Here is a 57,671-nt window from a genome sequence, read left to right on the forward strand (position 1 = left end):
GCCGGCCGCAAGGACCAGCAGCAGATCGCGCAGCTGCAGACGCTGATCGCCCAGAAGCCCGACGCCATCGTCGAGCAGCTCGGCAACCTCGAAGTGCTGAACCCCTGGCTGCAGAAGATCCGCGACGCCGGCATTCCGCTGTTCACGGTCGACACCGCGACGCCGCACGCCATCAACAACACCACGTCGAACAACTACAATATCGGCGCCGAGATCGCGCTGCAGATGGTCGCCGACATGGGCGGCAAGGGCAATGTGCTGGTCTTCAACGGCTTCTACAGCGTGCCAGTCTGCAAGATCCGCTACGACCAGCTGAAATACGTGCTGACCTCGTTCCCGGATGTGAAGATCATCGAGCCGGAACTGCGCGACGTCATCCCGAACACGGTGCAGAGCGCCTATTCCAATGTCACCGACATGCTGACCAAGTCGCCCGAGAAGGGGTCGATCGGCGCGGTTTGGGCGTGCTGGGACGTGCCGCAGATCGGCGCCACGCAGGCGGTCGAAGCCGCCGGCCGCAACGAGGTCAAGACCTACGGAATCGACGGCAGCCCGGAAGTCATCAAGATGGTGATGGACCCGAAGTCGTCGGCCGGCGCGGTCGCGGCTCAGCAGCCCTATGAGATCGGCAAGACCTCGGTCGACAACGCCGCCAAATATCTGGCCGGCCAAAAGGTGCCGCCGTTCACTTTCGTGCCTTCGGTGCTGATCAACAAGGAAAACGCCGCCGAAAAAGGAAAGCCGTTCCTCGACGCCGCCGAGAAGGCTGGCGTTCAATAGGACGGAACGGAACGACGGGCAGCCGCGCCTATGCGGCCGCCCGTCACAGCCAACCAGGATTGACGGCCATGCAGACAGCAACAAGAGAAATTGCTGTATCGATGACGGGCATATCGAAACGGTTCGGTCCGGTGCGCGCGCTGGAAAACGCGAACCTCGAGATCGCGCGCGGCTCGATCCTCGGCCTTGTCGGCCAGAACGGCGCCGGCAAGTCGACCATTATCAAGGTGCTGGCCGGCATCATCAAGCCGGACAGCGGCACGATCGTCATCAATGGCGAGGTCATTACCTCGCTGACACCAGCGTCGGTCGAAAAGCTCGGCGTGCACTTCATCCATCAGGACAGGCTTCTGGTGCCGACCGCGACCGTCGGCGAAGCCGTCTTCCTCGGCCACGAAATCGGCCTCGGTCCATTCGTCAGCCGCCGTGCCATGGAGCGCCGCGCCGCTGATCTGTTGAAGCGCTTCTTCGGCATGGAACTGCCGGCCGGAACCCTCGTCAAGGACCTCACCACGGCGCAGCAGAAGGTGGTGCAGATCACCCGGGCGCTGGCGCAGAAGGCGTCGGTGCTGGTGCTGGACGAGCCGACGGCGGCGCTCGTAAAGCGCGAGGTCGACAGCCTGTTCGACGTGCTGCGCCGGCTGCGCGACGACGGCATCGCCGTGGTCTTCATTTCCCACTACATGCAGGAGATCGAAAAACTCTGCGACCGCGTCACCGTGATGCGCAACGGCACCGATGTCGGCACAGTCGATCCGCGCCAGACGCCGATCGACGAGATCATCGCGATGATGATTGCCCGTGATGTCGGCGAGATGTTCCCGAAGCGCTCGGTCACTTTAGGCGCGCCGGTGCTGGAGGTTTCCAACCTCCGCCTAGGCGGCAGTTTCGAGAACATCGGCTTCAATGTGCGCGCCGGCGAGATCGTCGGCCTCACCGGGCTGCTCGGCTCCGGCGCCAAGGAGATCGTCCAGTGCCTGTTCGGCCTCAAGACTGCCGATGGCGGCCAAGTCAAGGTCGAGGGCAGGGAGCTGTCGCTGTCCACGCCGGTCAAGGCCGTGCGCGATGGCATCGCCATGCTGCCGGAAGATCGCCGTGCGCATGGCGTGGCGCTTGGTCTGTCCGTGCGCGAGAACATCTCCTTGGCCAGCCTGCGCCGCTATTCGCGCAGCGGCATGGTCAGCCGTGGCGCTGAGAACCAGGCGGTGGACGGCCTGATCAAGGAACTGTCGATCAAGACACCGCATCGCGACGCGCTGGTGCGCGAGCTCTCCGGCGGCAACCAGCAGAAGGTGGCGATCGCCAAATGGCTGAGCTGCCAGTCGCGCGTCTATGTGCTGGATGAGCCGACGGTCGCCGTCGATGTCGGCGCCAAGGTCGAGATCTACAACCTGCTGAACCGGCTGGCGGGCGAGGGCGCGGCGATCCTGCTTTTGTCCTCCGACCTGCTCGAGCTGGTCGGCGTCTGCGACCGTGTCCTGGTCGTCTATCGCGGCCGGCTTGCCAGCAGCTTCTCCGGTCCCGCGATGAACAGCGACGCGCTGCTGGCGGCTTCGTCCGGCGCGCGCTCGAACACCGATGGGGTGGCCGCATGAGCGCGACTGTTCTCCACACCGAAGTCGGCGTTTCCGACGAGAAGCAGACCGCCGCAAAGAGCGTCGGCCGGCGCTTTGGCGCGCTCGTCGTGCGGCTCGGCGCGATCGCCGCCTTCGCCGCGATCATGGCCTATTTCGTCATCTTCGCGCCGGGCTTCACCTCGACCTTCAACCTGATCAACGTCGTCGAGCAGTCGGCGATTCTAGGTGTGCTCGCCTATGGCATGACGGCCGTCATCATCGGCGGCAGTTCCGATGTCACTGAAGGCGGCATAGATCTGTCGATCGCCGCCAATATGGGGCTCTGCGCCGCCGTCTACGCGACGCTCTTGTCGATGGGCTATGGCGATTTCCTTTCCGTGCTCGCGGCCATCGCCGTCGGCATGGCGGTCGGCGCGTTGAACGCCCTTGCCGTGGTCGGCCTCGGCATCCTGCCGTTGCTCGCAACGCTTGCCGTGCTCAACGTCGCAGCCGGCATGGAACTCACGCTCACCCAGAACACGGTGGTCGGCGCATCCTCCCCGCTGCTCGGCGTGCTGGTTTCGGGCAGCTTCCTCGGCGTCTCCGCGCTTGCCTGGGCGCTGATCGTCTTCTCCGCGATCATGATCGTGCTCGTTCACGGTACTTCTTTCGGTCTCAGGCTCTACGCTGTCGGCGGCCATCCCGAGGCGGCGCGCGCGGCCGGCATCAGCGTGCCCTTCTATGTCTCCTTCACCTATGTTCTAAGCGGCCTCTGCGCGGCGGTGGCGGCGATCCTCACCGTCTCGCGCCTGTCGGCCAGCACGCCCGGTTCCGGTGAGCTGCTTCTGTCGGTGCTGGCGGCGGCCTTGCTTGGCACCGTCTTTTCGCGCCGCTTCGTGCCGACCATGGGCGGCACGCTGCTCAGCGTGCTGTTCATCGGCCTGCTCGCGAACGGTTTCCAGCTGCTCAACGTCTCCAGCTACTGGGTCAACGGCGTGCAGGGCGCGCTGATCCTGCTGGTGGTGGCCATCACATCCTTTGCCCGCGGTTCGGAGGGTTCGCGATGAGCGTCTCAGCCAACGACAATTCAGCCAAGGTGAGTGTGCGCGGCTTCCTCGCCAAATACAGCGTGCTCATCGCCTTCGCGGTTATCGTCATATTATTCGCCGTGGCGAGCCCGACCTTCCTGACGCCGGCCAACCTCTTCAACGTGCTGGTCAACAACGTCGTCATGCTGGCGATCGTCGCGCTGGGTCTCACCATCGTCATCTCGTCGGGTGGCATCGATCTGTCGGTCGGCGTCTCGGTCGACATGGCAAGCATGATCTTCGTCATGCTTCTGGCCGCCGGTTACAGCGGCGTAGTCGGCGTAGCGGGCGGGCTCGGCGCCGCGCTGATCGTCGGCGTGCTGAATGCGATCCTCATCACCAGGCTCAACATCAGCCCGTTCCTGGCGACGCTCGGCGTGCTCTTCATCGGCCAGAGCACGCAGCAGCTCGCCACCAGCGGCGGCCAGCCGATCTATCTCACAAGTGGTTATGCAGCAGACCAGTTCAACGCCATCGCCCGCACCGCTTTGTTCGGGATACCGACCCCGGTCCTCGTTCTGATCGTCCTCGTCATCGCGGTCCATGTCCTGCTGCATCGCTCAGTCTTCGGCCGTTACGTGCAGGCGATGGGCGCGCAGCCGGGCGTGGCCTGGTATTCCGGCATCCGCGTGCCGCGCGAATTGTCGATGGTGCATGTGCTGTGCGCGCTGCTCGCCGGTGTCACCGGCATCCTTCTGTCGTCGACGGTGAAGTCGTACGTGCCGCTCTCCGGCAACGCGTTCCTGCTCGATGCGATCGGCGCCACCTTCATCGGTACGACGCTGAGCCGCGAGCGCAAGCCCTCGGTCATCGGCACGCTGCTCGGCGTGCTGCTGCTCGCCATCGTCAAGAACGGGCTGCTGCTCGTCGGCTGGAATTTCTACTGGCAGCAGGTCGGCATCGGCGTGCTCGTCTTCCTGGTGCTGGCCGCGAGCTTCGGCCTGCGCCGCGCCGCCCATTGAATTCGAAAGGTTAGGTCAGCCATGCCGCAATTCGACGTCAGCTCGATCGGCTTCTACGTCCTCGACATCCTCGGACGGCCGGTCTCGCATATCCCCGAAGGGGGCCGCGCCGACTATATCGAGGAGATCCGTATGACGGTCGCCGGCACGGCGGGCGCGACGGGCATGGACTGCGCCATTCTCGGCCTGAAGACGCGCGCAGTCACCACGCTCGGCACCGACGATATGGGCGACTGGTTCCTCGCCAAGCTCAAGAAATACGGTCTAGAGACGAGCCTTGTCCGCCGCGACGGCAGCGTCCAGACGTCTTCCACCATCCTGCCCGTGCGGCCGAACGGCGAGCGGCCGGCTCTGCATGTGCCCGGCACCGCGACCCTGTTCGAGGTCGCCGATGCCGATCTCGACGCGGCGCTCGACGCGAGCGTCGTCCATGTCGGCGGCACCGGCCTCCTGAAGCGCTTCGACGGCGAGCCGACCGTCAAGCTTTTGAAGCGCGCCAAGAAGCTTGGCCGCGTCACTACCTTCGATCTGATCCAAGCGACGCCGGAGACCTGGAAGCTGGTCGAGCCGTGCCTTCCTTACATCGACTATTTCGTGCCCAGCATCGACGAAGCCGGCGAGATGGCGCATGACCGCGATCCGGCCCGCGTCGCCGCCTTCTTCAAGGCGAGGGGCGTCAAGAACTGCATCCTCACGCTCGGCGCCCACGGTGTGCATGTCTCGCCCGAGCATGGCGAGGATTTCCATCTGCCCGCCTTCGAGGTCGACGTGTTCGACACCACGGGCTGCGGCGATTCCTTCACCGCCGGCATCATCGTCGGCATCGTCAAGGGCTGGGACCTGAGGCAGTCCGCACGCTTTGCCAGCGCCGTCGCCGCCAAGGTGGCGATGGGGCTCGGCTCCGACGGCAAACTCGTTTCGTTCGACGACACGATCGCGGCGATGAACTCGCTCCCGGTCAAGACATCAAAGGTGGAAGCAGCATGACCATTCTCCCCGAAGCCAAGGGCAAGACGGCTCTCGTCACCGGCGCCAGCCGCGGCATCGGCAGGGCGCTCGCCAAGGGGCTCGCCGAAGCGGGCTTCGATGTCGCCATCACCGATCTGCCGTCGCAGGCGGCAGAGCTCGACCTGACCAAGGGCGAGATCGAGGCGGCCGGCCGCAAAGCGTATGTCTACACGATGGACGTCAGCAAGAAGAAGGACATCGAGGCGGCCGCGCAGGCCCTGCTCAAGGCTGCGGGCAGCATCGACGTTCTGGTCAACAATGCCGGTATCCTGAAGCCAAGTCTACTGCAGGATCTCGACGAGGCCAATTGGAATGCGCATTTCGACGTCAATGCCAAGGGCGTGCTGATGATGTGCCAGGCGGTGCTGCCGCATATGCGCGCCAGGAAGTCGGGCAGGGTGATCAACATCGCCTCGATCGCCGGCCGGCAGGGCGTGCCGACGCAGGGCCACTACGCCGCGACCAAGGCGGTGGTGATCACGCTCACCCGCGTGCTGGCGCAGGAGGTCGGCATGGACGGCGTCACCGTCAACGCCATCTGCCCCGGCATCATTCTGACCGAGATGGGCAAGAACAATCTGGGCAGCGAAGCGGCGATCCGCCATTGGGAGGAGGTCGCGGCGCTGAAGCGCCTCGGCGCGCCGGAAGACATCGTCGGACCGGTGCTGTTCTTCGCCTCGGATCTCTCGGCCTTCGTCACCGGCCAGGCGCTCAACGTCGACGGCGGCATCTACTACCACTGACCACTCGCTCGGTGGCCGCGCGATCGCCAAGCCCACTTCTTGGCGCAGAGCCGCCGTTTGGCCTGCTGCCGGTTTCGTGGACACCGAGATAAGGTGTTTGACGGAACTGGAGAGTGGGAATGCAAAGAAGAAAGTTCAGCCGCGAGTTCAAACTTGAGGCGGTGAGATTGATCAAGGATCGGGGCGTTGCGGTGGCCCAGGCTGCCCGCGACCTCGATGTCCACGAGAACGTGCTGCGCAAATGGGTGCGCGATCTGTCGACGGATCCGCAGCATGCGTTTCCCCGCCACGGGCAGATGAAGCCGGAGCAACTCGAGATTGACCGGCTGCGACTGGGCACGCATCCGCCGCCCCTGGACGTCAAAAGGCGGCTTCGAGCATTGGCTTCTCGTCCGCCGCAAGCGATCGACATCCGGAGAAAAAGCCTACTACCTGGTCTTCGCCCCGCCCGGTTCCTCCTTGGCCGAATTGGCGGCAGTGGCCGGCCTGCGCTGGGCGGTCGAGGAGTGCTTTGAGCGCGCCAAGGATGATCTCGGACTTGATCATTGCGAGGCTCGGTCCTGGCACGGATGGCATCGCCACATGAGCCTATGCATGACCGCCCTGGCGTTCCTGTCCAAACTATCGGCCGATCTTCGCCGCAGCGCATGGAGCAAACCGAACGAAACGAGTCCAAAGGGTCAATCGCCGCCTGATTCGGATGACTGCGCTCGTTCCGAGCGTCCCCGAGATCCGCTATCTCCTCGCCCGGATCCTCATCTTCCCACCGACACAAAAGCCCTTCATCATCGCCTGGCCGCTGTGGCGACGACGACATCAGGCCGCGGCAGCCATCTGTCACTACAAACGGCGCGGATATCCGCAACTGTAGTGTTAATGCCCAAGATCGAGGATCTGGCCGGCTGCATTGCTACCTCAATTGTTCGGGTGGACGGGTCATGTCGCTGTCGTACGCCCTCCACGGCCGAGTACCGCCTCGCTATACTGAAAAGACCACCCGCGTCGCGGTGTCCTGAAGACATCCGTTGCGCCAGAAACTTGATACATCGCCATCGGTCGAAACTCGCCTTTTTTGGGTAATCGGCAAGGCAATACCCATAGCCACCAGGGGCGAACTCATTTGAGCCCTCCAGCTCTGTTCCAGGGCGGCGATCTTTAACAGGGAGACAACGCAGCCGACCAGCTTCTTCCCGACACGCACCGAGGTCTACGCTCATGGCGAAAAAACCGGCGCCCTTACCCAGGTCGAAATTCGGGGCCGGAATGGACATGTCCCGCAGTTGCACCTCGTAGTACCGTCAAGGCATCGGCGCCGCGCCGCGCCGCTCGAGCGCGGTCTTGCGGATGATTTCCGCGATCTCCGGGCTGCTGCCGCACAGCATCTGGAAATCCGACGAGTGCAGCGATAGCAGTGAGACCGCCGTTGCGGCGCTGACGGTCGCCATACGCGGTTCGCCGCTGATCAGCGCCATCTCGCCGAAGAAGGCGCCAGGGCCAAGCTCCACCGGATTCGGTGTTGCGACGCTGACGCGCCCCTCCACGACGAAGAACATCTGGTCACCGCTCTCGCCATTGCGGCAGATCACGGCGCCCGCCGGCACGGTGCGAGGTCTTAACGCGCGCACGATCTCGACCAGCACGGCCGGTCCGAGCTTCTGAAACAACGGCACGGCGGCGACCAATTGCCAATTACGGACAAAGTCCCCGCGACGGACTTCTTGATAGAAGCCGGTGGCAAGAATGCCTGCCCAGAGGGCGAAGATGCCGATGCCACTCATCATGACAGCCCCAGCAAGGACACGGCCAGCGAAGCTTTGCGGAATAGCGTCGCCATAGCCGGTGGTGGACAGCGTGACCACCGCCCACCACATTGCCTGGGGGATGCTGCCGAACTTTTCCGGTTGGATATCGCGCTCGATGACATAGCCCGCGAGAGCGACACCGAACAGAACGACGCCGAAGAGCGTGGTAACGCCGATCAGGTTGCGCGCTTCGTTGGCCAGCACCCTGCCCAGCACCGGGAAGAAAGTCGAGTCGCGCAGCGGTTTCAGGAGCCAGACAGCACAGTAGAGGCTCCGGTCGGGCGTGCCAACGAGCAGAAATGCGGCGAGTGGAACCAAGACCGCGAGCACATCGATGGCGATTGCCGGCGTCCTGTCCCTAGCGTCTACCGCCTGGCGCTTGAGCAGCGTCGCGGCCATTTGCAGGAGATAGGCGCCCCAAATGACAGCGAGCACCACAGCCAGAGCCAGCCTGCTTCGTCCGGACATGTCCGGTATCGTGAGCCCAGCCACGGCCAGAAGCCCAGGCGCAGCCAGCACCGCGTTGAGCGGCGCGTAAATTCTTACAAAAGGCAGTACCGACATTTCTATGCCCGCGAGTGGCTGCTGCCCTCCAAAATAGGATGCCTTCGAGGCAAGCGTAAAGGTGCCTAGAGCCGCCACATTCGCACGCGACCTGTGCCACGCAATTCCGTTTCCCCGAGCGGCTCGCAAGCAAATTCCGGCCCAAGCAATTGATGAGTCGCATCCGAAATACGGATTTCATCGGGCTCTGCGGCTTTTTGAATGCGCGCGGCGAGATTGACGGTGTCGCCCCACAGGTCATAGACGAACCGCCTTTTGCCGATGACGCCCGCGACGATTGGCCCTGAGTGAATTCCAATTCTAAGGCTTAGCGGTTCTCCTGCGAAGCGCTCGCACCTGGCCGCCTCCCGCAGCTCGAGCGCATAATGTGCAAGGGCGTGCGCGTGATCTGGTCGCGCGACGGGCAGGCCAGCGACCGCCATGACGCAATCGCCGATGGTCTTGATCTTTTCGCAGCCATGCTGTTCCGAGAGCAGATCCGCAGCCCTGAAGAAGTAATTCAAGATAGCGAGCGTCGTCGTGGCTCCGACGCTCCGCGCTCTTTCCGTAAAACCGACGATGTCGGCAAAGAGCACACTGACCTCCGCGTGGTTGTCTGCAATTTGCTCGTCCGCCTTCAGCCGCTCCGCGATCGAGGCCGGAAGAATGTTAAGGAGCAGGGATTCGGCGCGCCGGTACTCGCGCGACAAACCCTCCTGGCTCTCCCTCAATGCCTCATTCGTCGATTGCAGCTTCGCATTGAGTTGACGCTCCCTCTCCTGCAGAAGCGTCATTTCGTATGCCTTCTGCTGAAGCCGCTGCTGGTGGTCGCGTTCGGGCGTGGCGTCGAGAAAGACCAGCCACACCGAGTCGCCATCGCCAAAGAAGTGAAGGTCCGCGACATGCCCGCCGGGCAGTTCCATCATGGGCATATGGAATGGAAGCTCGGGGCAAGGCAGCAGCCCTTCCATGAATTCAAGCTGCTGGGCAACGGACTCGCCGAGGCGAAGCGACGAGAGCCCGTAAAAGTCGAGATTGCCGCCCTTGGCTTCTATGCATTGCCGGGTATCGATCATCAGATAAGCTGCGAAGCGCTCATTCGAGAAGAAGTCGTATATCCAGCTTCTGACTTCTTTCGGCAAACTGGACATGGTCTAGTTGGCGACCATCGAAGCAAGCTGACGAAACGCATCGTCGACATGTTCGCCCGAAAGCGCGCTCGTCAGATAGATCTGCCATCCACGTTGCTTGAGTTCGTCGATCTCGCCCTCCGGTACCGCCCACCGATCAGTCAGGTCGGACTTGTTGAACAGCAATATGAACGGCATGGCGCCGAATTCGGCCTCGCACCGTTCGCGCAGCGTGAGCGCCACCGCAAGAGTGGCTGGCCGGGTTCCATCGGCGACCAGCACGAGCCCGGTCGCGCCTCGCACATAGCTGACGCGGAACGAGCCGATATCGTCTTCGCCGGCCAGATCCCACAAGATCAGGTCCACTGTCTTGTCCGGAAACGCGACGCTCTTCTTGTCGATCTTGACGCCGACCGTGGTCAGGTAGTTTTCCGAGAAGATGCTTTGGACGAACCTGCGCACCAAGCTGGTCTTGCCGACGGCGAACCCGCCCAACATGCAGATCTTTTTTTGCAGCATCCTGGGCTCCGCGCTACTCTAGGTTCACCGTAATCGAAACCCGGCGATTGGTGGAGTTCCCAGTTCGGCTATTTTCATTTTCGGGCACCGCCGGCTCGAAGGTGCCGGCGCCCCGAACCTGCAGGAGTTCCGGAGCGACGCCGCGCTTGTTGAGAAGCGCGCGAACTGTCTCGGCGCGGGCGGCGCTGATCGACGCGTTGGCCGTCTCGCGACCCGTTATGTCCGAATGGCCTGTCAACATGAACCGCGCCGTCACGCCTGCCTTGTGGGCATTTTCTGCGAATTCCTTCAGCTGATTAGCCAGTCTGTCGAGCACCGGCGTCTGCTCCGGTCCCGGGACAACTCTACCGGAAGAGAAGAAAATATCGGTCGTCTGGATGGCCTCTCTCAACTGATTAAGCTCTGCAAGGTTTAGCTCGCTCAGCTGCGAGACATCCAGAACCACTCCGTCCGCCGAAAGTTGGTCGGCGGCGGCCCGCGCTCGGCTGATCCAGCCGGCAGGTGCCTCGCCCACAACGACGATGCGACCCTGGACGATCGAAAGCCGAACCGATTTCGGCGGGGACAGCGACGCCGTCAGCCGCTTCACCACGAACTTCGGATCAAGACTCTGATAGAATTGCCACTGTGAATGAACGCGAGCGGGATCGACCTGTGTTCCGGACAGCAGAGCTTTTGGGTCGACGGCAAGAGGATCTCTCAGACCGGAAATGTAGAAATCTCCGCCCCTCGCCGATTGCTGAGCGACGATGATTCCCGGTTCAGCCTCAAGTCGCGACACATAATACTGCCAATGCTCCGCCGCGCGTGCATCGGGGCTCACATCACGAACCTTGGAGATGTCGAACTCCGGCCCGCCTTCTGAAAGCTGTCTTGCCGCTGCGCGCGCCCGATCTATCCAGGTGTCGGGAGCCTCACCCTCGGCAACGATGCGACCTTTGACGATTGAAAGTCGCACTTTATCCATCGGATACAGCGACGCCGTTAGCCGCTTCAAGACGAACTGCGGCTCAAGGCTCTGATAGAATTGCCAGCTGGCATGAACGCGCGCGGGATCGACCTGCGTCCCGGACAGCAGCGACTGCGGGTCGACGGCAAGCGGGTCTCTCAGGCCGGCAATATAGAATTGGCCATCGCGCACATTCTGTTGGGCGACGATGATGCCGGGCTGCGCCTCCAGGCGCGACACATAGGCCTGCCAGCGCTCCTCGGGGCTCACATCACGGACCCCGGAAATGTCGAAGACCGGGCCGCCGGCTGAAAGCTGCTGGGCGGCCGCGCGCGCCCGGTTGATCCACGCGGTGGTGGCTACACCCGCGGCAACGATGCGATCATTGACGACTGAAAGTCGCACCGAATCCGGCGGAGCAAGCGAGGCCGTCAGCCGTTTAAGCACGAACTGCGGCTCAAGGCTCTGGTAGAATTGCCAGCTTGCATGAACACGCGCGGGATCGACCTGCGTTCCCGCCAACAGCGACCTTGGGTCGGCGGCAAGCGGGTCTCTCAGACCTGTAATGTAGAATTGGCCGTCGCGCACGTTGTGATCGGCGACGATGATGCCAGGCTGGGTCTCCAGTTGCGACACGTAGGCCTGCCAGCGCTCCTCGGTGCTCACATCGCTGACCCCGGAAATGTCGAAGACCGGGCCGCCTGCCGAAAGCTGCTGGGCAGCGGCCCGCGCCCGGTCGATCCACGTGGTGGTCGCCTCGCCCTCGGCGACGATGCGACCATCGACGACCGAGAGTCGTACCGAATCCGGCGGCGCCAGCGACGCCGACAGCCGCTTCAGCACGAATTCCGGCTCGAGGCTCTGATAGAAGTGCCAGTTTGAATGAACGCGGGCGGGATCGACCTTCGTTCCCGGCAGCAGCGACTGTGGGTCCGCGGCGAGCGGGTCTCTCAGGCCGGCGACATAGAACTCGCCGCCACGGATTTTTTGGTCCGAAACGACGATACCCGGTTGGGCTGCCAGCCGCGACAGGTAGGTCTGCCAGCGGTGTGCGGATTGCCAGGACAGAAAGAACCAGCCGCCCCCCACGATCAATGCCAGCAGGACCGCCGTCACCACCAGCCACGGAAATCCCTCTTTCGTATCCATGTGCTGCAGCTCGACGCAGGTCTGCAACTGCGTCTCCACGCCGGGCAACTGGGAACTATCGCCGTCGAACCGCTCCAGGGCTCGCGAGGATTCTTGATGGATGCGAAGCAGTACGTCGCGGATGGCTTCATGCAGTTCCTCCGGAGGATTTCCCCGGATCACCGCAACCAGGGTCGCAAACTGTCCGACTTCCGACCAGAGGCGAAGTTCCCCAAACCGGATGGTGTCGAGGCCGCTGTTTTCCTTCTCTTTGAAAGAGTCCTTCACAAAATCCTGGATGGCGCTCAGCATCGAGGAAATCAGTTGAGGGTCTTCGCTGGTTGCGTCTTGGGATGTTACATGCGCAATCAGGAGCCCAGAAGCGCGACTGATGAGAAAGACATGTTCCACGCGATAGATAAGAGAATGCTTGAGAACAACTGCCGAGAAGCTTGTCCCCGTTCGCCAGGCTTCAAACCTCCACTTCAACCCATGCCAAGTGAATATATGCCTCAGAGACTCATTCAACGACTGGAAGGTCTGGTCGATCTTTTCGCCGATCGACTTGCGAATGGCCGGCAGAAAAACCGGATACAATATATCGGTCAGCGTGTTCGGGTTCTTTTGGATGGACCGCTGCGCGGCTCTCTCGACGGCCGGGGCAAGGGCCTCGCCGAGTTGCGCATGGGACGCGCGCGCCGTTGCTTCGGGCAGAACGTTTCCCACCGCGGCGGCAAGCTGCTCGGGTTCGTCGAGCAGGTGCGTAACGCGTGACAGCTCCGAGATCTCGCCGCCGACGAGCAGTTGGCGGAGCCTTTCAAGCCGATGATCGGCGGCCGGAACGCCTTCGTAAAGGGCACGGTTGTCCGGATCGACGTTCCGGGCAATTTCCACCAAAAGGCGGGCCAAAGCCTCGCGATCAATACCGGTATCGTTCGAAGCTTGTCTTTGAGATAGGCTGATTGGTTCGACGCTCGACGTCAAGTTCCGATCAACTCACTTTCCAGCCACGCTCCGAATTGCCCTTGCTGCCGACGGGATCCTGGTTGAGACATTTCGCGACCTCGACGAACAGGCCGGCCAGAAGATTCCGGTCAGTCTTGACGTTGCTTAGATCGGAAAAGATCTTCTCCATCAGCATTTGAGCGCTTTCGTTCTTCTGCTTGATTTCCTCGCGCAGCAAATGGTCGCTTCTGCTCATCCGATCCGCGAATTCGCGCTCGAGCTCGCTCAATTGGTCCGACAAGGCGCGCACCTGCTTTTCGAGCGCCTGGTTTTGATCGCGAAGATTGCGGTCGATCTCCTTGTCGGCCTCGGCGCGCGCATCCTTTTCGTTGCGCAACTGCGTCGCCAGCGAGTCGACCTGCTTCTTGGCATTCGACTCGTAGGTTTCAAGATTGCGCTTGGTTTCGGACTCGACATCCTTGAAGCGTTGCAGGAACCGCTCTTCAAGCTTGGAGAAACGGCGGTCGTAGTCCTGCATCTGATTGCCGAACAAAAGATCGCGTATCTTGTCGACACCTGGAGCATCACCGCCGGCCCCGCCCTCGCGAGCCTGGGAGGCCATGAAGTTCAGCCCGTTTCCCTCTGCATTACCTATCAGATTTGCGTCCGCTTTACTTGCCGAAGAAGCGGCACTCGAAGATTCCTTCGCCATTTCTGTGCCCCAATTACCCACTGCAACATTAGAAGATGGTAAATTATGTCAGACAAATACCAAGCCCGCAAGACGGAATCCGTTGGTTTGACCCAGCCGAACGCCACGTCACCGACGTGGCAATGGAAGTTGGAGCGATTCCATCTTAAAAGCGGCCGCGACTTATCAGCGATCAAGCCGGCAGGCGCGGGGTCGTCAAAGCAGTGTGACGGTCCGCAATCTCTGCGCTCACGGGCGTTCAACCGCAAGGCGATCAACCGCGTAACGACGGCGGCAGCGCTCAGGGCCGGCAGCCAAAGATGGAAAATCGGGGATGATCAATACCAGCGAATGGTGCAGGTTCTTCATGATCCGTGGCAAGCGGGCAACTGAGCGGGTGCGGCTCCCGCTTCAGCATATGGGCCCCTTGAGGAATACAAATTGAAAATTTTGCCCTCATGTTTCACAACAGGTCGGTGGGCTCGCGAGGGTGGTTTCGAATCCAGCGGGTCGTCCCCGGTTCTCAACGCGAGAATTCTGAAAGACGTTCAATATGACGCAGCACGTACAAGACGCTCGAATTCTCATGTATAGCCACGACACGTTCGGGCTCGGCCACTTGCAGCGCTGCCGGACGATCGCGCATTCGCTGGTCGAGGATTTCCGCGGACTTCAGGTGCTGATCATTTCAGGCGCGCCTATCGCCGGCGCCTTCGACTATCGCGCCCGTGTCGACTTCGTGAAGATCCCCAGCGTCATCAAGTTGCGCAACGGCGAATACACCTCGCTGGAAAAGGATATCGATCTGCATGAGACGCTCAGGATGCGGCAGTCGATCATCCGCCACACAGCCGAGACCTTCCGGCCGGAAATCTTCATCGTCGACAAGGAACCGCTCGGCCTGCGCGGTGAGATCGAGGACACGCTGTCCTACCTCAAGACGCGAGGTACCACGCTCGTGCTTGGCCTGCGCGAGGTGATGGATGCGCCGCATCTGCTCGAAGCAGAGTGGGCACGCAGGGATGTGATGCGCAAGATAGGCCTGTTCTACGACAAGGTCTGGGCCTATGGCCCGCCGGATTTCTACGATCCGTTGACCGGCTTGGATGTGCCGCCGGCTGTCAGGGCAAAGATGCGGTTCGTCGGCTTCCTGCAACGGAGCCTGCAGCGGAACGAGTTGCCCGGCCACCGGCCCGAGGGCGAGTATATCCTCGTTACCACGGGGGGCGGCGGTGACGGCGCGGAACTGATCCACGACGTCATCGATGCCTATCAGCAGGACCCGCAATTGCAGCATAGGGCGCTGATCGTGCTTGGGCCTTACATGCCGGCGCGCAAGCGCAACAAGCTGCTCAAGAAGGGGTCCAAGATCCCCTGCGTCAAGATGATCGAGTTCGACAACCGCATGGAAGACCTGATTGCCGGCGCCAAGGCGGTAGTGGCAATGGGTGGTTACAACACCTATTGCGAGATACTGTCTTTCGACAAGCCGGCGCTGATCGTGCCGCGCGTCGAGCCCCGCCAGGAACAACTGATCCGAGCTCGGCGCGCAGCCGAACTCGGCCTCATCGAGATGCTTTTGCCGGACGAAGCCAAGGATTCCCAGCGGTTTGCCGATGCACTGGTGGCGCTACCGGACCGGCCCCGCCCATCCCAGAGCAATCCGCATCTGAGGCTGGAAGGGCTGCCTCATATTTCCGAAATCGTTGCAGAACTGCTCGATCGGCGGGCCAGCCCTCACCTTTCGGTCATTGAGGGAATGAGCTGAGTTGCAACGTCGCAAGATCGTCGTGGTTCTGAAGGGCTATCCGCGGCTGTCGGAAACCTTCATCGCGCAGGAACTGCTCGGTCTGGAGCGCGCGGGATTCGACCTGATACTCGTCGCGCTCAGGCGGCCGACCGACGCAAAACGCCACCCCGTGCATGATGAGATCAAAGCGCCCGTCCATTATCTGCCGGAATATCTGCATCACGAGCCGCTGCGCGTGGTTCGCTCGCTGTTTGCCTATCTGCTGCGGCCGGGGTTCTGGCGCGCGCTCGGATCGCTGGCTGCCGATATCCCCCGCGACTTTACGCGCAATCGCGTGCGCCGCTTCGGGCAAGCGCTCGTGCTGGCGGCCGAATGGCCGCAAGACGCGGGATGGCTGCATGCACATTTCGCGCACACGCCGGCCTCGGTGACGCGCTATGCCAGCCTGCTTCGTAGTCTGCCCTGGAGCTGCTCAGCCCATGCCAAGGACATCTGGACTTCGGCGGACTGGGATCTGGCCGGCAAGCTTTCCTCGGCGCGCTGGACGGTCACTTGCACGAAAACCGGCTTCGACCGTCTGAACGAACTCGCCAATGGCAACTCGTCCGTGCATCTGAGCTACCATGGGCTCGACCTTGATCGCTTCGGCAGTTTCGGCGAGGCGCGAAAACAGCGGGACGGCTCGGCGCCGGACGAACCGGTCATCATTCTGAGCGTCGGGCGCGCCGTTGCAAAGAAAGGTTACGATACCTTGCTGGAGGCCCTTGCCCTCTTGCCTGGCGATTTGGCGTGGCGTTTCGAGCATATCGGCGGCGGCGAGGAACTGGAACGGCTCAAGGCGCTGGCGCAAAAGCTCGGACTGGATGGACGCGTCTCCTGGAAGGGCGCGCTTGCGCAAGAGGAGGTGCTTGAGCACTACCGGTTCGCCGACATCTTCGCCCTGGCCTGCAGGATCACCGCAAATGGCGACCGGGACGGTCTGCCGAATGTCCTGGTGGAGGCGGCCAGCCAGCGGCTTGCCTGCGTGTCGACCGATATTTCCGGCGTGCCGGAGCTTTTGTCGCCGGATGAAACCGGGCTGCTGGTTCCGACGGAAAACCCAATTGCCCTGGCAGAGGCGCTGGAGCGCCTGATCCGTGATCCCGTGCTTCGCGCCCGCCTCGGCGACGCCGCGGAGCAGTGCGTGCGCTGCAATTTCGACCATATGGCTAGCATTGGACAGCTCAAGGAACTGTTCGAGCGGGAGTGGCGGGCCGCCGAATGAAGCGACTGCGCGCTTTCTTCTATGTCCAGCACCTCCTCGGTATCGGCCATCTCGCGCGCGCCAGCCGCATTGCGGCGGCGCTGGTCGATGACGGGTTTGACGTAACCGTGGTGACTGGCGGAGCGTCGATCGCGGGGTTTCCAGGACTGGGTGTAAAATCTGTGTCCCTGCCACCCGTCACCTCCGGTGATGAAGGATTTTCCGGACTTGTCGACCTGCAGGGCAAACCCATCGACGATGATTTCAAGAAACGGCGTTCAGGAATGCTGCTGCAGGCATTCCTGGATTGCAGGCCTGATATCGTCATTGTCGAGGCGTTTCCATTTGGACGCCGGCAGATGCGTTTCGAACTCTTGCCGCTGATCGAGGCCATCGACGCGACGTCGCCCAGGCCGCTACTGGTGACGTCCGTCCGTGATATCCTTCAGGAGCGCGTCAAGCCGGGCCGAAATGAGGAAACGGTCGATCTCATCAACAGGCATTTCGACCTTGTCATGGTCCACGGCGATCCGGCTTTCGCAACCATCGACAAGACATTTCCGCTGGCTGGGGCAATCAGGGCCGAGGTCACCTACACAGGGCTCGTTGCCGCGCCGCCATCGCCCGCGGCCACCGAGCGCTTCGACATTCTGGTGTCGGTTGGCGGCGGGGCTGCCGGAACGGGCCTTGTCGGTTCCACCATCGCAGCGGCGCGGAATGCCAACAATGGCTGGAAATGGTGTTTGATCACCGGCCCCAACCTGCCGAAAGACGAGTTTGACGCGATCGCACGCGATGCCACACCGGGCCTGTCCATCTTCCGCTTCCGCGAGGATTTTGCCAGCTTGCTGACCGGCGCCCGCCTGTCGGTCTCGCAGGCGGGTTACAACACGGTCTGCGATGTCCTCCGCGCGGGTTGTCGCTCCCTTCTCGTGCCGTTTGCAGCCGGCGGGGAAACCGAACAAACAGTTCGCGCCCTGATGCTCGAAGAACTCGGGCTTGCAACGGTGCTGATGGAAAAGGACCTGACGCCTGAAGGTTTGGCGCAGGCGATCGAACAGGCGCTTGTGGCACCGAGGCCGTCCGCGCATCGTCTCGATCTGGAAGGGGCGCGTCACTCGGCGCAAATCCTGTGCGAGCGGCATCGAACACGGTCCCTAAAATGGGGCCCGGTCTCGGAATAGGACATGATCAAGCAGATGGCGGGGCCTAAAGCGCGTCGCGCTGAACCGGATTCAGGCGCCGCGCTTTAAGTCTTTGTTTTGATGCATGTCGTTGTCCTAAATGCATCAAACAGTTCCAATTAGCATGAAGCGCGAATAATTTTTTGTCGGTAGTTCGCCAGAGAATCGTATCTCCCGCAGCGCCGCCATTGCTTCGAGAGCTGCAAGTGAAGCCACGCAGTTGATGTGCGTCGGCTCGCTGAAATAGTCATTTGATTGCAGCAGTACATTCGTGCCCCGCGGAAGCAGGGCAAGCCAGGCACGCAGATCGGCTATGTGCTCGCAGCTCGTATTGACTATCAGATCGGACGGCCCGGCCGCATAGTCGAGTGCGTACATATCTGCTGTTAGCGCCCGGAACCGGCCGCCGGCTTCCCGGTTGAGGGTCCGGGCAACTGGCGCGACTTCGGGATCGATGTCGATGCTATCGACTGCCGCAATATCGAAGCGGGGGTCGTTGAAAAGCATTGCCGGCAATATGCCGTACCATCCGCCCAGAACCCATATGCGCCCGAAGCGCCCGCCGCAGCTTTCGAACAGCCTGTCAAGCGCCCACATCTTGCAGGCCACCTGCTTGTGGTTGAAGGCGTTGGCGATGTCGGCCTTCGGATGTTTGGCGATGACGCGCGCCAGCCCTGCCACGAGAGGGTGGTTGACATAGGCAGCAATTCCCCGCGTGAGGTCCAAGGCCTGCTCGTGCCCGTCCATGCCGGCATTGCGCGGTTGCGTGACATCCATCATATTCGCCTTGTACGTTGGGATTTCGGGCGACACAACGCAATCTTGCCCCGCCAAGCCGCCTCGCAGGCTTCGAACATGTCGCCGGTGATGATTGCCGATGCGCCGTCCACCAGCTGATGCTTTTACTTTGTTCTTTAAACTGAAGGTCCACAGTCGCATATGGAACCCAGCCTGGCTCGCTATATCTGGACGCACACCAAGAAGCAGCAGCTCTGGATATTGGTTATCGTCTTGCTTTCGATGATCCCGTATTTCATGTCCTTTGACCTGCCGAAGTTGATTGTCAACGGCCCGATCCAAGGTCGCGGCTTCGAGCAGCCGGGCGCGACCCAGCCATTCATGAGGCTACACTATAACCTGCCGTTCATCGGAGAGGTCCAGTTCTTTCCTGGCTTTCAGCTCGACCGCACGACGACGCTGCTTGCCCTGAGCCTTGTGTTCCTCCTGCTGGTCATCATCAACGGCCTGTTCAAATTCTACATCAACACCTACAAGGGCCGCCTCGGTGAACGGATGCTGCGCCGTATCCGCTTCGAACTGGTCGATCGTGTGCTGCGGTTTCCGCCGCGTTATTTCAAGCGCGTGAAATCCGCCGAGGTGGCAACCATGGTGAAGGACGAGGTGGAGCCGCTGGGCGGTTTCATCGGCGATGCTTTCCTGCAGCCGGTGCTGCTCGGCGGCCAGGCGGTGACGGCCATGCTGTTCATCGTGGTCCAGAACTTCTGGCTCGGAATGATCGCCGCCGTGATCGTCTTGATCCAGATCGTGCTGATCCCGCGAATGCGGCGGCGGCTGATCGTGCTCGGGCGCAAACGGCAGTTGACGGCGCGCGCGCTATCGGGCCGCGTCGGCGAAATCGTCGACGGCATCGGCGCGGTTCACGTCCATGATACGTCAAACTACGAGCGCGCCGACATAGCTGCCCGGCTCGGGCTCATCTTCAAGATCCGCTTCGATCTTTACCAATGGAAATTCATGGTGAAGTTCCTCAACAATTTTCTCGCGCAGATCACGCCCTTTCTGTTCTACATGGTCGGCGGGTATCTGGTCATTCGGGGGCGGCTGGACGTCGGTCAGCTCGTGGCCGTGATCGGCGCCTACAAGGACCTGCCCGGACCGATGAAGGAACTGATCGACTGGGATCAGGACCGGCAGGATGTCCAGGTCAAATACCAGCAGGTCGTCGAACAATTCACCGTCGAGGGTCTCATTGCGCCGCGAATCGGGGCACTGACGATCGACGATCCCGGTCCGATGACCAACCCCCTGTCGGCGATCGGTCTGTCCATGGCAGACGATGGCGGTGCAATGCTCCTCGACCGTATCTCTCTCCAGGTCAAGCCGGGGGAGACGGTGGCGCTGGTCAGCACCTCAACAGGTGGAGCGGAGGCGCTTGCAGAGGCCTTCGCGCGGCTGAACTGGCCGGAAAGCGGAAGGGTCGCTTCGGGTGCCGACGACCTGCTTGAACTCCCCGAAGCAGTGACCGGCCGGCGCATGTCCTATGCCTCGTCGGATGTTTTCCTGTTCCAGGCAAGCCTCCGCGACAATCTGCTCTACGGGTTGAAGCATGCGCCGCTGACGTCGGTGACTTATGACGGTGCCGCGGCGGACCAGCACCGCTGGAACATCCACGAGGCGCGCCGATCAGGCAACCCGGACCTTGATATCCACAGCGACTGGATCGACTATGCTTCCGTCGGCGCTACCGGCCCGCACGACCTCTTTGAAGCCGTGCGCCAGGTGCTCGACGCGGTTCTTCTGTCGCGCGACATTTTGGATCTAGGCTTGCGTTCTTCGGCCGACCTCACGCGTCACACGGAACTTGCCGGGCGGATCGTCGAATTGCGTGCGGCGCTGCGAACCCGGCTGGAACACGAAGGATTGAGCGGACTGGTGGTTCCTTTCGAACCGGGCGCCTACAATAAGGAAGCAACGATCGGCCAGAACCTGCTCTTCGGCGCTGCCGCCGGCCCGGAGCTGGCCGACAGGGCTCTGGCGGCCAATCCTTATTTCGCGTCGGTGCTGATGCAAGCCGGCCTCGATCGCATGCTCTACGAAATGGGCATGGATATCGCCAAACAAGCGATCGAGCTGTTTGCCGACCTGCCGCCCGATCACCAGTTCTTCCAGCAGCTCGCCTTCATGAGCGCCGAGGAGATACCAGCCTACGAAACCTTGCTGCAACGGCTCAAGAACCGTCCCTACGAGACGGTCTCGGAGAACGACCGCGCCATGATCGTCACCCTGAGCTTTGCCTATATCGAGCCCCGGCATCGCTTCGGCCTGCTCAGCGACGAATTGATGAACAAGATCGTCGCCGCACGCAACCAGTTCTATGAAGACCTGCCGCCCGAGCTGCAAAACGCCGTCGAACGCTACGATCCTGCCAAATACATTGCTGCGGCTACTGTCATGGACAATGTCCTGTTCGGGCGTCTGGGCAGCAACCATCCCGATGCGCCGGACCGCATACGCTCCATTGTCTATGATATTCTTGATGAACTGGGGCTTTATGCCGAACTGCTGGATGTCGGCTTGGACTTCAACGTCGGCGCCGGCGGCAGGCGGTTGACCAGTGGACAGCGACAGAAGCTCGATGTTGCCCGGGCCCTGCTCAAGCGTCCCGATTTTCTCATTTTCAACCGGCCGCTGTCGGCGCTCGACCAGCGCGTACAAGAAAAGGTGCTGCAAAACGTGCTCGAGGAAGCCAGACGCGACGGCCGTTCGCCGGCAATTGTGTGGGTCGTGACGAATCCGGCAATGGCGATGATGTTCGATCGCGTTGTCGTCTTCGACTCGGGTCGTTTGGTGGAAGACGGACCACACGAGACGCTTTTGGCGGGGAGCGGTATTTTCAAGGAACTGCTGTCATAGAGCCCGGACATTCAGATGGGATCGTTCCGCCGATGGGAACTTGCTGCAAGCTCAAGAGATTAAGGTTTCCAACTGATCAGGCCGCCACGTTCGCGCGGTTCGTCCCGCTATCCGCAAGCAGAATTGATTCCATCTGGATGTCGGTTGTTCTAGTCTGGCAGACGTGAATTTTGGGAGGTTTGCGACAATGCTGCTCAAGGATGAGGTCGGAATGCTGCAACGCGTTCCCTTGTTCTCTGGCATCGAGCCGGCAAAGCTCAAGCTGCTTGCGTTCACATCTGATCGCGTAAGCTACAGCGCCGGCCAGATCCTTTTCCGGCAGGGCGACGAGGGAGACGCCGCCTATGTCATCCTTTCAGGCAAGGCCGATATTCTGGTCGATTCCGAGAGCGGACCGATAAAAGTTGCCGAACTGCTGCCAAATTCGATCGTTGGCGAGATCGCCATATTGTGCAACAGCTCCCGCACGGCCACCGTCAGAGCCGCAAGTCCGGTGGAAGCCTTGAGAATTCGCAAGGATCATTTCCTGAGGCTTATGAAGGAGTTCCCGGAAATGACCGTCGAGATGGTTCGGGTTCTCGCCGATCGCCTAAGCCATACGACCGCGGATCTGATCGACGCACGAAGCGCCAAATAACGAATGATTTGCGCCGATCCTTGCCGTCGTGATGGCACTGACCTCTCATGGACAAGGTCATCAGGAGGAAAACCTGTCTCGCCTAGCAGCAGTTGTTTGGCTACGATGGCCTAGGGGACTATGAAGGGCTTGCATGGACGACGACGTTTTCCTGGTCAGGTTTTGGGGCGTCCGCGGCAGCATTTCGGTATCGGGGCCAGACTTCTCCCGCTATGGCGGCAACACGATCTGCATTGAGATGCGATGCGGCAAGCATACGCTTCTGTTCGACGCCGGCTCCGGCTTGCGGCCTGCCGGCTGGGCGCTTCGGGCGTCGGGCGTGACCGATTTCGACCTGTTTTTCACCCACTGCCATTATGACCACATCATCGGGCTGCCGGCATTTAAGCCGATCTATGACCGCAGCGTCAAAGTCAGGCTTTGGTCCGGGCATCTTGCAGGACGCATGACGACCCGACAGATGGTCGATGAGTTCATGCGGCCGCCTTGGTTTCCGGTGAGACTGGACGTCTGCAAGGCAAGCCTCGACTATTGCGATTTCGTGTCAGGAGACGTGCTTCGGCCGCGTGAAGGGGTGGTGATCCGAACCGGCAGTCTCACCCATCCCGGTGGCTGTATAGGCTATCGGGTCGAATGGGGTGGCCGCGTCGTGGCGGTGATCACAGACACCGAACATGAGTCGGGTAAACTCGATCAGGCGGTGCTCGGCCTAATCGAAGATGCCGACCTCGTCATTTACGATTGCGCCTACACCGAGGAGGAAATGGAACGCTACCGCGGGAACGGGCACTCGACATGGCAACAGGGGGTCAAGCTCTGCGAGGCGGCCCGTGCGCGGGAGCTTGCGCTGGTTCACCACGATCCGGCGCGCACCGACGAGGAACTGGACGAGATCGAGAAACTGGCCAAGAACAGGTTTGCCGGCTCTTTTGCCGCGCGGGATGGTCAGACGCTCGAATTTCCAGTCTTATCGCACAAAGCGGGCTGAGCTATTTTCCTCTGCTGGCGCTGCGCCCGATCAATGTCCTGATCGGATGCCATGCACAGGCTGCATTGCGTGCGGTGACGGCGAACAGCCGTTCGAGGAAAAGCCAGGCCGATTCATCATGCACGAGATGATGGGTGAGCAGGCCGACCGGTTCGCCGCCGTCGAATGCATGCCGCAATTGCGCGGCGACGGCCTGAACCAATAGGCCATGATCGCGGCAGCCGCGCGTGCCATGCCAATCCATGATGTCGACATTGCTGTTGATGACCGCCAGCGAAGCCGGCTTCGGCGGCCCAAAGACCGACAGTGCCAAAAATCCTATCGACCCAAGGTCGGATACCAAGCCGGCGTCGATCCTGTTCCAGGGTGGCACCAGCATCGGAACGGCACGTGCGCCGTGCAAGCCGGTTATGCGAGAGAGCCCGCGAGCCAGATCATCGAGCACCGCCTCGGGTGGCCGATGCGGCCCGAGTTCCTGCTTTTTCTGGTCCTCGGGCGCATGATTTCGGTGCGCCCAGCCATGGATGGCGACCGTGGCATGCGGCGCCTCGTCAAGCCGGACGACAAGCTTCTCATCAGTCAGGGCTGGAATGACGGCCAGAGCGACCGGAACCCCGAATTCACTGGTGAGGTCGAGCAGCCGATCAAGCGCAAGCGTCGGATCCACGGCGTCATCGTCGCGCAGCCAGAATTCTGCCTTGCGGTCCGCCCGTTGCCAGCGCGCCAGTTCTTCCACCAAGGGTTGCCAGATCGGATCGGATGTCATGAGACCGGGATCTTCGCAAGAAGTTCGGCCAGACGCGCCGCCGCCGTATCGAGCGAGCGCTCCTCGAGGATGAAACGTCTGGCTTCTGCGGCCATGATGGTTCTTTCGTCGTTACGGGCCAGAAGCCTTTCAATGGCAGAAGCGAACGCCGTCACATCGCCCGGCGGGGTGAGGAACCCGGCCTGGCCATCCCGCACGACCTCCGGCACGCCGGCGATGTCCTGAGCCACCACCGGAAGGCCGGCGGCCTGTGCTTCAAGATAGGCAACGCCATAGGCCTCGCCGAAACCCGGCCAGACGTAAATTCCCCCACTGTAGAGGACATCCGGCACGGCGGCCGGCTCAATCGCGCCGAGCCATTCGATACGGTCGGCGGGCAAGCCGGCGAATTGCGCTTTGACCTGTTCGCGGGCAGGCCCGTCCCCGACGACCGACATGGTCCAGCGCAGGTGACCGATCGAACCGAGCGCTTGCGCCAGCATGCGATAGCTTTCGAGTTTGTCGCCCCGGCGCATCATAGCGACGGTAACGAGGCGCGTCGGACAACCCCGTGCCGGCATTTCACGGAATGCCGATGTGTCGATGAAGGGCGAAAGCGTGCCGAAAGTGGCGCCGGGTACCGCATCCGCCAGTCCCTGGCGGTCCCTTTGCGTGAAGCAGATGTTCAGTGCCGCCTGTTCGACGGCTCGCGTTACCAACGCTTGCGTATCGGCCCACAAACCGGCGTTGCGCCGTCTCGAATAGGAGGCTTCCGCCGTCACATAGGGGACAGCGAAGGCCGACGCCAGCTCGGGCCCGATCAGGTCGGGCGCCTTGTAATAGGGATGATAGGAGAACCAGAGATCGGGCTTGCCGTCACGATCCCAAAGCCTTGTCAGCCTCGCGGCTTCCTCTCGGGCCTCGATCTTGAGCGCATCGAAACTTTTCGGCTCCGGTTCGCGTAGGTAGAAGCGCAATTCGGATGCCAGTTCGACGCTATGCCCTCCATGCTCCAGCGCCTTGATCAGCGTCCGTGCCATCTGGCGATCGCCTGAGGCAACGGGATCATTGGGTGACTTCAGCGGCGCGTAGAAGGCAATTCGCATTGCCGGACCCTATCATCGGAAAGCCGGCGCAAGTCAATTTCGCAGCATGATCGACTTCACCCTTCAAGCAGTGGAATGTGCTATCTGATGCCCATGGAAACACCTGCCGCGTCCGACCCGTTTGTGGCTTCTCTGCCGGTTTTCGCAAAGTTCGAAAGCGTTGCCGATATCGACAACTATCGGCCTCTCCCCGATGGCTGGGCGCTGGCCACCGCCGACATTGTCGGCTCGACCAAGGCGATCGAGGCTGGGCGCTATAAAACCGTAAATATGGCCGGCGCCAGTGTCATTTCGGCGCTGCTCAATGCGCTGGGTCGGCAAGATTTTCCCTTTGTTTTCGGCGGCGACGGCGCGCTCGTGGCGTTTCCCGGCTCGGCGCTGGAGATCACCCGCAACGCGCTGGCGGCTGTCCAGAGATGGGTGGCGGACGAACTGGACCTGACCTTGCGTGCCGCAATCGTGCCGATAATAGATATAAGAGCGCAAGGTCTCGACGTTCGCGTGGCGAGGTTCCAAGCCTCCGAAGCGGTCTTCTATGCCATGTTCGCCGGCGGTGGTGGCAGTTGGGCGGAAACCGAGATGAAAGCCGGGCGCTACCGCGTCGATCCTGCGCCGGTCGGCGCGCGGCCGGATCTGACCGGCCTCTCCTGCCGCTGGAACCCGATCGAAGCACGGCATGGCGACATCGTCTCGATCATAGCCATACCGGGTCCGTCGCGCGACTTGCGCGGTTTTCAGTCTCTGGTTTCCGACATCATTGCCCTTGCCGGCAGGCAGGAACGCGATGGCCATCCAGTGCCGGTGAACGGGCCGGCCTACAGTTTTTCGCCCGCCGGCTTCGATCTCGAGGCGAGGGCCGTGGCGCCGGCAGGACGGCGGTGGTTGTCGAAGCTGTGGATATTGTTCCTGCTGACGCTAGCGGCCGTTGCCGATCGATTCGGGTGGACGATCGGTCGGTTCGATCCGAAGGTCTACAAACGCGACGTGGCCAGCAATTCGGATTTCCGGAAGTTCGACGACGGCTTGAAGATGACCATCGACGTTGACTCGGACGTCTTGCAACGGATCGAGAACCGGCTGAAACAGGCGGAAGAGGCGGGCATCTGCACCTATGGCCTGCACCGCCAGAAATCGGCCTTGATGACATGCCTCGTCGCTTCGCCGCTGCAGCGCGACCACCTTCATTTCATCGATGGCGCGGCCGGCGGCTATGCGAGGGCTGCCGCAAGCCTGAAGGCGAAGGTGCCGGTTTGATGACGGCTTGCGGAAACCGATCTTCCGCAATATGCCTCGGCCATGGTCCTTGAGACCATGTGAGCCTCGCCACGGGGAACGGACAGCCTGTCCGAATTGACGGGAAAGCAGATTTTTGGACGCCTCACGATCGATATATGACCATCTTCTAAACCGGATTTCGACGCGCGCTGCACAAGTCGGCGTGATCGGACTGGGCTATGTCGGATTGCCGCTGGCGGTTGCGGTCGCACGCGCCGGCTTCCCGATTTCGGGCTTCGACATCGAAGCCCACAAGGTCGAGAGCCTGAACAACGGCCAATCCTACATCGAGGCGGTGGCGTCGACAGCCCTTGCCGGCCAGGTGGCGAGCGGACGGTTCCGCGCCACTGCGGATTTTGCGGAACTGGCCGTCTGCGAGGTCATCATCATCTGCGTTCCGACACCGCTGACGAAAAACCGTGAGCCGGATCTCTCCTTTGTCAGGAACACGGCAGGCACCATTGCGAAGCATCTGCGTCCCGGCCAGCTGGTCGTGCTGGAATCGACCACCTATCCCGGCACCACCGATGACGTGATCAAGCCCATACTGGAAGAAACCGGCTTGCGGTCGAAGATAGACTTCTTCCTCGGCTTCTCGCCCGAACGCGAGGATCCCGGCAACCGCAGCTTCGAAGTCGCGACGATCCCTAAGGTCGTAGCAGGCGACGGCATTGAAGCGGCGACGCTCGTGCAGGCTTTCTACCAGGGCGTGGTCAAGACCGTCGTTCCGGTTTCCACCACGGCGACCGCCGAGGCGGTCAAGCTGACGGAAAACATCTTCCGCTCGGTCAACATAGCACTCGTCAACGAGTTGAAGGTCGTGCTCGGTGCGATGGACATCGACATCTGGGAGGTGATCGAGGCGGCAAAGAGCAAGCCCTTCGGCTACATGCCGTTCTATCCTGGCCCCGGACTTGGCGGGCACTGCGTTCCGATCGATCCCTTCTACCTGACGTGGAAGGCGCGCGAATACGAACTGCCGACCCGCTTCATCGAGCTGGCGGCAGAGATCAACACGGCCATGCCGCGTCATGTGGTCGATGAACTGGCGAAGGCGCTGGACCGGCGCTGTGGTAAGGCGCTCAGCCGCTCGCGCATTCTCATCGTCGGGCTCGCCTATAAGAAGAATGTGCCCGATATCCGCGAAAGCCCCTCATTGCGGCTCATTGAACTCATCGAGGAATGGGGCGGCAAGGCGGAGTTCCACGATCCGCATGTTACCGAGATACCGACCACGCGGGAGCATATGGCGATCAAGGGGCGCCGCTCGGTCGAATTGACCGAGGCGGCTCTGAAGGATTTCGATGCTGTCGTCGTTGCAACCGACCACGACGCGATCGACTATCAGACGATCGCCGATCACGCCCCTCTAATCGTCGACACACGCAATGTTTTTGGCCGCCTCGGGCTGGACCGAGAGACAGTGCTAAAGGCCTGACGGCATCTGAGCCGGCGAATTTCTTGTGCGGTGTCAGGATCGTGGTTGCACTCCGTCGGCTGACTCGCCACATAACGCCACCGAATACAGATGCATTTATGCCTTCCCCTTGGCCGCAAGGATAGTCATCCGGGATATTCTTCGCTGCTTTTGCCGCCGAGGCCGGCCTTGTTGACTTCGGGTGTCTTATCGTTGGGTCGTTGACGGACTGTGTTATGGCAGATCAGAGGATAATGGTTCCGTCTTCCGACGGGTTTCGAGATAGCATGAGCACATCGTACGCAGAAATTTCCACCATTCTCATGGATAAGGTTGCCGATTGGCTGAACGAATCGGCGCTGGCGGGCAACGACCTGGAAACATTGGTAAATGGCTTTTGCGAACGGCTGGCTGCTGCCGGCCTGCCGCTGAAGCGGGTGCATTTGAGCTTCTCGATGCTTCACCCGCTCTATGACGCGCTTGGCTTCACCTGGGTTCGCGGCCAGGGCATGGAAGTGGAAGGCTTCCGCAAGGAGGCCGGTGTGCCGTCTGAGAGATTCCTGACCAGCCCATACTACCATCTGCTCAGCAATAAGCTCGACCATCTGCGACGCCGGCTCGACCCGTCGGTGGTGTCGGAGTTTCCTGTTTTCGATGACCTCCGGCTTATGGGCATCACCGATTACATGGCTTTCGTCCATCCCTTCAGCGGCAACGCCAGTCAGGGCATGATGGGATCTTGGTCGACCGACAGCGCCGCGGGCTTCAGCGACAGCATGATTTCGGCGCTGCTGCGCATCCAGAGCCATCTCGCTATCGCCACCAAGATGGCGGTGCTCACCAAGCTCGCCGACAACATGATGACCACCTATCTCGGCGGCGACGCTGGCAGGCGCGTTCTTGACGGCCAGATCAAGCGCGGCGAGGGCGATACAATCCGGGCCGCACTGGTAATGGGAGATATGCGCGGGTCGTCGAGGCTCGCCGAAACCTCCGGCCGCGAAGTCTATATCGATACGCTGAACCAGTTTTTCGACGCCGTTGCCGCACCTTTCAATCGCAACGGCGGGCAGATCATGAGTTTCATCGGTGATGGCTTCATTGCCGTCTACCCTTGCGAAAGGCACCGTTCGCAGTCCGAGATCGCCTGCCAGGCTGCGCTTGCGGCCGCGCACAAGGCCAGCGCGCGCATGATGGATCTCAACCTGCGCCGAAAGGAGCAGGGGTTGTCAGACATCAAATTCGGTATCGGCCTGCATGTCGGCAATGTGATGTTTGGCAATGTCGGGCTTAAAGACCGGCTCACATTCTCTGTCTTCGGCTCGGCTGTGAACGAGGTCCAGCGCCTGCAGACCCTGACCAAGAAATATCCGCACAGCGTTCTGGCCAGCAAAGACTTCGCCGGCTATTGCGGCGCCAACAGCTGGCTGACGCTCGGCCACGAGGAACTGGCTGGCATCAAGCAGAAGCTGATGGTGCTTTCACCCGATCTGTCGGGAGCCCTCGTACCCGATGAAGACGGTGCGCCGGAGCCGATTCACGACCGAAGATCGGACGCCGAGCAGGTCATGCTGCTTCATCGCGATGCCGCGCGGATGGCGGCGGGCGACCCGAGTAAGCTCCAGTAAACCGCCGCGATCTGGCCCGATCGCCTTTGTAGCCAGTTTGGTCGTCGGTTCCGCTGGCGACCGCTTCGAATCCAAGTTGCTCTGCGCTGACAATGCGCTAGTCTCGCTTTCTGGAGAGCTGCCAGAGTGGGGCTGGTGTGAGAATGAATTCGAGTGTCGATCTGCTGCGGATCGAAGACGTTGGCATCTCTTTTGCCATCATGGGGGGGCCGTTGCATGCCGTCAGGCGCGCAAATCTTCGCGTCCTGCCCGGTAAGGTTACCGCGCTTGTGGGCGAGTCAGGTTCCGGTAAATCGGTTCTCAGCCAAGCCGTGATGGGCATTTTGCCGAACACAGCCCATGTTCGCGGCCGGATCCTGTTCTCCGATCCTGAAAAGCCCGGCACGACGCAGGATATTCTCAAGATGTCGCGTGATGGGCCTGAAATCCGGGCGTTGAGAGGCAGCCGCATCGGCAAGATCTTTCAGGAGCCGATGACATCGCTGTCGCCGCTCCACACGATCGGCAACCAAGTCAGCGAATCCCTGCAGATTCATACGCCCATGGCTCGGGCGGAGCGCAAGGCGCGGACCGAGGAAATGCTCAGCCTCGTCGGCTTTCCCAATCCCAAGCGCGCCTATGACATGTATCCCTTCGAACTTTCTGGAGGATTGCGTCAGCGCGCCATGATCGCCATGGCGCTTATCTGCCGGCCCGCCCTGTTGATCGCCGATGAGCCGACGACGGCGTTGGACGTCACCATCCAGGCGCAAATCCTGCAATTGCTGCGCGGGCTTCAGACCAAGCTGAACATGGCGATGCTGCTGATCACGCACGACCTCGGCGTGGTCGCCAATGTCGCCGACGAGGTGGTGGTCATGTACCATGGCGAGATCATGGAGGCGGGACCTGTCGAGGCGATATTCCGCCGGCCAGGCCATCCTTACCTTAAGGGCCTGATGGCAGCCGTTCCGCATTTCGACCTGAAGCCTGGCGAAAGGCTAAAGGCGCTACGCGAGGTGCCGGTGAATGTCGGAAACCTGCTCGGCAAGCAGACCGCGCCGGCATCGGAGGGGCCGGACGACATCCTGCTGTCGGTCAGGGATCTGACAAAGACCTTCACCATCCGCAAGTCCGGATGGTTCGGCGGGGATCATCAAACCTCTGTTCGCGCCGTCGACGGTGTGAGCTTCGACATCAGGCGAGGTGAATGCCTGGGTCTGGTCGGCGAAAGCGGTTCCGGCAAAACCACCGTCAGCAAGATCCTCATGCGGGCCGTCACTCCCAGCGGTGGTTCTGTGATCTTCAACAGCCGCGAGGGACCGATCGACGTCCTGGCAGGCGAGGGAGAGGCCTTGCACATGCTGCGCGCGAAAATCCAGATGGTCTTTCAGGATCCGGTTTCGTCGCTTTCACCTCGCATGACGGTGGAGAACATCTTGAGCGAGCCGCTGGAAATCCATCAGCGCGGCAATGCCGCGTCCCGGTTAGCCATGGTCAAGAACCTGATGCAGGCAATCGGGCTCGATCCGCGCTTTATCAAACGTTACCCGCACAGTTTCTCCGGCGGGCAGCGTCAGCGTATCGGCATCGCGCGCGCGCTAGCGCTGGGGCCTGAACTGCTAATCTGCGACGAGCCGGTTTCGGCGCTCGACGTCTCCGTCCAGGCGCAGATCCTGAACCTTCTGAAGGATCTGCAGAAGGAACTGGGACTGACCTACCTGTTCATATCCCACAACCTGGCGGTGGTGGACTACATGGCAGACCGCATCGCCGTGATGTGCGGCGGGCGTATCGTCGAGCTTGCGCCGCGCGAAATCCTGCTCAGGAAACCGATCCACCCCTACACGCGCTCACTGGTCGCCGCAGTGCCTTTCCCCGATCTCGACAGGCCGATGGATTTCAAGACGCTGAAGCTCAGCGGCGCTTCCGACAGTAGCGCCTGGGGACCGCAATTCCGCGACGAGGGCAGCGACGATATGCTATCGCCGCTCGATCTTGGCGGCGGCCACCTCGTGCTGGCCCGGCGTTCGGCCGATGTCAGCGAGCTGCGCCATTGATCAGCCGGCGCACCGTCCTCGGACTCTTGGCTTCGGCATTTGTGCCGAGCACGTTGCACGCCGGCGATCTGGAGCCAGAATTTCTTCAGCCGCTGCTGAAGGCCCTGGCGCTGCCGGCACTCGCCAAACGCCTGCCCAAGAGCCCGCGCGTGGTGAACCTCGCTGCAATGGGCCGGCAGCCCGGCCAGTATGGCGGCACGCTGCGCACGATCATCGGCAGCCAGAAAGATATCCGGTTGATGACCATCTACGGATATGCTCGCTTGGTCGGCTATGACGAAAAGCTCAACCTGCAACCCGACATTCTCGAAAGTTTCGACGTGGCGGACGATCGCGTCTTCACTTTCAAGATACGGGAAGGACATAAATGGTCTAACGGCAGCCTGCTGACGCCGGAGGATTTTCGCTATTGCTGGGAAGATGTCTGGCTGAACGATGAGCTTACGCAAGGCGGGCTCCCCCCGACGCTGCTGGCGGACGGCAAGCCGCCACGCTTCGAGATCGTCGATCCGCTGACGGTCCGCTATAGCTGGGATGCGCCAAATCCCGACTTCCTGCCCAAGCTCGCTGCCGCTTCGCCGCTATCGCTTGTTCTGCCGGCCGCCTATCTCAAGCAGTTCCACAAGAAATACCAGGATCCATTCCGGCTCGCCGGCCTGATGGAGGAGAACAGGGCCAAGAAATGGACGCTCCTGCATATCCGCATGTCTCGGCAGTATCGCCCGGAGAACCCGGAACTGCCGACGCTCGATCCCTGGCAGAACCGGACCAAGCCGCCGGCCGAGCAGTTTGTCTTCGAGCGAAATCCGTTCTTTCATCGAATAGACGAGAATGGCCGGCAACTGCCCTATGTTGACCGGGTAATCATGAATGTGAGCTCGTCGGCGATCATCTCCGCCAAGACCGGTGCCGGCGAGAGCGACCTGCAATGTATGGGAATTGACTTTGCCGATTACTCCTTCCTGAAGGATGCGGAGAAGCGCTACCCGGTGAAGATGCATCTGTGGAAACGCACACAGGGTTCGCGGCTGGCGCTGCTGCCCAATCTGAATTGTGCCGACCAGGTGTGGCGTGGCCTTTTTCGTGACGTGCGCATGCGTCGCGCACTTTCGCTTGCTGTGGACAGGCGCGAGATCAATTTGGCGGTGTTCTACGGATTGGCGCAGGAAAGTGCCGATACGGTCCTGCCAGAGAGCCCGCTCTACCGGCCGGAATTCGCGAAAGCCTGGGTAGCCCATGATCCCGACCAGGCCAATGCGCTGCTCGATGAGGTCGGGCTTCAGACGCGTGACGGTGACGGCTTGCGGATACTTCCCGACGGACGCCCGGCGCAAATCATCGTGGAAACGGCCGGCGAAAGCACACTGGAAACCGACGCGCTCGAACTCATCACCGATCACTGGCGCGAGATCGGCCTCGCCCTGTTCGTCCGGACTTCGCAGCGCGACATCTTCCGCAGCCGCGCGCTTGGCGGCGAGATCATGATGTCGATATGGTCGGGCATCGACAATGGCGTGCCGACCGCCGATATGAATCCGTACCAGTTGGCTCCCACCATGGACGACCAGCTGCAATGGCCGCTCTGGGGTGCTCACTACCTGTCCCATGGCACGCTCGGTGAGGCGCCCGATCTTCCGTCTGTCGTCGAGTTGATGGCTTTGCTCAAGCGCTGGAACGCTTCGACCGGAGCCGCTGAGCGCGCCGAAATCTGGAATTCAATGCTGTCGATCTACACCGATCAGGTGTTTTCGATCGGCACGGTGAACGGAACGCATCAGCCGATTCTGGCGTCCTCGCGGCTGCGCAATCTGCCTGACAAGGCGCTCTACAGCTACGACCCGACCGCCTATTTCGGTGTCTATATGATGGACACATTCTGGCTTGGAGAGTCCTGAGCGTGCTTCGATATATTGTCTGGCGCATTGCTGTGATGGTTCCGACGCTGCTGATCATATCGGCGCTGGTGTTCACGATCATCGAACTTCCCCCGGGCGACTATTTCGACAGCTATGTTTCCGAGCTTCGGGCTCAGGGCGAAGCGGTGGATTCCGATCGCATCCAGATGATGCGCAAGGAGTATGGTTTCGACAAGCCGCCGGTCATTCGCTACTTCTACTGGGTCGGCGGAATGCTGCACGGCGATTTCGGCTATTCCTTCGAATATGAGCTGCCGGTTCGCGACGTCATCGGGGACCGAATGTGGCTGACCGTGCTGGTTTCCTTCGTCACGATCATCTTCACCTGGCTCATCGCCTTTCCGATCGGCATGTACTCGGCCACCCATCAATACAGCTGGGGCGACTACGGCCTGACTTTCTTCGGCCTTCTCGGCCTTGCCATTCCGAATTTCATGCTGGCGCTGATCCTGATGTATTTCGCCAACATCTGGTTCGGCACGTCCATCGGCCATCTCATGGACCAGCAATATCTCGGCGAGCCGATGAGCTGGGCCAAGGCGAAGTCGATCCTCGCCCATCTCTGGATCCCGGTCTTGATCATCGGCACCGGTGGCACGGCAAGCATGATCCGGCGGCTGCGCGCCAATCTGCTCGATGAGCTACACAAGCAATATGTCGTGACCGCGCGCGCCAAAGGCCTTCATCCCTTCAAGGCGCTGGTCAAATATCCGCTGCGCATGGCGCTCAATTTCTTCATTTCAGACATCGGCTCTATTCTGCCGGCCATCATTTCCGGCGCCGAAATCACGGCGATCGTGCTGTCTTTGGAAACGACCGGGCCGATGCTGATCAAGGCGCTGCAAAGCCAGGACATGTATCTGGCAGGGTCGTTCCTGATGTTCCTCGCCTTCCTTACAGTCATCGGCGTCCTGATTTCCGACCTCGCGCTGGCGCTGCTTGATCCGCGAATTCGTTTGCAGGGCGGGAGCACCAAATGAATACGCAATCGCCGCTGCCCGCTCCGGGTGCTCCACTACAACACTACGTTTCCATTGCGCCCTTTGACCTGCAGTCGGTCGAGGCGATGACGCCTGAGCAGTCGAAAGTCTTCCAGGCGTCGCAGTTGCGGCTGATGTGGTGGAAATTCCGACGGCACCGGCTTGCCCTCATATCCGGCATATTCCTGGCAGCGCTTTATCTTGGGATACTGATCTGCGAGTTCCTGGCGCCCTACAATCTGCACACGCGCAACATGGACTACATCTATTCGCCGCCTCAGTGGGTGCACCTGTTCCACAACGGCCAGTTTGTCGGGCCGTTCGTGTATGGCCGCGAGATGACGCTGGATATGGACACGCTCAAGCGGAACTATATGGACAAGCAGGATGATGTTCAGCGGATCCGTTTCTTCTGCAAGGGCGACAGCTACCTATTCTGGGGTCTGATCGAAGGTGACAGGCATCTTGTCTGCCCTGCCGAAAACGGCCAGCTCTTTCTGGCCGGCACCGACAGGCTGGGGCGCGATGTGCTCTCGCGCATCATCTATGGCGCGCGCATTTCACTGACGATCGGCCTTGTCGGCATCGGTTTCAGCTTCCTGCTCGGCATCGTCATCGGCGGGCTGGCCGGCTATCATGGCGGTATGTTCGACCTGATCGTTCAACGGATAATCGAAGTTCTGCAATCTATCCCCAGCATTCCGTTATGGCTGGCTCTGGCGGCGATCATGCCGATAACCTGGAGTCCGATCCTGATCTATTTCGGCATCACCGTCATCCTCGGGCTGCTCCACTGGACCGGACTGGCGCGGGCCGTGCGTTCAAAGCTTCTAGCCTTGCGCGAGGAGGATTACGTTCTGGCCGCGCAATTGATGGGCGCCAGCAGCAGCCGCATTATCCGGCGGCACCTCATTCCCGGCTTCATGTCGCATCTGATCGCGACGGCGACGATCTCCATACCCGGCATGATCCTGGGCGAGACGGCGCTGAGCTTCCTCGGGCTCGGCCTGAGGGCGCCGATAACCAGCTGGGGCATCCTGCTCACCGAGGCGCGCAGCGTTAGCGTGATCGCGTTCTATCCATGGCTGCTTTTGCCGATCCTCCCCGTCATTCTCGTCATCCTGGCGTTCAACTTCCTCGGCGACGGCCTGCGGGACGCCGCAGACCCCTACAAGTGACATCGTTGTATTCCGCCGCGCGGCCTGCCGACGGCTCCGCCCGGAATGACGCTTGTCGGCGGCCGGTGCGTTATTGCAGGGTTCGTCATTCGCCTTTATATGCGGCAAGCCTCGATCGGGGCTGCTGGTTCAGGACATACAATCGCATATGAGTCGCCTCGACAATTTCATCAGCCGGATGACCGCACAGCGCGACATTCTCAATCAAATCTGCCCCGAGGTGGCGAAGATGGAGGGGCTTGTGCTCGAACTTGGCCTCGGCAATGGCCGGACGTTCCACCATCTGCGCGAGCGCCTGCCCGGACGCCGGATCGTGGTGTTCGACCGCGAAGTTGGCGCACACGCCAGCTCAATTCCCGAAGCTGAAAATCTCGTGCTCGGCGATATACGCGAGACGGCGAGGAGGTTCATCGGCATCGACGCCGCTCTCGTCCATGCCGACATAGGCACCGGCTATGACGATCGCGATGCAGTGACTGCCACCTGGCTTCCCGATCTGATTGCGCGCATGCTTCGCGTCGGCGGCTTCGCGGTGAGCGGCACGCCGCTCGATCACCCGCAGCTGCAACGCCTGCCGGCGCCGACTCCGGAGCCCGCCGATCGTTATTTTCTCTGCAAGCGCGTGTGAGGGTGGAGACGGGTCTTTAGGGACCAAGTCTTCAAGGGATCGTATAGACTGCTATCTCCCGCTCAATGCCGCGCAGCGAGACCTCATGAGGCACGGGCGTCAGCGCCTTCCTTTGCAACAGATCGGCGGTGAGATTGTCGTCGACCACCGCACGAGTGGCGAAGATCGCCTGTGCATTGGCAAGGTTCTGGACCCGCGAAGCAATGTTGACCGTCTGGCCGAAATAGTCCTGCCGCTCGTTCATAGACACGGCGATGCAGGGGCCGGCATGGACTCCGATCTTGAGCAGCAGATCCTCGCGCCCGCTCTTGTCGTTGAGCGCACGCATGGCATCGCGCATCCTGAGGGCCGCGGCAATCGCACGATCAGGCGTCGCGAAGGTCGCCATCACCGCATCGCCGATCGTCTTCACCACCGCGCCAGCCTCCGCCGCGACGATCTCGTGCAGAACCTGAAAATGCGCGCGCACGAGATCGAAGGCCGAAAGATCGCCCACCCGCTCGTAAAGCGCGGTCGATCCGCGCAGGTCGGTGAACAGGAAGGTCAGGCTGGTGATCTTCAGGCGCTGGTTGATGTCGAGCGTATCCGTGCGATAGAGATCGCGGAACGTCTGATTGGTGAGCAGGCGCTTGGCTGTGAGGAAGGGCCGGCGCCTGCCCAGCAGATCGTGCAAGCCCTGACTGGCGATGAAGACCGTCGGCAGCACGCGTGTGTCGGTCCTGTTCTCCAGCGAAATGCGCAACGGCCCGGGTTGCATCTCCAGCGTCTGGCTCTGGACATGGTCGCGGTCGAAGACCAACGAAAGGCTTCGGCGCTCCTTTGTCGGCTCACCCTTCACGTCGATGAACTGCACCGAATGGGTAACCGGCTCGAAGACGATGATGAAATCGGACGGAAGCTGTACGGTCAGAACCGCCTTTTCACCGGGCGCAAGCTCGATGTCCTCCAGCGAGATCTCTTCCATCCTTTTCGCGAAGTCTTCATCCGGCAGATCGACGCCGGACGCCCAGTAGATCTGCCGGAAATACTCCATCAACGGCAGCTCATGCGGATTGTGGGCGGCGATCCTGCGTATGCGGGGACTGACGGTGAACGTCACCTCGACCATCTCGTCGAGGGTCGGTGAATAACCCTCGGCGCACAGCGTGCAGGTGTATTCGTCCTTTTGCACCGTTTTCAGCGTGGCGTTGGTGTCGAGCACGCCGCCACAGCCGGGGCACAGAACATTCCACGAAATGTCGAAGATGCCGACCCGCGCCGCATGGAGAAAGGCGCCTATGGTGCGCTCCTCGTCGAGGCCATGCTTGCTGGCGAAGGCCGGCGCATTGATGCGGCAAAGCTCACGGTCCCCGCCTTCCGCGATGGTTCGCTGGATCGCGTCGATTGCCAGTGGATCGACATCTGGTGATTGCCGCAAAAGCGAGAACAGGTCCTGAGCTTCGTTCATCGTGCAGGCTCCGAAAATGCGCCCAAGCCATGTTGACCGGACCGCTCCTTGGTCCGGCCGCTGCATTTTACTTCGAAACGGACCGTGCGACCATTCGAATAGACAAACCTGATGACGGTTCAATTCCATTCGGCAGATTTTCACCGGCCGCAAGCGGCACTATGATGGTCCACGGGCATTCACCTTGGGGACTCTCTCCCATGCCGACATCCGACAATCCGCCATTTCCCGCGGCCCTGCGCCTTTTTTCGGTGGCGGTCATCATCGTCCTGATCGTGGGCGCGGGCCTGTTTTTCGCGCCTGTGCTGGTCAAGCCGAGGTGGCCTTGGGCCGTCACCCCGTTCAATGCCCGCTTCCTCGGAGGCTTCTACACCGCCGAAATGGTCGTGATGGCGGCGCTGCTGTTCTGGAACCGCTGGTCGCCCGGCAGGCTCGTGCTGGTCATGGCCTTCATCTTCACGGTCATCGTCTCGGCGGCTTCGTTCATCAATCTCGGCTATTTCAACTTCGAGCGCAAAGCGCCGTGGCTGTGGTTTTTGGTCTATCTTGCCTCGGCCGCGGTATCCGGGCTGTTCCTGTGGCGGGCCAGGGCCCGTCCTTCGGTAAAAGGCGTGGCCTTAACCCCCGCATGGCGCGGCTACATGTCAGCGGAAACGGCGATCATTGGGCTATACGGCGTCGGCATGTTGCTGTTTCCCCGGGTGGTCAGCAGCAGTTGGCCATGGCCGGTCGATCCCTTCCACGCCCAGGTCTACAGCGCCATCTTCCTCGCCGGCGCCGGCGGCGTATATCTCCTCTGGAAAAACGCGCCGCGCGAGGAACTGCTGGTGCTCGGCATGGCGCAGTTCCTGGTTGGCTTTCTTGCCATCCTTGGCCTCGTCATCACCGACGCTGCGGTGCACCGGATCGACTGGACGGCGATCGGGACGTTGTGCTGGCTCGCCCTTTTCGGCTGGATCTGCATGAGCGGCGCCTTCAAGCTCTACACCGCCTCCCAATATTTCAGCTCGCAACCGGCATCGTAGGTCGAAGAGACGGCTGGATTTCCAGGTGAGGTCCGGTGCATCGTGCCGGACCGATTGCCTTCGCCGGGAACGCCATGACCAGCACGACCTCGCCATCGTCCGAGAAGATCCGGCCACAGCTCCGACCCATCCGGTCAAGCGATGCGGAGGCGCTTTGCGCTATCTTCAACATGCCGGGTTTCCGCTGGGGCACGTTCAGGATGCCTTTCGAGAGGGTGGAGCAGGTGGAGCGGCGTATCGCCAAGTCCGGCCAGGAAACCACCTGGATCGTTGCGGAGGTGGACGGCAAGATCGTCGGCCATGGCAGCCTGATCGTACAGGGCTCGCCGCGCCGTTCGCATATCGGCGAGATCAACATCGGCCTTCACGACGCCTTTGTCGGCAAGGGGATCGGCTCCGCCATACTTGGCGCGCTGCTTGACGTGGCCGACAACTGGCGGGCCCTGAAGCGGGTCGAATTGACCGTCTATGCCGACAACGAACCGGCTATCCGTCTTTACACGAGCCACGGCTTCGAGATCGAAGGTCGGCATGTGAAGGCCGGTTTTACCGACGGGCGGTACCACGACCTCCTGAGCATGGCCCGGCTGCGGTTCTGAGATCCGCTGTTGGCCTTGGCCGTGCAGCCGATCTGACATTTTGTGCCGAGTCGGCGAACGGGTGATTGCTGATGGAGAACTCCGTGGGATACGGTCAATTTCGTCTTACACCATTTGATCGCGTTGCGTGGGCCGAGCGCGTCCAGCAAGTCTGGTTCCCTTGGCCTCTGCACCGCAAGCGGCTGACGGGAACCAATGACCGCCGTCTTTGACCCGACCCCTACGCCTCCGGTGGAAATTCTGGCTTTGCTGTCGCCACTCTGCCCGGAAGTCGTGCGTGACATCGAGCAGAACTGGAATGCACCGGTTTCCGACTACGCCCGCCATCTGTGGCGGCCGGTGGCAAGGCCCACATCCGGCCCCGCGATCGCTGCCCGCTCGATCCTGCGCGAAGTCCTGCATCAGCGCCTCGGTGTGATTATGCAGCCTGAGGAGATCGGCAAGGCCCTCGAAGAGTTCGAGCACAGACCGGTGATTCAGTCCGGCCTGCACTGCCTGCTTCTGATGGACCGGATCACCTTCGATGCCCTCCTGCTTGCTTGGCTCGGCGCGGTCGAAAACAGGCTGTCGGCCTTCGTCGGCTTCATGGGAACGACGATGACCATGGAAACAATTGGCCGGGAGGGGCCGGGATGGCTCGATGTCGGCGACGACAAGATCAACCTGTTCGGCATGGGGCGCCACAAACTGTGCCGCAAAAGTGTCTGCCTGGCCGGTCCCGTCTCCCTCAACAAGCGCGCGCTCGAAGCGGTGGGCGATGAAACGGATGCCAGCCGCTGGCTGGGCACACTGCTTGCCAGTCAAGACAAGGTGTTTGGAACCGCTGCCGATGCGCTGACAGCCTTCAACCAGGATCTGGTCGCCAATTGGGATCGATCCGGCATGGCCCTGCCGGTTTTCATCGATGATCGGCTCGCCGCGGCTGCCATGGCTCGGCATCTGGAATATGACGACAGCCTTCTGTCCAGGCTGCTCGTCGAGCCCGCAAGGCGCCAGCGTCTCGAACGTGCCTTGCAAGAGGCCGCATCGAGCCCATTTGGCAGATTCCTGCCCAATACCACGGCCTATTTCTGGGGCATCCGCGAGGAGCGCGTGCGCAAGCTCGTCCTCGAGAACGGGCACCTGATCGAGCCCGACAAGCCGCATGGTCTTTCCGTCCCGTTCGAGCGGCCGTATCTCAAGCAGGCGCTGCTGGACGGCGTGCTGCTGCCGAACTTGTTCCTGATGTTCCTCGTTCTTGCCATATTGCCGCGCGTGCGGGTTGTGGGCGGATTGAGACAGATTGGCTATGTAGCGCTTTTCCACTCGATCCTGCTGGCTGCGCTAGACGAAAACGCGCCGGAAGAGCGCGATCTGGCTGCGGAGCTGCAGGTTCGGGAAAATGCCTGGGGAATGCGGGTCATCGATGAAAAGATCTCGGTCCGCGAGCAGCTTGCCGGCCTACCCGAGGGGGCGCTCTTCCCGGAACTGCTCCGGCAATATCGTTTGCGGACATTTGCCGAGACGACCGACGACCTGAAACTCGTTCGCGAAGACGCCCGGTGGCGCAAGGTCGGCCAGGCAGAGATCAAGGCGACCTGAGCCTCACTTCAGCCCTTATCTCAGGCTGTTTTTCTAGGGTGCAACCGCAAGCGACGGCGGTTTATCGGTGAGCCTCTGGCGTCTGATCCGGCCGCTTCCTTGAGGGTTAGCAGCAGTCAAACGGAAACAAAACGGTTACGGAGGCTCCATCGCGATCGGCTGCAGTTCAAGGCCAGACCTGACTTGGCCTCACCTGTCATTGCACGATACCGGCCTTGCGGAGCCCGTCCACGACGAGTTCGAAATCGGCAGGGTTCTTGTAGGGCAAGACTTTGCGTCGGTAGTCCAGCGAATAGTCCGGATTGACGCGCAGCACCTCCTGCCATGCCCCACGGGCCTCGTCGAAACGGCCCAGATGGCCGTAGCTGGCGGCCAGAAGCGCGCGCGAGACATCGGTGGCAGCGTTGCGAGCCAGCCGTTGCAGCAAGAGGTCAACGGCCTCTTCGTACCTTCCGAGTTGAAACGATGCCAAAGCCTGGAAATGCAGAAGCACATCCGGAAAGTATGGATTCAAGGTCTTGCCCCGGGCGAAACTCTCGAGCGCCTCTTCGGACCTGCCCGAATAGTGCAGCGCCTCGCCGAGGATCACGTGCCCTTCGGCGAAGTTCGGATTGAGGGCTATCGCGTGCTCGGCTTCGTTGATGGCCTTATCGTGCCGTCGTGTATACAGCTTGACGATAGCCAACGCCCAGTGCGCCCAGGGATCGCTCTCATCCAGCGTTACCGCTCGCGTCGCAGCCTCTTCCGCTTGCGCCATCGATTCCAGCGGCGACCCACTCCACCTGTTCAGGTAATCGAGCCCGTGCGTCAGGGCGAGGAAGGCGTGGGCAGAGGCAAATTTCGGGTCAAGTTCGATGGCACGTTGCAAGAGGTCGCGGGCTGCGACGTTCGTCTCCTTCGTCAGCCGGTGCCACAGCTCTCGGCCCCGTAGGAAATAGTCATACGCCTCCGTGTTGCGCGCATACTCGGGCGCCAGCCGCTGACGGTCGCCCTCAGTCAGATTGAGCGCCAACGCACCGACGATCTGCTGCGTCACGTCGTCCTGCACGGCGAATATGTCGGTCAGGTCGCGATAGAACCGCTCCGCCCAAAGATGGCCGCCGGAGGCTGCATCGATGAGCTGCGCGGTAATGCGCACCCTGTTCCCCGACTTGCGTACGCTGCCCTCAAGTACATGCCGCACGCCGAGCTTCGAGCCCACCTCCTGCACCTGGACGTTCTGGCCCTTGAAGGTGAACGACGAATTGCGTGCGATGACGAAGAGCTGCGACAGCTTGGACAGCGCCGTGATGATGTCTTCAGAGATGCCGTCGGCGAAGTAATCCTGTTCGGCGTCACCGCTCATGTTGGCGAACGGCAGGACGGCGATCGACAATTTCGGCGGCGCTGCCGTCGCGGGCCGGCTCGGCGCGGTTTCCGGGGTCGCGGCCGCCTTGGTCCCGGCGCCGACTTGCAGCGAATAGACCCGGATCGGCTCGGCGATGTTCTTGAGCTGTGTGCTGCCGAGATCGCTGACCGAGAGGTCGAGCCTCGCCTTGACCTGGCGATAGGCATCCTCGGACAGGCAGATGGCACCGGGCGCCGCGACGCCCTCCAAACGCGAGGCGATGTTGACGCCGTCGCCCATCAGGTCGCCGTCGCTCTCTTCGACCACATCGCCCAGATGGATGCCGATCCTGAACTCGATGCGGCGGTCCTGCGGCACGCCGGCATTGCGCTCGACCATGCCGTTCTGAACCTCAACGGCACAGCGCACGGCATCCACCACGCTGCGGAACTCGACCAGCGCTCCATCCCCGGTGCGCTTGATCACCCGCCCGTGGTGCACTTCGATGGTCGGATCGATCAGGTCGCTGCGCAGCGCCCGCAACCTCGCCAAAGTACGATCTTCGTCCGCGCTCGCGAGCCGGCTGTATCCGACCACATCGGCAGCCAGGATTGCCGCTAGCTTACGATTCTCGCTCATGGGTCGTCTCCTCATTTCCAGGATAGCAGGAAGACGGAGGGTAAGAGGGAACTTTCGCAAGGGACGGCCAGGCAGCCGCCCGAATCGACAGCGCTCTGCCACAGAACCCACACTAATCGCTCGATGCCCATTTGCGTTGCCGCTTGCTGGTCGACGGCTATCGGTTCATCCTTGTGTGAATACCCGGCCGTGAAGTGCGTAGCTAGATCACGCCGTCACGGCCCCTGGTGAGGTCTTGTTCGATGGACTGCGCGGGCTGCGGTTTCGAGGTTGAGGACGGTTACGCTTTCTGTCCGAGGTGTGGCAGGCGCCAGCCCGTGCCATGCTCCAGTTGTGGCTACGTCTGCGCACCTGATTTCGAGTTCTGTCCGAAATGTGGGACAAGCGTCGGTGCGCCGGCAAAAGCCGTCGAACGGCCTGATCCGACACCAAGCCGGACCATTGTGCCGCCTTCTCGAACTCCGTCGCTGCTTGCAAACATCGAAAGCGAAGACGGGCTGCATCCCGTCTCTGACGCCGATCGCAGGACGGTAACGGTCTTGTTCGCCGACCTTTGCGGCTTCACCACACTCAGCGAGCAGCTCGACCCAGAGGTCATGCAAACGCTGCAGAACGAACTGTTCAAGGAATTGACAGCGGCAGTGCGAAACTTTGGCGGTTTCGTCGACAAGTTCATCGGCGATGCACTGCTTGCCTTGTTCGGTGCACCGGTCGCGCATGAGGACGATCCGGAACGCGCGCTTCGCGCCGCTCTCGACATGATGGCCCGGACGGCACGGCTCGGCGAAAGCACCTTCCACTCCGGCTCGCCTCTGTTGCTTCACATCGGCATAAACACTGGTCCGGTCGTTACTGGGGGATTGGGCATCGGTACCGCCAAATCCTATTCGGTAACCGGCGATACGGTGAATACGGCGCAACGCCTGCAATCGCTGGCCGCACCGGGTGAGGTGCTGGTTGGCGAGCTCACTCACAGGCTGACCCGGCATGCCTTTGCTTACGAGTCGCTGGGTGATGTCGTGCTTCGCGGCAAGGCTGGCAGCGTGCTCGTCCACCGACTGGATGGACCGCTTGCGGCGCCGCGTGCAGCGCGCGGGCTCGAGGCGCTCGGCCTCAGCGCGCCGATAATAGGCCGCGGTGCGGAGCTCAATAGAATGCTGGCCAGCCTTGATCAGGCGTGCGGCGGCTCGGCCCAGCTTGTCCGCCTCGTCGGAGAAGCCGGTATCGGGAAATCGCGGCTGGTGAGGGAGTTCGTCGCCCGCGTCGGCGACGAGGATCGTTTTCGCAACGTCGCCGTGCGGCAGGCCACGTGCTCGCCGCTTGGCGAACAATCATTCGGCGCTTTGGGTGCAGTGGTGCGCAGCGCTGCCGGGATGATGCAAAACGACAGTGGGGAGGAAATGCGGGGCAAGCTCGCAGACTTGCTTACCGATCTCGGCCTGCAGGGCGAGGAGGTGAAGCGGCTGATGCCTTTGCTCTACCATGTGCTTGGGCTTGGCGACCCCGACGCCACCTTGCAGCATGTCGAGCCCGAGCAACTGCGGCGGCAAATTCTCTACGCGGTCCGCACGATCATCGAACGGCGGCTTGCGTTGTCGCCGCTGTTGATTGTCGTCGAAGACCTGCACTGGGCCGACGCCGTGTCGCTCGAGGCACTGCGTTTCGTGATGGACAGGTTGGAACGCACGCGGTTGATGTTGCTGGTCACGCATCGTCCGGCGCCGCACAACGACCAGCTCGACTCAAGTCGGGTCAGTCACACAGCGCTCAGGCTTTCGCCGCTCAACGGTGATGACGGACGCAGCCTGCTGGGGGCGCTTTTCGGCGAGAGCTGGGTAAACACCGCAGGAGGACTTCCCGACCAGATCCTCGAGCGCGCGGGCGGCAACCCGCTTTTCATAGAGGAGATTGTTCGCGGCCTTATCGATCGCGGTATTCTGGTGCGCGAGGGCCAGCGATGGCGGACGGTGGCAGGCGAAGTCGCAACCGGCATTCCCGCCACTATCCAGGCAATGTTGCTTGCCCGCGTCGACCGACTGCCCCAAGAGGTGAGACGGTTGGCCCAGGAAGCCGCGGTAATCGGCCCGCGCTTCGATGCCACACTTCTAAAAGCCGTGACAGCCGACCCAGGCCGCCTGGAAGCCGGCTGCGAACTGCTTTGCGATGCGGAAATCATCGAGGAAGTTGCCGGATCAGGTTCGGTCTCATCGCAAAGCTACCGCTTTACGCAAACATTGCTGCAGGACGTGATCTATCAGAATCTGCTCCTGCAACGCCGGACCGACATCCACGGGCGGATCGGTGCCGCCTTGGAGCAACTGTGCGGCGACAAGCCGGAACGGCTCGAGGATTTGACCGTGCTCGGCCATCATTTCGCACAGAGCGCCGAGCGGGAAAGGGGCGCGCAATACCTGCAGGCGGCGGGCGATCGCGCTCGCATGATATATGCCAACGACGACGCCCTTCGTTTCTACGAGCGAGCCATGACTGCGTTGGGCGCGGTCGGGCAAACACCGCTCAAACTGGCAATTGCAGAGCGCATTGCCGATTTGAGCGGTCCGCTAGGCCGCCGCGAGATCGCGCACCAGCACTACGAGACGGTCTTGCAGGCATATCGCGAGTCCGCCGATCGCATCGCTTCGGCGCGAGTTTTGCGCAAGATCGGTCGGCTGTTCTGGGACGTCGGCAAGCGGGACCACGCAGAATCCCGTTATGCCGAAGCGGCAGCGCTTCTCGATGGCGCGGATGCCCCGGTCGAGCAGGCGCATCTCTGGCAAGAACGTGGCCGACAGGCGTTTCGTGGCGGAGATCACGCTCTTGCGGCAAAATGGGCAGACGCGGCGCTGGATTGCGTACGCACTCTGACAGCCGAGCATGTCTCAGAGGTGGGGCGTGATGCCACTCTTGTGACCGCCGAGGCACTCAATACCAAGGCTGTTGCGCTGGCTCGCCTTGGGCGAGACCATGAAGCCGTGCGTCAGATTGAGCGCAGCATCGAATTGGCCGAAGCCGCCGGTCTGCTGGGCGCGGCCTGCCGCGGCTACACCAATCTCGGCGTGCTTTACACGACCATCGATCCGGCACAAGCCATAAAGGTCTGTCGGCGCGGTCTTGAAGTGGCGCGCCATATTGGTGATTTGGGTTTTCAGGCGCGCCTCCTCGCCAATCTGGCGGTTGCTTGTTGCACTTTCACGGATCGCTGCCCAACGGAGGGCGTGCCTGCTGCCGAGAAGGCCATCGAGATCGACCGGGCGCTCGACCAGCGCGAGCACCTGCCGGTGCCGTTGATCGTGCTTGGGCAGATCCACCAGTGCAACGGTCGTCCGGAACTGGCGGTTGGCTTGTTCCAAGAAGCACTGGACGTAGCGCGCGAAACGAGTGAGCCCCAACTGCTGTTTCCGTGCTATGATGGCCTTGCAACGCTTAACCTCGACCTCGACAATCTGGCCGAGGCTGAACGCTACTTTTCCTTGGCGCAGGGAATATGCGCCCAGCACGGGCTCGACCCGGAAGCGCTTGTGGTGCTGCCTTTTCTCGATTAGCCGGGTGGGAGGTTGAAAAATGTCCGCGCGTATTGACTTGGTACCGCTTCAACCGGGCGATCGTGCGCCGAACGTGGTGCTCGACGCCATCACCCAGGAAGGCAAGATCGCGCTTGACGACTTCCGCGGACAAAAACCGGTGCTGGTCGGCCTGTTTCGAGGTCTCCATTGTGCGTTCTGCCGGCGCCATATCGCAGCCCAGGCGCGGCTTGATCCGGAATTGCGCGAAAAGGGGGTGGAAAGCCTGACGGTGGTCAACACGCCGATTGAGCGGGCGCGTCTCTATTTCCGCTACCACCCGATGCCGAATCTGCTTGCGGCTTCCGACCCCGAACGCGCTTCACATCGTGCCTTTGGACTGCCCAACCTCGAATTCACCCAAGACGAAACGAACTGGCCGTACAAGGTCTCGATGACAGCGGCAAAGGATATGCGGGTCGACATACCAGGCGAGTTGCCCGCTCCCATGGATCCTTTTGCGGCCAGCGAATTCCTCGACAAGAAGGACCATTACGAAGTGACCGAGGCCGACGAGCAGATGATGGCAACGGGTCACGGACAACTGATCGGTCAGTTCCTGCTGGACCGTCAGGGGGTCGTCCGCTGGAGCTTCACTGAAGTCCCAGAGGGTGGGCGATACATGTTTAGGGCGCCGAACCCGCAGGAGCTGATGTCAGCCGTGTCCCAGGTCGTCCAATAGACTTGCGACCAAGGTAGTCGGCGGACACCGACAAAAAAGCAGAAGAGGTTTGTTCACCGTTCATTCGAGTACGGCCTCGACAGTGGCAACAAAGTCGTCGAGCGAGCGATCCCCGCGAACCTCGATGCGCGGAAGGTCGATGGGATCGCAATCGAGGTCCGCCGGCCCGTGTTTGCCGCCGAAGCCGATCCGATAGCCGCACTCTTTGGCCAGCCGGCCAAGCCGTCGGTCGGTGACAGAGAAGGGTGCCGCGAACGTCGTGGTTGGACGACCGGTCCACCGTTCGATGAACATACGAGAACGCAGGAGCTCGGCGGCCAAGTCAGAACTCGACAGACCATCGATCGCGCGATGCGTCGCCAGATGGCTTCCGAAGAACGCACCTTCGCCGGCGAGGCGTCGCACCGTCCCGGCGTCCATAAGCTGCGTCGGCGGACCACTTTGGGCGTCCCACTGTGCACTTTTGCCCATCAAGTCCGTCACCAGGAATACTTCCGCGGTCAGGTCATTCTTGCGCAAGGTCGGCCAGGCATGGTCGGCAAAGTTCTGGAAGCCGTCATCGAAGGTGATGAGCACCGGGCGGCCAATGAAAGGTTCACGGTTGGCAATGGACCATCCCAGCTGCTCGGACGTGATCGCGTGAAAGCCATTGGCGCGCAGCCATGCCATCTGGCCGCCGAATGCGGCGGGCGTGAGCCGAAAACGGGCGAGCGCGGCCGGACCATCATCGGCGACGCTGTGATACATAAGGACAGGGATACGCTGCCGCCGCTCGCTACGTGCGACGTCGCGGCGCAAGGCCCGTGCCCCGCCCCAAACGATATTTCGTGCGACGCCAATACCGATGGGTGCGCGGATCGGCACATGATCAATCATCGGTTCCATCGCCACGTCGTCTGGTGACAGGCGGTGGAAGCGGTCTATGCGATAGAGCTCGGTCTGGATCGATTGCTCGAGGACGAGGCCTTCAGTCGCTGCCAGCGTCTCTGAGATCGCTTGTGCGCCGAAAGTGTTCCAGTCGAAGCCCGTCCTTTCAACATTGTCACGGAGTACGAATGCGTGTGCGCTGATGAAACTGCCGCCAGGCGCCAACGCCTCAACAAATTTCTTGGCGATACGCCGCAACTCGGCGAGATCATCCAGGTAGTAGAGCACTTCCGAACAGACGATCAGATCCATCCCACCTGGCAGCGTGTCCGCCGAGAAATCCAGCACACCGAATTCAACATTCGGCTGATCGCTGCATCGCGCGCGCGCCCGCCCGATGGCTATGGCGGAGATGTCAGTTGCGGTCAAATGGCCCACTCGCGGCGCCAGCTGCCGCGTGAAGTGGCCCTCCGCGCAGGCCAGCTCAAGCGCCCGTCCGATAGGACCGGCAGGCAGAATTTCGAGCTGCCGCTCATATTTTTCCTGCTCATAGGGTGAACTGTAGTTCCAGGGGTCCTCCGTCGCGAAATAACGATTCCAGAAAGACGTGCGATCATTGTCGTGGTCATCCGCGGCCCGTGGACGGCGCGGCACTGCAAGAGGCTCTGTAATTTCGGCGCTCGACCGAACCAGCCCCTGCGCTTCAGCGACCAATCGGGCGAGTTCGCCGAAGTGGCTGTCCGGATCAGACGGATGCTCCGCCATGGGCAACGACGCCTCGGCTGCAGACAGGTTTGAATTGTCGGCAACGCCGCTCTGCGAGGCCAGCTTAATCCAATGGCTCCTTGTCACTTTCCCGAGCGCGCCGAACTGCACGCGGGCCTCGATCCGGCCGTCCACCATCAGATAGGCATAAATTTGGTCGATTCCTTCCGGCAATTCTATCGAGATCGGATTTCGAGCGTCCACGCGAATTCCGAGTGTCCGTGCCAGTCTGCGCGGCGCGGCAAGATCGTCGAAGTCGAGAAGCATTTGCTCAACGTGATACTGGACGCGGCGACCCGCTGCGGGATCGCCCCAGATCTTGCCGAGTTCGATGATCAGCTCGGTGAGAGAGCCGCCGAACCTGTCCCATCTGGCAGCCAGTTGCGTTGGCACCGATAGGCTTCCCACCAAAAGGCCATCGAAGACCACCTTGGCGACCTCACGCGCCCACTTACGTCCTGCCGGGAGCGCGCGCAGGGACTGCGGGTTGATCGAGTGCGAGCCGCCGCCGCAATCCGACGCGGCGTTCCACAGTGCAAACCACGCGAGTGCCTGGGAAGCGGTGCGGCCGTTCGCCTCGATCGCTCCATTGGCGTGAGCCGATGCTGGGTGTTTGACCCTGGGATCAGGAGAAAAGCCGCGGGCGATCACGATTTCCGCATCTGCCAGCATCTGCGTCGAATTGCGGGAGAGCGAGTTGGGGCTGACGCTATAGAAAGCGAGCGGCTCGTCGACCATCACCCAACGTTTGCCTAGACGTGCGAGGCGCTGCCACAGATCCCAGTCCTCACAGGTGCGCAGCGACACATCGAAACCGCCCAACTCGACAATTGTCTCCCGGTCGACCAGCAGCGCGTGAGTGCGAATGGCACACCGGCGGGCGAAAGTTTCGAAGGGCTGGATCGCAACCTCAGTTGAGATGCTCGACGGGGTGAGTTCGCCATCGGGCATCACGCGCCGAGAACCGCAATAGGCGGCCACTGCATCGGGCGTGGTTTTCAATGCGGCCAGCATTTTCGCAAGGAAGCTGGCATCCACCCAATCGTCCGCGTCCAGAAACATGAGCCATTGGCCGCGCGCTGTCGAAATCCCGCTATTGCGCGCGCTGCCGGCGCTATACGCGCAAGACCTCAACGCCCGAAATCGGGCATCGTGCTCCACATAACCGGCAATGATAGCGGGGGTGCGGTCCGTGGAGGCGTCGTCGACGATGATCGCCTCCCAATCCACTATTTCCTGATCGAGAAGGCAATCGAGCGCGCGCGCCAGCGTTACCTCCGCGTTGTGCGCAGGAACCACGATTGAAACCAAAGGATTAGACGCCACGCCGCCCTACCCGCGCCTAGTTCGAAGGTGGAACAGGATGCGTTGGTCTTTCTCGGCGCAGGCCGTCACAATCGACGCCGATCCGTCCGTCGACCCATCATCCATCACGACTATATCCAGTACCTGGTAGGTCTTCCGGCGGATGCCGGCAAGCGTTGCGCCGATGGTTTTCTTGGCATCGAACATCGGTATCACACCGCCTGCGGTAGCATTGTCCTGGATCATCGAGCTTTCGTTTTCTTCGGCAAGAGTCGGCGAATGTCAAAAACGTGCCCGGCGCAACGGTCTAGCTCGGAACGATGAAGTCTTGCACCACAACTTCGGCTTCTTCAAGGTAGGAGTAATGGGGGACATAGACGTCGTTGCCTGCCGATTTGAGGGAAGGTTAAACCACGATGCCACTCATGAATCGACGATTGGGAGCCGGGTATCTGGCGCGCCCGGCACGACATTTCGGAGATCTGACGGCACTGCTGGCGGTGATTGCCGGGTCGCTCGTCCTTGGGATCGCCCTCTTGTTGGCCGGTCCGGTACAGGCACAGGCGCCGGCGGCCGTCCCGCCTGAAAAGGTCAAACAGCTGTTCGAGCTTCTCGACGATCCGTCAGTGAAGGCCTGGGTGGCCGAACAGCGAAAGCAGGGCTCCGGGCCGACGGGAGCGCCTGCCGAGGCGGGAGCTTCGCCGGCCGACATATCGTCTGACCCCGCGGCCGCACCGGGCCAGATGAATACGATGGCATCCTCGACGCTCGATCGGATCAAGCATCATATCGAAAGAATTGCGCGAACCGTGCCTTTGCTGCCAGGTCAGTTCGCGCGCGTTCGCACGGAGACCATGGAGATATGTCAAGCAAGGGCTCTGCCGGCGTATTCATGCTGATTGCGATCTTCATCGCCGCCGGCGTGGCGCTCACCTGGGCAATGTACAGGCTCACCCGTCCGTTTCGTCTTTGGATCATCGCGCAGTCGAAGGATACGCCGATTGGGCGAGCCAAGAAGATTGGCGGCCGCACGCTTTATTCCAGCCTGCTGATCGTATCGTTCGCGCTGGGCAGCGCCGGCGCGTTCATGTTGTTCGACTGGCCAATGCTTATCCGCGAGATCGTGCTGACATTTCTGATGGCTGCGGTCGTTACGGCGGGTGTGCGCATGTACCTCGCAGCCATGCTCGTCCCTTCCTTCATGAAAGTCGAGAACGCCGTCGAGGTTCGTGCTTTGCCGATCACCAACGAAACGGCCGACCATTGGTTCTATTGGCTACCCCGGATCGTCGGCGTCTTCGCCTTCTTCGGCGCGGCGTTTATCCTCTTGCCGGGTCTCGGCATCGATCGGGACGGAATGCTGGTCCTGTCAACGGGCGCCGATTTCGTACTGCTGTTGCTCTTGCTGCTTGCGGTTTGGCGTCGACCAAGAACACAGCGAGACGGTGCGCACCAAAGCGGCCACACGGCAGCGACATGGCTATTGACTGCTTATTTCGTCGTTCTGTTCCTGCTGCGCATCGCCGGCCTCAATATATTATTCTGGTTTACCTTCGCCGCATTCTTCCTGCCTTTGGCGGTCGTGCTGACGCAGCGCGGGGTCAATTTCGTCCTGCGGCCGGGTTCGGAGGATGCTGGCCGGCCTACGATCCCGGCGGTGACGATCGCTGTCATCGACCGCGGAGTCCGGATGATCTTGATCCTGGCGGCGGCTTATTTTCTCGCGCGTGTCTGGGGCCTGGACATGCAGTCGATGCGGGACAGCGATACGACGACCACGGTCGTATTGCGCGGCCTGATCAATGTCGTGGTCATTGCCCTCGCAGCCGATTTCGGCTGGTCGATCATCAAAGCTTTGATCGAACGAAAGCTGGGCATCGAAACACCGCACCCTGTGATCGGCGACGAGGACGTCCCGATCCTCGATCCGCAGCAGGCGCGGCTGCACACGCTCTTGCCTATCCTCCAGAACATTCTGCTCGCATCGATCATAGTGATGGCGGTGCTTATGATGCTCGCCTCGCTGGGTATCCAGATTGGCCCGCTGATCGCTGGCGCTGGCGTCGTCGGCGTCGCGGTGGGCTTTGGGGCACAAACCATCGTCAAGGACATCATTTCGGGCGTGTTTTTTCTGCTCGATGATGCGTTTCGTGTCGGCGAATATATTTCCTCGGGCAATTACAAGGGTACTGTGGAAAGCTTTTCGCTGCGCTCGGTGAAGTTGCGCCACCATCGTGGTCCGCTGTTCACGATACCTTTCGGTGAACTCGGGGCAGTTCAGAACCAGAGCCGTGACTGGGTTATCGACAAATTCAATATCACCGTCGGCTATGACACGGATATCGACTTCGCCCGCAAGCTAATCAAGCGGATCGGGCTCGAACTGGCGGAAGATCCCGAGTTCAAACACTGGGTGCTCGAACCGATCAAAATGCAGGGCGTACAGGAGTTCGGCGAGTACGGCATCGTATTGAGGGTCAAGGCCACAACCAGACCGGGAGGCGCCTTCAACATGAAACGCAAATTCTATGTACGTCTCCGCCAGGTCTTCAAGGAGCAGGGCATCGAACTCCCATTCCCGACCGTCCACGTCGAGGGGCTGCAGAACCCACATGGGAACGCGCCGTTGCAGATCACACCCGAGTTGAAAGTGGCCGTCGCGCAGTCGCACACCAATCGGCGCAGAAAAAAAGCCAGCACAACGGAGTAGGAAAGCTGTGACACCTGCGAGTCACAGTACAGCTTTCCGCGTATCGCCCGTGGCAGGGATACTCTTTCTTTCCGTGTCCCTCGGACCGATCATTGCCGCATTCGGTGATGTTTCGAAAGAGGCTGGAGGAGAAATGAGCCCAGTTCAAGCAGGTCGACGGCAAGTTCGTCCTGCCGGCCGCTTCAGCACCTCATGCACCCAGTTCCGGATCGAGCGCCGAGGTTGGTTCGTCGTGGACGCGGTGGGTCATGTGGACCTTGGCGGGCATCTCCAGCGCCAGCTCCTTCGCTTCCCTGGCGGGAAGCCCGCGCACCTTGCGCACGGCGATCGCGACGTTCTCCGTCACCGAAAGATGCGGCCAGAGATTGGACAGCTGGAAGACCATTCCCATTTCGGCGCGTTGCGGGGCGAACGGCGATCGTTCATCGGCCGGCCGCGGTTGACGCCGATCCGTTCGCCATCGAGATGGATTTCCCGGCGCTCGGCTCCTCAGGCAGCGCAGGCAGGTGGCCTTGCCCGAGCCCGAGTGGCCGATCAGCGCGATCTCTGGCCGGCGGCCATCTCGAAGTCGATGCCTTTCAACACTTCCATCTGCTCGTAGCTCTTGCGCAGGCCCGTCGCCAGATCGGGACGATCGACCGTATGTGTGAAGAAGAAGCGCAGCGCCGACACGATGCTGTTCATCCTCGGCACGGGAACACCGTCGTCCTGCTGCTCGATCTGGAACCGGCGCAGGTCGTCGGTGGTCGCTGTGTCTGGTGAACGCCCGAGGAACGTCGCCAGGCGTCCGATGTCGCCCAGATAGTTGCGCTGCGTCTCCCGTGAGAAACGCCGCATGTTCATGTCGTCGATCAGCCGCTGACGAAGTGGACTGATAGGTGCATCAAGAACAGGATAGGGCATGGTCAGGCTCCTTGTTGAAGAAGCCCGTGATGCTCTGCCGCTGCCGAACCACCCTCAATGCGAGCGCGACGTCCGGCTCGTGATCTCTACCTCACCCCACGCGCCCATCCCGCGCAGCGGGTTCGTTCTTCGGGCTTCAATTCGGTCATCTCGAACATTCATTGGGAGGGCAGTCCCTTGAGGCTAGCGGACGACGATTGGTGAAGCTCGGAATGCGGCGATAACGCGGTAAGCACTCGTTTTGGTCTGCCGAAATGACAAACAAGGAAGCGGTGACTTCTTCCGAATATCTGCGCCATTTCAGACTTCACAGCCACGATCAAAACCTGACGACCAGCGAATGTCGGTTTCAGTGGCTGGCCGTCCCCGCAAACACTTTCATCATAAATCAATAACCGTCCCGGTCTAACCGGGGCGGCCTTATTGTTTGATCGATACGCGATCGAGCAAGTTAGGACGCCCAGGCGCGATGTATCGCGCCTTAGGCAGCGGCAAAATCGGATTCCTGTGTCGGATGGCTCCTGCGCCAAGCCCCGGGTGAGTAGCCAGTGATCGTTCTGAAGGCACGCGTAAAATGGCTCTGATCGGCAAATCCGTTGGCAAGTGCCACTTGAGCCAGCGCGTCGCTTGTTTGAAGCAGCGCTTTTTGTGCTTCTCGAATCTTCGCGGCAAGATACCAGCGATGCGGCGACATTCCTGTAGAAGCCTTGAAAGCACGAGCAAAATAGCCCTCGGAAAGTCCGATCATATCGGCCAAGTCCTTTAAAGGGATGGCTCTGGGTAGACTCTGCTCCATGAGCACGGTCACTCGGCGGAGCCGTGCGGGGGCAAGTCCACCCCGTTTTTCCTCCTGCCCTCTCAAGCCGAACAGATTGTACGATATCGCCAGGGCGAGGCTATCTCCATAGAGGCGATCATCTGGGTGGGTGTGAATGCAGGCATCGGCCAGCAATTCAACCAGAGCCAGGAGGCGGTTGTCGTGGAACATTACACGCGGCGTAAGGCGGGATGTAAACTCGAAGGCTTCACCGAAGTGTACCGCCAGTTCAGGAAGATCGAAATCGACGACCAGCCGGCGGAGGTAGTGGCACTGTCGGGTAAACTGCCAGAGAGGTACCCCGGCTGGCACGAAGGTGAGATGTCTGACAGCCCCTCCCGCGGAGGGAGGCATGGACTGGGTCGGGCAGAAGGGCGTCAGAAGCATTTCCGCGCGGCCGCCGATCTGCTCCAGGATCGCGGTCAGTCGCGGCCGGTTTGACCCTAGGTCCTCCAGATGCCGACCGGGACCATGCAGGTGGGCGACTTCGACACTAACGCCGGTCAAGCATCGCATCTGTCTGTGCGCAACCCTTTTCTCGGCGGCTGCCATGAAGCCCGTCGTCGTTTCGCCTAAACGATCGGTCGTTTGACTGTTCACCGGTTGTCCCTCGCGGCAGCACAACGTCCCTGCAATGCCGATAGGATGCACTTCGCGGAGGTCTCGCGAAATTGGTGAAGCGGTGGAATTTCCGATACTTCCAATGGCCCGGCGTCGACTCATACTTTCGAACGAAGCCCGCAAGCGCAGCCGGGACGCCGACAGAAGCGCGAGAAGACCTTGAGCCTGTGATCTGCTAAAGCTGAACCAGACCCCGCCGGCTGGCGACGGAGATCGCTTCGGTCCGGCTTAGAACATTGAGCTTGTTGAAGATGCTGCGTAAATGCGACTTCACAGTCGTTTCGCTGATGTGCAGATTTAGGCCGATCTCCTTGTTCCCCTTGCCTTGCGCCAGCAGCGTCAGCACGTGCATCTCGCGGCCGCTGAGTTCTTCGCTGCTGACGGCAGCTGCAAGCTTTGCGACCAGCAGCGACGGGATACAGATTTCGCCTGCATGAACCTTGCGAATGCAGTCGAGTAGATCTTCCCGCTGAGCGTCCTTCAGCAGGTAGCCACGGGCACCGGCTTTGATGGCGCGGGAAATCTCATGGTCCGTGTCGAAGGTCGTCAAAACGACAACGCGCGCAAAAGGATCCTGCTGCCTGATTTCGCCCATTGCCGCGACACCGTCGAGAACCGGCATACGCAGGTCGAGCAGCACGACGTCAGGATGCTGCTGCCGCCAAAAATCGACGGCATCACGGCCGGTTGCGGCTTCCGCGACAACCAGCATGTCCGGCTGACGGCCGATAATTGCCGCCAGACCTTCGCGCACTGTTACGTGGTCGTCAGCAATTAGAACCCTGATCTTGGCGGCTGGCGTGTTTTCGGGAGCAATGCTCATGACGTTCAAGCCTTCTGCGATGGCAAGGTGATGCGCACGGCCGTGCCCTTCGCCGCTGAGCTTTGAACAACGAGCCGACCGCCTATTCTTTCGACCCGCTCCCTGATTCCAAGCAAACCGTATCCATCATTCTTGCTCGAAGGATCAAAGCCGCGTCCGTCATCGGTCAGATCAAGGCAGACTTCTCCCGGTAGAAAGATCAGCTTGGCGACAACCAGTTTCGCCCGAGCATGACGCAAGGCGTTCGTAAGGATCTCCTGGCCGATACGAAACAGATTCTCTTCCGAATCGGGAGGCAGTGATCGTGGTGCGCCAAGCACCGCGAAATCCAGTTTCAGGCTCGTTCCTGCCGTCATCTTCGTGAATAACTCCGCCAGCGCTCCGCTGAGATTGCTGTCGGCCAATGCCTGCGGACGCAACGCGTGTACTGAACGCCGGGCTTCGTTAAGACTTTCGCGAGCCAGGCGGCGGGCGCGGTCCAGATGCTCTCCAGCTTCCGCAGAAAGCCCCCGCAGGTTTGCGTCCTCCGCGGCTTCCAACTGCACGATCACGCCCGTCAGCCCTTGGGCAAGAGTGTCGTGTATGTCGCGAGCGATGCGATTGCGTTCCGCGATCACGGCCGTTTCGCGGGTCTGAGTGGAAAGGCGCGCGAACTGGATCATCAGCATCACTTGGTTGGCCAAAGCCTGAGCAAGGTCCATCTCCTCCGTGCCAAACACCCGTTTCTCGACAAAGCGAAGACCGATCGCCCCTTCAAGATGGCCAGCGACGAACATTGGCACCAGCAACACAGTGATAATGCCCATCGGCAGCAGACGATCGCGCAGAGAAAATGCCGGGACCGTGCGGATGTCTTCAATGAGGCTGGGCTTACCCGTACGAAAGACCTCCGGCCAAGGCCAGCGCTCTTCCATCGGCAGCCACTTGTCCATTCCGGCGAACCGCGGATCGGCGCTGGTTACCACCCGGCCCTCTTCGAAGGCCATCTCGATGCCTATCATTCCAGTCGCGGGATCCCGTCGCCAGACGCTGATGCTATGAGCTCCGAATTGCTCGGTGATGATGCGCAGCACGTGTTCCACCAACTTGTCGGCGACGGGTTCCATCGCCAGTGCATCGAGCGTGCTCTTGAGTGCCTCGGCCTGGCCACGCGATACATTTTCTGAAGCACTGAGCGCCTGCTCTACGCGTTTACGCTCTTCGATGTCCGTATTCGTGCCGTACCATCGAATCACGGCGCCCGACTCGTCGAGTAGCGGCGCGCAGCGCAATAAAAACCATCGATACGCGCCGTCGAACCGGCGCATCCGCGCTTCATGCTCGTCTGGACGTGCCGACTTGATGATCTCGCCCCAATGTTCGACCAGGCCGGGGAGATCCTCCGGATGGATGACGCTTACCCAGTTCCAGCCCAACCCCTCCTCCATGCTGAGCCCGGTGTAGGCACACCATTGGCTGTTCAGAAATTCGACCGAACCGTCCGCTCGGCCGAACCAGATCAATCCGGGTGTCGTATCAGTCGCCAGCCGGAAGCCCGCCTCCCACTGCCGCCGGTCCGCATGGATACGAAGTGCCTCGTTCTCTTCGGTGAGCTGGGCTGAAATCTTCCGGCTGGCATCGAGCTCGCTCCTCGCATGGGCCAGTTCTTGCTCGAGCAGTTTCAGCTTCGCGCCAGCATCGTCAACCATTCCCCCAATTCTGTCCATGACGCGCCCTCGACTGTGGGACAGCAGCCTATCCACCCTTGGTTTCGCTCGGAACGAAAAAATCGTCCGCGCGCAGGGGCGG

46 protein-coding genes and 1 pseudogene (1 of these 47 cut by a window edge) are annotated in these 57,671 nt (G+C 61.2%); 30 read left to right on the forward strand and 17 right to left on the reverse strand.

Features of this window, described 5'->3' with window-relative positions; all coding sequences use genetic code 11:
- The 8 genes and pseudogenes from LB538_RS14875 to LB538_RS14910 form a co-directional block, all read left to right on the forward strand.
- Nucleotides 1-780 carry the 3' portion of a sugar ABC transporter substrate-binding protein gene (locus tag LB538_RS14875; RefSeq protein ID WP_224523630.1) on the forward strand. It extends 222 nt beyond the left edge of the window, so the window shows 780 of its 1,002 coding nt (coding positions 223-1,002); its start codon lies beyond the left edge, outside the window; the stop codon is at nucleotides 778-780.
- A gap of 101 nt (nucleotides 781-881) precedes the next feature.
- A complete protein-coding gene (locus LB538_RS14880) occupies nucleotides 882-2,375 on the forward strand; it encodes a sugar ABC transporter ATP-binding protein (RefSeq protein WP_224523632.1) in 1,494 nt (497 codons plus the stop codon).
- On the forward strand, nucleotides 2,372-3,403 hold the full coding sequence (locus tag LB538_RS14885) for an ABC transporter permease (RefSeq protein WP_224523634.1): 1,032 nt from the start codon (nucleotides 2,372-2,374) through the stop codon (nucleotides 3,401-3,403). Before LB538_RS14880 ends, LB538_RS14885 begins: the two co-directional genes overlap by 4 nt.
- Nucleotides 3,400-4,386: an ABC transporter permease gene (locus tag LB538_RS14890; RefSeq protein WP_224523636.1), complete on the forward strand. Its 987-nt coding sequence runs from the start codon at nucleotides 3,400-3,402 to the stop codon at nucleotides 4,384-4,386. The genes LB538_RS14885 and LB538_RS14890 overlap by 4 nt, the downstream gene beginning before the upstream one ends.
- Before the next feature lie 21 nt (nucleotides 4,387-4,407).
- Nucleotides 4,408-5,373: a carbohydrate kinase family protein gene (locus tag LB538_RS14895; protein WP_224523639.1), complete on the forward strand. Its 966-nt coding sequence runs from the start codon at nucleotides 4,408-4,410 to the stop codon at nucleotides 5,371-5,373.
- Entirely contained in the window at nucleotides 5,370-6,137 is a 768-nt protein-coding gene (locus LB538_RS14900) for an SDR family NAD(P)-dependent oxidoreductase (protein WP_140844173.1), read from the forward strand. Before LB538_RS14895 ends, LB538_RS14900 begins: the two co-directional genes overlap by 4 nt.
- A 119-nt stretch (nucleotides 6,138-6,256) precedes the next feature.
- Nucleotides 6,257-6,469, forward strand: a pseudogene (locus tag LB538_RS14905) (transposase); the annotation flags it as partial.
- Between the two features lie 145 nt (nucleotides 6,470-6,614).
- Nucleotides 6,615-7,217, forward strand: a complete 603-nt coding sequence (locus tag LB538_RS14910; protein ID WP_318011870.1) for a hypothetical protein — start codon at nucleotides 6,615-6,617, stop codon at nucleotides 7,215-7,217.
- Between the two features lie 218 nt (nucleotides 7,218-7,435).
- On the opposite strand, the gene LB538_RS14915 is transcribed toward LB538_RS14910, so the two are convergent.
- From LB538_RS14915 to LB538_RS14935, 5 genes are all read right to left on the reverse strand, one after another.
- Nucleotides 7,436-8,503, reverse strand: a complete 1,068-nt coding sequence (locus LB538_RS14915; protein ID WP_224523919.1) for a cyclic nucleotide-gated potassium channel — start codon at nucleotides 8,501-8,503, stop codon at nucleotides 7,436-7,438.
- 65 nt (nucleotides 8,504-8,568) lie between these two features.
- The gene (locus LB538_RS14920) at nucleotides 8,569-9,633 is read right to left on the reverse strand and encodes an adenylate/guanylate cyclase domain-containing protein (RefSeq protein ID WP_095765775.1); all 1,065 of its coding nucleotides are present in this window, start codon (nucleotides 9,631-9,633) and stop codon (nucleotides 8,569-8,571) included.
- Between the two features lie 3 nt (nucleotides 9,634-9,636).
- Entirely contained in the window at nucleotides 9,637-10,131 is a 495-nt protein-coding gene (locus LB538_RS14925) for a Rab family GTPase (RefSeq protein ID WP_095765774.1), read from the reverse strand.
- Nucleotides 10,132-10,144: 13 nt separating this feature from the next.
- Complete coding sequence (locus LB538_RS14930) at nucleotides 10,145-13,192, reverse strand: OmpA family protein (protein ID WP_224523645.1); 3,048 nt, start codon at nucleotides 13,190-13,192, stop codon at nucleotides 10,145-10,147.
- A gap of 7 nt (nucleotides 13,193-13,199) precedes the next feature.
- Nucleotides 13,200-13,865 (reverse strand): hypothetical protein, encoded by a 666-nt coding sequence (locus LB538_RS14935; RefSeq protein WP_095765772.1) that lies wholly within the window; start codon nucleotides 13,863-13,865, stop codon nucleotides 13,200-13,202.
- 45 nt (nucleotides 13,866-13,910) lie between these two features.
- On the opposite strand from LB538_RS14935, the gene LB538_RS14940 reads away from it, so the two are divergent.
- The 4 genes from LB538_RS14940 to LB538_RS14955 all read left to right on the forward strand — a co-directional run bounded on the left by LB538_RS14940 (nucleotide 13,911) and on the right by LB538_RS14955 (nucleotide 18,021).
- Nucleotides 13,911-14,237, forward strand: a complete 327-nt coding sequence (locus tag LB538_RS14940; protein ID WP_224523648.1) for a hypothetical protein — start codon at nucleotides 13,911-13,913, stop codon at nucleotides 14,235-14,237.
- 160 nt (nucleotides 14,238-14,397) lie between these two features.
- Nucleotides 14,398-15,612: a glycosyltransferase family protein gene (locus tag LB538_RS14945; protein WP_095765770.1), complete on the forward strand. Its 1,215-nt coding sequence runs from the start codon at nucleotides 14,398-14,400 to the stop codon at nucleotides 15,610-15,612.
- Between the two features lies 1 nt (nucleotide 15,613).
- The gene (locus tag LB538_RS14950) at nucleotides 15,614-16,858 is read left to right on the forward strand and encodes a glycosyltransferase (protein WP_224523651.1); all 1,245 of its coding nucleotides are present in this window, start codon (nucleotides 15,614-15,616) and stop codon (nucleotides 16,856-16,858) included.
- Complete coding sequence (locus tag LB538_RS14955) at nucleotides 16,855-18,021, forward strand: glycosyltransferase family protein (protein ID WP_224523655.1); 1,167 nt, start codon at nucleotides 16,855-16,857, stop codon at nucleotides 18,019-18,021. The genes LB538_RS14950 and LB538_RS14955 overlap by 4 nt, the downstream gene beginning before the upstream one ends.
- Nucleotides 18,022-18,126: 105 nt before the next feature.
- Here the strand turns inward: LB538_RS14955 and LB538_RS14960 are convergent, their stop codons facing one another.
- Complete coding sequence (locus LB538_RS14960) at nucleotides 18,127-18,801, reverse strand: class I SAM-dependent methyltransferase (RefSeq protein ID WP_411909021.1); 675 nt, start codon at nucleotides 18,799-18,801, stop codon at nucleotides 18,127-18,129.
- A 159-nt stretch (nucleotides 18,802-18,960) separates the two neighbouring features.
- Here LB538_RS14960 and LB538_RS14965 point away from each other — a divergent pair, with 159 nt between their 5' ends.
- From LB538_RS14965 to LB538_RS14975, 3 genes are all read left to right on the forward strand, one after another.
- A complete protein-coding gene (locus tag LB538_RS14965; protein ID WP_095765768.1) occupies nucleotides 18,961-21,675 on the forward strand; it encodes an ABC transporter transmembrane domain-containing protein in 2,715 nt (904 codons plus the stop codon).
- A 187-nt stretch (nucleotides 21,676-21,862) separates the two neighbouring features.
- Nucleotides 21,863-22,312, forward strand: a complete 450-nt coding sequence (locus tag LB538_RS14970; protein WP_095765767.1) for a cyclic nucleotide-binding domain-containing protein — start codon at nucleotides 21,863-21,865, stop codon at nucleotides 22,310-22,312.
- 133 nt (nucleotides 22,313-22,445) lie between these two features.
- Nucleotides 22,446-23,300 carry an MBL fold metallo-hydrolase gene (locus LB538_RS14975; protein ID WP_140846255.1) on the forward strand — a complete coding sequence of 285 codons (855 nt, stop codon included), beginning with the start codon at nucleotides 22,446-22,448 and terminating at the stop codon, nucleotides 23,298-23,300.
- A gap of 1 nt (nucleotide 23,301) precedes the next feature.
- Here the strand turns inward: LB538_RS14975 and LB538_RS14980 are convergent, their stop codons facing one another.
- Complete coding sequence (locus tag LB538_RS14980; protein ID WP_140846256.1) at nucleotides 23,302-24,066, reverse strand: polysaccharide deacetylase family protein; 765 nt, start codon at nucleotides 24,064-24,066, stop codon at nucleotides 23,302-23,304.
- On the reverse strand, nucleotides 24,063-25,151 hold the full coding sequence (locus tag LB538_RS14985; protein ID WP_140846257.1) for a glycosyltransferase family 4 protein: 1,089 nt from the start codon (nucleotides 25,149-25,151) through the stop codon (nucleotides 24,063-24,065). The genes LB538_RS14980 and LB538_RS14985 overlap by 4 nt, the downstream gene beginning before the upstream one ends.
- Nucleotides 25,152-25,226: 75 nt before the next feature.
- Between LB538_RS14985 and LB538_RS14990 the strand changes: the two genes are divergently transcribed.
- The 8 genes from LB538_RS14990 to LB538_RS15025 all read left to right on the forward strand — a co-directional run bounded on the left by LB538_RS14990 (nucleotide 25,227) and on the right by LB538_RS15025 (nucleotide 36,212).
- Entirely contained in the window at nucleotides 25,227-26,405 is a 1,179-nt protein-coding gene (locus LB538_RS14990; protein WP_224523659.1) for a DUF3095 domain-containing protein, read from the forward strand.
- A 115-nt stretch (nucleotides 26,406-26,520) separates the two neighbouring features.
- The gene (locus LB538_RS14995) at nucleotides 26,521-27,864 is read left to right on the forward strand and encodes a nucleotide sugar dehydrogenase (RefSeq protein WP_095765762.1); all 1,344 of its coding nucleotides are present in this window, start codon (nucleotides 26,521-26,523) and stop codon (nucleotides 27,862-27,864) included.
- A 266-nt stretch (nucleotides 27,865-28,130) separates the two neighbouring features.
- Nucleotides 28,131-29,471: an adenylate/guanylate cyclase domain-containing protein gene (locus LB538_RS15000; RefSeq protein WP_095765761.1), complete on the forward strand. Its 1,341-nt coding sequence runs from the start codon at nucleotides 28,131-28,133 to the stop codon at nucleotides 29,469-29,471.
- A gap of 143 nt (nucleotides 29,472-29,614) precedes the next feature.
- Nucleotides 29,615-31,510: an ABC transporter ATP-binding protein gene (locus tag LB538_RS15005; RefSeq protein WP_095765760.1), complete on the forward strand. Its 1,896-nt coding sequence runs from the start codon at nucleotides 29,615-29,617 to the stop codon at nucleotides 31,508-31,510.
- Nucleotides 31,507-33,405: an ABC transporter substrate-binding protein gene (locus LB538_RS15010; RefSeq protein WP_095765759.1), complete on the forward strand. Its 1,899-nt coding sequence runs from the start codon at nucleotides 31,507-31,509 to the stop codon at nucleotides 33,403-33,405. The genes LB538_RS15005 and LB538_RS15010 overlap by 4 nt, the downstream gene beginning before the upstream one ends.
- Before the next feature lie 2 nt (nucleotides 33,406-33,407).
- Complete coding sequence (locus LB538_RS15015; protein WP_095765758.1) at nucleotides 33,408-34,406, forward strand: ABC transporter permease; 999 nt, start codon at nucleotides 33,408-33,410, stop codon at nucleotides 34,404-34,406.
- On the forward strand, nucleotides 34,403-35,584 hold the full coding sequence (locus LB538_RS15020) for an ABC transporter permease (RefSeq protein ID WP_140846261.1): 1,182 nt from the start codon (nucleotides 34,403-34,405) through the stop codon (nucleotides 35,582-35,584). Before LB538_RS15015 ends, LB538_RS15020 begins: the two co-directional genes overlap by 4 nt.
- A gap of 148 nt (nucleotides 35,585-35,732) precedes the next feature.
- Nucleotides 35,733-36,212, forward strand: coding sequence for a class I SAM-dependent methyltransferase (locus LB538_RS15025; RefSeq protein ID WP_140846271.1), 480 nt, complete (start codon nucleotides 35,733-35,735; stop codon nucleotides 36,210-36,212).
- Nucleotides 36,213-36,243: 31 nt separating this feature from the next.
- On the opposite strand, the gene LB538_RS15030 is transcribed toward LB538_RS15025, so the two are convergent.
- Entirely contained in the window at nucleotides 36,244-37,659 is a 1,416-nt protein-coding gene (locus tag LB538_RS15030; RefSeq protein ID WP_224523661.1) for an adenylate/guanylate cyclase domain-containing protein, read from the reverse strand.
- Between the two features lie 29 nt (nucleotides 37,660-37,688).
- Here LB538_RS15030 and LB538_RS15035 point away from each other — a divergent pair, with 29 nt between their 5' ends.
- From LB538_RS15035 to LB538_RS15045, 3 genes are all read left to right on the forward strand, one after another.
- Nucleotides 37,689-38,684: a hypothetical protein gene (locus tag LB538_RS15035; RefSeq protein ID WP_224523662.1), complete on the forward strand. Its 996-nt coding sequence runs from the start codon at nucleotides 37,689-37,691 to the stop codon at nucleotides 38,682-38,684.
- Nucleotides 38,685-38,758: 74 nt separating this feature from the next.
- Entirely contained in the window at nucleotides 38,759-39,283 is a 525-nt protein-coding gene (locus LB538_RS15040; protein WP_140846263.1) for a GNAT family N-acetyltransferase, read from the forward strand.
- Between the two features lie 195 nt (nucleotides 39,284-39,478).
- Nucleotides 39,479-40,864 carry a hypothetical protein gene (locus tag LB538_RS15045; RefSeq protein WP_224523664.1) on the forward strand — a complete coding sequence of 462 codons (1,386 nt, stop codon included), beginning with the start codon at nucleotides 39,479-39,481 and terminating at the stop codon, nucleotides 40,862-40,864.
- Between the two features lie 196 nt (nucleotides 40,865-41,060).
- Here LB538_RS15045 and LB538_RS15050 read toward each other — a convergent pair whose 3' ends face one another.
- Nucleotides 41,061-42,830: an adenylate/guanylate cyclase domain-containing protein gene (locus tag LB538_RS15050; RefSeq protein WP_224523666.1), complete on the reverse strand. Its 1,770-nt coding sequence runs from the start codon at nucleotides 42,828-42,830 to the stop codon at nucleotides 41,061-41,063.
- A 242-nt stretch (nucleotides 42,831-43,072) separates the two neighbouring features.
- Here LB538_RS15050 and LB538_RS15055 point away from each other — a divergent pair, with 242 nt between their 5' ends.
- Both LB538_RS15055 and LB538_RS15060 read left to right on the forward strand, forming a co-directional pair.
- Nucleotides 43,073-46,372, forward strand: a complete 3,300-nt coding sequence (locus tag LB538_RS15055; protein WP_224523668.1) for an adenylate/guanylate cyclase domain-containing protein — start codon at nucleotides 43,073-43,075, stop codon at nucleotides 46,370-46,372.
- A gap of 19 nt (nucleotides 46,373-46,391) precedes the next feature.
- Nucleotides 46,392-47,072, forward strand: a complete 681-nt coding sequence (locus tag LB538_RS15060) for a redoxin domain-containing protein (protein ID WP_224523670.1) — start codon at nucleotides 46,392-46,394, stop codon at nucleotides 47,070-47,072.
- Nucleotides 47,073-47,132: 60 nt separating this feature from the next.
- On the opposite strand, the gene LB538_RS15065 is transcribed toward LB538_RS15060, so the two are convergent.
- Both LB538_RS15065 and LB538_RS15070 read right to left on the reverse strand, forming a co-directional pair.
- Entirely contained in the window at nucleotides 47,133-50,030 is a 2,898-nt protein-coding gene (locus tag LB538_RS15065) for a glycosyltransferase (RefSeq protein WP_411909020.1), read from the reverse strand.
- Between the two features lie 6 nt (nucleotides 50,031-50,036).
- A complete protein-coding gene (locus LB538_RS15070; protein ID WP_140846269.1) occupies nucleotides 50,037-50,255 on the reverse strand; it encodes a glycosyltransferase family 2 protein in 219 nt (72 codons plus the stop codon).
- Nucleotides 50,256-50,434: 179 nt separating this feature from the next.
- Here LB538_RS15070 and LB538_RS15075 point away from each other — a divergent pair, with 179 nt between their 5' ends.
- Nucleotides 50,435-50,908: a hypothetical protein gene (locus LB538_RS15075; protein ID WP_224523674.1), complete on the forward strand. Its 474-nt coding sequence runs from the start codon at nucleotides 50,435-50,437 to the stop codon at nucleotides 50,906-50,908.
- Nucleotides 50,902-52,719 carry a mechanosensitive ion channel family protein gene (locus tag LB538_RS15080; RefSeq protein WP_224523676.1) on the forward strand — a complete coding sequence of 606 codons (1,818 nt, stop codon included), beginning with the start codon at nucleotides 50,902-50,904 and terminating at the stop codon, nucleotides 52,717-52,719. The genes LB538_RS15075 and LB538_RS15080 overlap by 7 nt, the downstream gene beginning before the upstream one ends.
- Nucleotides 52,720-52,909: 190 nt before the next feature.
- Here LB538_RS15080 and LB538_RS15085 read toward each other — a convergent pair whose 3' ends face one another.
- From LB538_RS15085 to LB538_RS15105, 5 genes are all read right to left on the reverse strand, one after another.
- On the reverse strand, nucleotides 52,910-53,263 hold the full coding sequence (locus tag LB538_RS15085; protein ID WP_224523921.1) for an ATP-binding cassette domain-containing protein: 354 nt from the start codon (nucleotides 53,261-53,263) through the stop codon (nucleotides 52,910-52,912).
- Nucleotides 53,254-53,622, reverse strand: a complete 369-nt coding sequence (locus LB538_RS15090) for a phage integrase N-terminal SAM-like domain-containing protein (protein ID WP_224523679.1) — start codon at nucleotides 53,620-53,622, stop codon at nucleotides 53,254-53,256. Before LB538_RS15090 ends, LB538_RS15085 begins: the two co-directional genes overlap by 10 nt.
- A 481-nt stretch (nucleotides 53,623-54,103) precedes the next feature.
- Nucleotides 54,104-55,039, reverse strand: a complete 936-nt coding sequence (locus LB538_RS29265) for a helix-turn-helix domain-containing protein (protein ID WP_176476940.1) — start codon at nucleotides 55,037-55,039, stop codon at nucleotides 54,104-54,106.
- Between the two features lie 196 nt (nucleotides 55,040-55,235).
- The gene (locus tag LB538_RS15100) at nucleotides 55,236-55,883 is read right to left on the reverse strand and encodes a response regulator (RefSeq protein WP_095765745.1); all 648 of its coding nucleotides are present in this window, start codon (nucleotides 55,881-55,883) and stop codon (nucleotides 55,236-55,238) included.
- Between the two features lie 5 nt (nucleotides 55,884-55,888).
- On the reverse strand, nucleotides 55,889-57,571 hold the full coding sequence (locus tag LB538_RS15105; RefSeq protein ID WP_224523682.1) for a histidine kinase: 1,683 nt from the start codon (nucleotides 57,569-57,571) through the stop codon (nucleotides 55,889-55,891).
- Between the last annotated feature and the right edge of the window lie 100 nt (nucleotides 57,572-57,671).

Origin of the sequence: Mesorhizobium sp. Ca11, assembly GCF_020165275.1 — a bacterium.
GTDB lineage: Bacteria > Pseudomonadota > Alphaproteobacteria > Rhizobiales > Rhizobiaceae > Mesorhizobium.

Bases quoted from the DNA above. Each gene is read 5' to 3' on its own strand.
- LB538_RS14880 (WP_224523632.1), top strand. From the start codon at position 882: ATGACGGGCATATCGAAACGGTTCGGTCCGGTGCGCGCGCTGGAAAAC.
- LB538_RS14885 (WP_224523634.1), top strand. From the start codon at position 2,372: ATGAGCGCGACTGTTCTCCACACCGAAGTCGGCGTTTCCGACGAGAAG.
- LB538_RS14890 (WP_224523636.1), top strand. From the start codon at position 3,400: ATGAGCGTCTCAGCCAACGACAATTCAGCCAAGGTGAGTGTGCGCGGC.
- LB538_RS14895 (WP_224523639.1), top strand. From the start codon at position 4,408: ATGCCGCAATTCGACGTCAGCTCGATCGGCTTCTACGTCCTCGACATC.
- LB538_RS14900 (WP_140844173.1), top strand. From the start codon at position 5,370: ATGACCATTCTCCCCGAAGCCAAGGGCAAGACGGCTCTCGTCACCGGC.
- LB538_RS14915 (WP_224523919.1), bottom strand. From the start codon at position 8,503: ATGTCGGTACTGCCTTTTGTAAGAATTTACGCGCCGCTCAACGCGGTG.
- LB538_RS14920 (WP_095765775.1), bottom strand. From the start codon at position 9,633: ATGTCCAGTTTGCCGAAAGAAGTCAGAAGCTGGATATACGACTTCTTC.
- LB538_RS14925 (WP_095765774.1), bottom strand. From the start codon at position 10,131: ATGCTGCAAAAAAAGATCTGCATGTTGGGCGGGTTCGCCGTCGGCAAG.
- LB538_RS14935 (WP_095765772.1), bottom strand. From the start codon at position 13,865: ATGGCGAAGGAATCTTCGAGTGCCGCTTCTTCGGCAAGTAAAGCGGAC.
- LB538_RS14940 (WP_224523648.1), top strand. From the start codon at position 13,911: ATGTCAGACAAATACCAAGCCCGCAAGACGGAATCCGTTGGTTTGACC.
- LB538_RS14945 (WP_095765770.1), top strand. From the start codon at position 14,398: ATGACGCAGCACGTACAAGACGCTCGAATTCTCATGTATAGCCACGAC.
- LB538_RS14955 (WP_224523655.1), top strand. From the start codon at position 16,855: ATGAAGCGACTGCGCGCTTTCTTCTATGTCCAGCACCTCCTCGGTATC.
- LB538_RS14960 (WP_411909021.1), bottom strand. From the start codon at position 18,801: ATGATGGATGTCACGCAACCGCGCAATGCCGGCATGGACGGGCACGAG.
- LB538_RS14965 (WP_095765768.1), top strand. From the start codon at position 18,961: ATGGAACCCAGCCTGGCTCGCTATATCTGGACGCACACCAAGAAGCAG.
- LB538_RS14970 (WP_095765767.1), top strand. From the start codon at position 21,863: ATGCTGCTCAAGGATGAGGTCGGAATGCTGCAACGCGTTCCCTTGTTC.
- LB538_RS14975 (WP_140846255.1), top strand. From the start codon at position 22,446: ATGGACGACGACGTTTTCCTGGTCAGGTTTTGGGGCGTCCGCGGCAGC.
- LB538_RS14980 (WP_140846256.1), bottom strand. From the start codon at position 24,066: ATGACATCCGATCCGATCTGGCAACCCTTGGTGGAAGAACTGGCGCGC.
- LB538_RS14985 (WP_140846257.1), bottom strand. From the start codon at position 25,151: ATGCGAATTGCCTTCTACGCGCCGCTGAAGTCACCCAATGATCCCGTT.
- LB538_RS14990 (WP_224523659.1), top strand. From the start codon at position 25,227: ATGTGCTATCTGATGCCCATGGAAACACCTGCCGCGTCCGACCCGTTT.
- LB538_RS15000 (WP_095765761.1), top strand. From the start codon at position 28,131: ATGAGCACATCGTACGCAGAAATTTCCACCATTCTCATGGATAAGGTT.
- LB538_RS15005 (WP_095765760.1), top strand. From the start codon at position 29,615: ATGAATTCGAGTGTCGATCTGCTGCGGATCGAAGACGTTGGCATCTCT.
- LB538_RS15020 (WP_140846261.1), top strand. From the start codon at position 34,403: ATGAATACGCAATCGCCGCTGCCCGCTCCGGGTGCTCCACTACAACAC.
- LB538_RS15025 (WP_140846271.1), top strand. From the start codon at position 35,733: ATGAGTCGCCTCGACAATTTCATCAGCCGGATGACCGCACAGCGCGAC.
- LB538_RS15030 (WP_224523661.1), bottom strand. From the start codon at position 37,659: ATGAACGAAGCTCAGGACCTGTTCTCGCTTTTGCGGCAATCACCAGAT.
- LB538_RS15035 (WP_224523662.1), top strand. From the start codon at position 37,689: ATGTTGACCGGACCGCTCCTTGGTCCGGCCGCTGCATTTTACTTCGAA.
- LB538_RS15040 (WP_140846263.1), top strand. From the start codon at position 38,759: ATGACCAGCACGACCTCGCCATCGTCCGAGAAGATCCGGCCACAGCTC.
- LB538_RS15045 (WP_224523664.1), top strand. From the start codon at position 39,479: ATGACCGCCGTCTTTGACCCGACCCCTACGCCTCCGGTGGAAATTCTG.
- LB538_RS15050 (WP_224523666.1), bottom strand. From the start codon at position 42,830: ATGAGCGAGAATCGTAAGCTAGCGGCAATCCTGGCTGCCGATGTGGTC.
- LB538_RS15055 (WP_224523668.1), top strand. From the start codon at position 43,073: ATGGACTGCGCGGGCTGCGGTTTCGAGGTTGAGGACGGTTACGCTTTC.
- LB538_RS15060 (WP_224523670.1), top strand. From the start codon at position 46,392: ATGTCCGCGCGTATTGACTTGGTACCGCTTCAACCGGGCGATCGTGCG.
- LB538_RS15070 (WP_140846269.1), bottom strand. From the start codon at position 50,255: ATGATCCAGGACAATGCTACCGCAGGCGGTGTGATACCGATGTTCGAT.
- LB538_RS15075 (WP_224523674.1), top strand. From the start codon at position 50,435: ATGAATCGACGATTGGGAGCCGGGTATCTGGCGCGCCCGGCACGACAT.
- LB538_RS15080 (WP_224523676.1), top strand. From the start codon at position 50,902: ATGCTGATTGCGATCTTCATCGCCGCCGGCGTGGCGCTCACCTGGGCA.
- LB538_RS15090 (WP_224523679.1), bottom strand. From the start codon at position 53,622: ATGCCCTATCCTGTTCTTGATGCACCTATCAGTCCACTTCGTCAGCGG.
- LB538_RS15100 (WP_095765745.1), bottom strand. From the start codon at position 55,883: ATGAGCATTGCTCCCGAAAACACGCCAGCCGCCAAGATCAGGGTTCTA.
- LB538_RS15105 (WP_224523682.1), bottom strand. From the start codon at position 57,571: ATGGTTGACGATGCTGGCGCGAAGCTGAAACTGCTCGAGCAAGAACTG.